Annotated in this window: 56 protein-coding genes, 1 tRNA gene and 2 pseudogenes; 34 read left to right on the forward strand and 25 right to left on the reverse strand. The window is 47.8% G+C overall.

Features of this window, described 5'->3' with window-relative positions:
- Positions 1 to 69 precede the first annotated feature (69 nt).
- Positions 70 to 438: a site-specific integrase gene (locus ACJ2PR_RS17715; RefSeq protein WP_446878015.1), complete on the reverse strand. Its 369-nt coding sequence runs from the start codon at positions 436 to 438 to the stop codon at positions 70 to 72.
- 505 nt (positions 439 to 943) lie between these two features.
- Between ACJ2PR_RS17715 and ACJ2PR_RS17720 the strand changes: the two genes are divergently transcribed.
- A complete protein-coding gene (locus ACJ2PR_RS17720; protein WP_446867992.1) occupies positions 944 to 2,074 on the forward strand; it encodes a lysozyme inhibitor LprI family protein in 1,131 nt (376 codons plus the stop codon).
- Between the two features lie 200 nt (positions 2,075 to 2,274).
- Positions 2,275 to 3,216, forward strand: a complete 942-nt coding sequence (locus ACJ2PR_RS17725) for a hypothetical protein (RefSeq protein WP_446867991.1) — start codon at positions 2,275 to 2,277, stop codon at positions 3,214 to 3,216.
- A 62-nt stretch (positions 3,217 to 3,278) separates the two neighbouring features.
- Here the strand turns inward: ACJ2PR_RS17725 and ACJ2PR_RS17730 are convergent, their stop codons facing one another.
- A complete protein-coding gene (locus ACJ2PR_RS17730; protein ID WP_446867990.1) occupies positions 3,279 to 3,836 on the reverse strand; it encodes a hypothetical protein in 558 nt (185 codons plus the stop codon).
- Positions 3,837 to 3,892: 56 nt separating this feature from the next.
- On the opposite strand from ACJ2PR_RS17730, the gene ACJ2PR_RS17735 reads away from it, so the two are divergent.
- Entirely contained in the window at positions 3,893 to 4,117 is a 225-nt protein-coding gene (locus ACJ2PR_RS17735; RefSeq protein WP_446867989.1) for a hypothetical protein, read from the forward strand.
- Positions 4,118 to 4,133: 16 nt separating this feature from the next.
- Positions 4,134 to 5,068 (forward strand): annotated as a pseudogene (locus tag ACJ2PR_RS17740) (IS630 family transposase); the annotation flags it as partial.
- A gap of 297 nt (positions 5,069 to 5,365) precedes the next feature.
- Here ACJ2PR_RS17740 and ACJ2PR_RS17745 read toward each other — a convergent pair.
- The 7 genes from ACJ2PR_RS17745 to ACJ2PR_RS17775 all read right to left on the reverse strand — a co-directional run bounded on the left by ACJ2PR_RS17745 (position 5,366) and on the right by ACJ2PR_RS17775 (position 11,989).
- The gene (locus ACJ2PR_RS17745; protein WP_446877975.1) at positions 5,366 to 6,469 is read right to left on the reverse strand and encodes a hypothetical protein; all 1,104 of its coding nucleotides are present in this window, start codon (positions 6,467 to 6,469) and stop codon (positions 5,366 to 5,368) included.
- Positions 6,457 to 6,678 carry a hypothetical protein gene (locus ACJ2PR_RS17750; protein ID WP_446877976.1) on the reverse strand — a complete coding sequence of 74 codons (222 nt, stop codon included), beginning with the start codon at positions 6,676 to 6,678 and terminating at the stop codon, positions 6,457 to 6,459. Before ACJ2PR_RS17750 ends, ACJ2PR_RS17745 begins: the two co-directional genes overlap by 13 nt.
- A 173-nt stretch (positions 6,679 to 6,851) precedes the next feature.
- Positions 6,852 to 9,926, reverse strand: a complete 3,075-nt coding sequence (locus tag ACJ2PR_RS17755) for a hypothetical protein (RefSeq protein WP_446877977.1) — start codon at positions 9,924 to 9,926, stop codon at positions 6,852 to 6,854.
- A 113-nt stretch (positions 9,927 to 10,039) separates the two neighbouring features.
- Positions 10,040 to 10,396, reverse strand: a complete 357-nt coding sequence (locus tag ACJ2PR_RS17760) for a hypothetical protein (RefSeq protein WP_446877978.1) — start codon at positions 10,394 to 10,396, stop codon at positions 10,040 to 10,042.
- Between the two features lie 120 nt (positions 10,397 to 10,516).
- The gene (locus tag ACJ2PR_RS17765; RefSeq protein ID WP_446877979.1) at positions 10,517 to 10,675 is read right to left on the reverse strand and encodes a hypothetical protein; all 159 of its coding nucleotides are present in this window, start codon (positions 10,673 to 10,675) and stop codon (positions 10,517 to 10,519) included.
- Positions 10,676 to 11,092: 417 nt separating this feature from the next.
- Positions 11,093 to 11,704 carry a Uma2 family endonuclease gene (locus tag ACJ2PR_RS17770; RefSeq protein WP_446877980.1) on the reverse strand — a complete coding sequence of 204 codons (612 nt, stop codon included), beginning with the start codon at positions 11,702 to 11,704 and terminating at the stop codon, positions 11,093 to 11,095.
- Positions 11,705 to 11,761: 57 nt separating this feature from the next.
- Entirely contained in the window at positions 11,762 to 11,989 is a 228-nt protein-coding gene (locus ACJ2PR_RS17775; protein ID WP_446877981.1) for a hypothetical protein, read from the reverse strand.
- A gap of 285 nt (positions 11,990 to 12,274) precedes the next feature.
- Between ACJ2PR_RS17775 and ACJ2PR_RS17780 the strand changes: the two genes are divergently transcribed.
- The 19 genes from ACJ2PR_RS17780 to ACJ2PR_RS17870 all read left to right on the forward strand — a co-directional run bounded on the left by ACJ2PR_RS17780 (position 12,275) and on the right by ACJ2PR_RS17870 (position 22,553).
- On the forward strand, positions 12,275 to 12,427 hold the full coding sequence (locus ACJ2PR_RS17780; protein WP_446877982.1) for a hypothetical protein: 153 nt from the start codon (positions 12,275 to 12,277) through the stop codon (positions 12,425 to 12,427).
- Positions 12,428 to 12,508: 81 nt separating this feature from the next.
- Positions 12,509 to 12,907, forward strand: a complete 399-nt coding sequence (locus tag ACJ2PR_RS17785) for a hypothetical protein (RefSeq protein ID WP_446877983.1) — start codon at positions 12,509 to 12,511, stop codon at positions 12,905 to 12,907.
- A gap of 133 nt (positions 12,908 to 13,040) precedes the next feature.
- Complete coding sequence (locus tag ACJ2PR_RS17790) at positions 13,041 to 14,081, forward strand: ParM/StbA family protein (RefSeq protein WP_446877984.1); 1,041 nt, start codon at positions 13,041 to 13,043, stop codon at positions 14,079 to 14,081.
- Entirely contained in the window at positions 14,078 to 14,293 is a 216-nt protein-coding gene (locus tag ACJ2PR_RS17795) for a hypothetical protein (RefSeq protein WP_446877985.1), read from the forward strand. Before ACJ2PR_RS17790 ends, ACJ2PR_RS17795 begins: the two co-directional genes overlap by 4 nt.
- Before the next feature lie 31 nt (positions 14,294 to 14,324).
- Entirely contained in the window at positions 14,325 to 14,606 is a 282-nt protein-coding gene (locus ACJ2PR_RS17800; RefSeq protein WP_446877986.1) for a hypothetical protein, read from the forward strand.
- Positions 14,607 to 14,610: 4 nt separating this feature from the next.
- A complete protein-coding gene (locus tag ACJ2PR_RS17805; RefSeq protein WP_446877987.1) occupies positions 14,611 to 14,826 on the forward strand; it encodes a hypothetical protein in 216 nt (71 codons plus the stop codon).
- Positions 14,827 to 14,913: 87 nt separating this feature from the next.
- Complete coding sequence (locus ACJ2PR_RS17810; RefSeq protein ID WP_446877988.1) at positions 14,914 to 15,255, forward strand: hypothetical protein; 342 nt, start codon at positions 14,914 to 14,916, stop codon at positions 15,253 to 15,255.
- Positions 15,252 to 15,401, forward strand: coding sequence for a hypothetical protein (locus ACJ2PR_RS17815; RefSeq protein WP_446877989.1), 150 nt, complete (start codon positions 15,252 to 15,254; stop codon positions 15,399 to 15,401). Before ACJ2PR_RS17810 ends, ACJ2PR_RS17815 begins: the two co-directional genes overlap by 4 nt.
- Positions 15,398 to 15,577 carry a hypothetical protein gene (locus ACJ2PR_RS17820; RefSeq protein ID WP_446877990.1) on the forward strand — a complete coding sequence of 60 codons (180 nt, stop codon included), beginning with the start codon at positions 15,398 to 15,400 and terminating at the stop codon, positions 15,575 to 15,577. The genes ACJ2PR_RS17815 and ACJ2PR_RS17820 overlap by 4 nt, the downstream gene beginning before the upstream one ends.
- 25 nt (positions 15,578 to 15,602) lie before the next feature.
- Positions 15,603 to 15,731, forward strand: a complete 129-nt coding sequence (locus ACJ2PR_RS17825; protein ID WP_446877991.1) for a hypothetical protein — start codon at positions 15,603 to 15,605, stop codon at positions 15,729 to 15,731.
- Positions 15,728 to 16,003 carry a hypothetical protein gene (locus ACJ2PR_RS17830; protein WP_446877992.1) on the forward strand — a complete coding sequence of 92 codons (276 nt, stop codon included), beginning with the start codon at positions 15,728 to 15,730 and terminating at the stop codon, positions 16,001 to 16,003. The genes ACJ2PR_RS17825 and ACJ2PR_RS17830 overlap by 4 nt, the downstream gene beginning before the upstream one ends.
- Positions 16,000 to 16,407, forward strand: a complete 408-nt coding sequence (locus ACJ2PR_RS17835) for a hypothetical protein (protein WP_446877993.1) — start codon at positions 16,000 to 16,002, stop codon at positions 16,405 to 16,407. Before ACJ2PR_RS17830 ends, ACJ2PR_RS17835 begins: the two co-directional genes overlap by 4 nt.
- Positions 16,408 to 16,409: 2 nt before the next feature.
- Positions 16,410 to 17,192, forward strand: a complete 783-nt coding sequence (locus ACJ2PR_RS17840) for a hypothetical protein (RefSeq protein ID WP_446877994.1) — start codon at positions 16,410 to 16,412, stop codon at positions 17,190 to 17,192.
- Positions 17,193 to 17,253: 61 nt separating this feature from the next.
- Positions 17,254 to 19,074 (forward strand): hypothetical protein, encoded by a 1,821-nt coding sequence (locus ACJ2PR_RS17845; protein WP_446877995.1) that lies wholly within the window; start codon positions 17,254 to 17,256, stop codon positions 19,072 to 19,074.
- Between the two features lie 727 nt (positions 19,075 to 19,801).
- Positions 19,802 to 19,939, forward strand: a complete 138-nt coding sequence (locus ACJ2PR_RS17850; protein ID WP_446877996.1) for a hypothetical protein — start codon at positions 19,802 to 19,804, stop codon at positions 19,937 to 19,939.
- A 251-nt stretch (positions 19,940 to 20,190) separates the two neighbouring features.
- Entirely contained in the window at positions 20,191 to 20,637 is a 447-nt protein-coding gene (locus tag ACJ2PR_RS17855) for a hypothetical protein (RefSeq protein ID WP_446877997.1), read from the forward strand.
- Positions 20,638 to 21,134: 497 nt separating this feature from the next.
- Positions 21,135 to 21,392 (forward strand): hypothetical protein, encoded by a 258-nt coding sequence (locus tag ACJ2PR_RS17860; RefSeq protein WP_446877998.1) that lies wholly within the window; start codon positions 21,135 to 21,137, stop codon positions 21,390 to 21,392.
- Complete coding sequence (locus ACJ2PR_RS17865) at positions 21,392 to 21,925, forward strand: hypothetical protein (RefSeq protein ID WP_446877999.1); 534 nt, start codon at positions 21,392 to 21,394, stop codon at positions 21,923 to 21,925. Before ACJ2PR_RS17860 ends, ACJ2PR_RS17865 begins: the two co-directional genes overlap by 1 nt.
- Before the next feature lie 37 nt (positions 21,926 to 21,962).
- A complete protein-coding gene (locus tag ACJ2PR_RS17870) occupies positions 21,963 to 22,553 on the forward strand; it encodes a hypothetical protein (RefSeq protein WP_446878000.1) in 591 nt (196 codons plus the stop codon).
- A gap of 224 nt (positions 22,554 to 22,777) precedes the next feature.
- On the opposite strand, the gene ACJ2PR_RS17875 is transcribed toward ACJ2PR_RS17870, so the two are convergent.
- Positions 22,778 to 22,850: transfer RNA gene (locus ACJ2PR_RS17875), tRNA-Phe, on the reverse strand.
- 284 nt (positions 22,851 to 23,134) lie between these two features.
- Between ACJ2PR_RS17875 and ACJ2PR_RS17880 the strand changes: the two genes are divergently transcribed.
- Positions 23,135 to 24,091 carry a vitamin K epoxide reductase family protein gene (locus tag ACJ2PR_RS17880; protein WP_446878001.1) on the forward strand — a complete coding sequence of 319 codons (957 nt, stop codon included), beginning with the start codon at positions 23,135 to 23,137 and terminating at the stop codon, positions 24,089 to 24,091.
- Between the two features lie 382 nt (positions 24,092 to 24,473).
- On the opposite strand, the gene rnhA is transcribed toward ACJ2PR_RS17880, so the two are convergent.
- Positions 24,474 to 25,250, reverse strand: a complete 777-nt coding sequence (gene rnhA / locus ACJ2PR_RS17885) for a ribonuclease HI (protein ID WP_446878002.1) — start codon at positions 25,248 to 25,250, stop codon at positions 24,474 to 24,476.
- Positions 25,251 to 25,425: 175 nt separating this feature from the next.
- Here rnhA and crtH point away from each other — a divergent pair, with 175 nt between their 5' ends.
- Both crtH and ACJ2PR_RS17895 read left to right on the forward strand, forming a co-directional pair.
- Positions 25,426 to 26,958 carry a carotenoid isomerase gene (gene crtH / locus ACJ2PR_RS17890; protein ID WP_446878003.1) on the forward strand — a complete coding sequence of 511 codons (1,533 nt, stop codon included), beginning with the start codon at positions 25,426 to 25,428 and terminating at the stop codon, positions 26,956 to 26,958.
- Positions 26,959 to 27,570: 612 nt separating this feature from the next.
- Positions 27,571 to 27,879 carry a Mo-dependent nitrogenase C-terminal domain-containing protein gene (locus tag ACJ2PR_RS17895; protein WP_446867985.1) on the forward strand — a complete coding sequence of 103 codons (309 nt, stop codon included), beginning with the start codon at positions 27,571 to 27,573 and terminating at the stop codon, positions 27,877 to 27,879.
- A 58-nt stretch (positions 27,880 to 27,937) separates the two neighbouring features.
- Here the strand turns inward: ACJ2PR_RS17895 and cobW are convergent, their stop codons facing one another.
- Both cobW and ACJ2PR_RS17905 read right to left on the reverse strand, forming a co-directional pair.
- Positions 27,938 to 29,020, reverse strand: coding sequence for a cobalamin biosynthesis protein CobW (cobW, locus tag ACJ2PR_RS17900; protein ID WP_446867984.1), 1,083 nt, complete (start codon positions 29,018 to 29,020; stop codon positions 27,938 to 27,940).
- A gap of 113 nt (positions 29,021 to 29,133) precedes the next feature.
- Positions 29,134 to 29,850 (reverse strand): biliverdin-producing heme oxygenase, encoded by a 717-nt coding sequence (locus tag ACJ2PR_RS17905; RefSeq protein WP_446878004.1) that lies wholly within the window; start codon positions 29,848 to 29,850, stop codon positions 29,134 to 29,136.
- Positions 29,851 to 30,510: 660 nt separating this feature from the next.
- Here ACJ2PR_RS17905 and ACJ2PR_RS17910 point away from each other — a divergent pair.
- Positions 30,511 to 31,362 carry an SPFH domain-containing protein gene (locus tag ACJ2PR_RS17910; protein WP_446878005.1) on the forward strand — a complete coding sequence of 284 codons (852 nt, stop codon included), beginning with the start codon at positions 30,511 to 30,513 and terminating at the stop codon, positions 31,360 to 31,362.
- A gap of 126 nt (positions 31,363 to 31,488) precedes the next feature.
- Complete coding sequence (locus ACJ2PR_RS17915) at positions 31,489 to 31,854, forward strand: DUF4870 domain-containing protein (protein ID WP_446860493.1); 366 nt, start codon at positions 31,489 to 31,491, stop codon at positions 31,852 to 31,854.
- Between the two features lie 198 nt (positions 31,855 to 32,052).
- Here ACJ2PR_RS17915 and ACJ2PR_RS17920 read toward each other — a convergent pair whose 3' ends face one another.
- On the reverse strand, positions 32,053 to 32,739 hold the full coding sequence (locus ACJ2PR_RS17920) for a manganese catalase family protein (RefSeq protein WP_446860494.1): 687 nt from the start codon (positions 32,737 to 32,739) through the stop codon (positions 32,053 to 32,055).
- 351 nt (positions 32,740 to 33,090) lie between these two features.
- Between ACJ2PR_RS17920 and ACJ2PR_RS17925 the strand changes: the two genes are divergently transcribed.
- Complete coding sequence (locus tag ACJ2PR_RS17925) at positions 33,091 to 33,672, forward strand: Npun_F5749 family FMN-dependent PPOX-type flavoprotein (protein WP_446867980.1); 582 nt, start codon at positions 33,091 to 33,093, stop codon at positions 33,670 to 33,672.
- A 57-nt stretch (positions 33,673 to 33,729) separates the two neighbouring features.
- Here ACJ2PR_RS17925 and ACJ2PR_RS17930 read toward each other — a convergent pair whose 3' ends face one another.
- The 6 genes from ACJ2PR_RS17930 to ACJ2PR_RS17955 all read right to left on the reverse strand — a co-directional run bounded on the left by ACJ2PR_RS17930 (position 33,730) and on the right by ACJ2PR_RS17955 (position 37,213).
- On the reverse strand, positions 33,730 to 34,458 hold the full coding sequence (locus ACJ2PR_RS17930) for a molybdopterin-dependent oxidoreductase (RefSeq protein WP_446878006.1): 729 nt from the start codon (positions 34,456 to 34,458) through the stop codon (positions 33,730 to 33,732).
- A gap of 4 nt (positions 34,459 to 34,462) precedes the next feature.
- Positions 34,463 to 35,062: a cytochrome b/b6 domain-containing protein gene (locus ACJ2PR_RS17935; protein ID WP_446860497.1), complete on the reverse strand. Its 600-nt coding sequence runs from the start codon at positions 35,060 to 35,062 to the stop codon at positions 34,463 to 34,465.
- 188 nt (positions 35,063 to 35,250) lie between these two features.
- The gene (locus ACJ2PR_RS17940) at positions 35,251 to 35,928 is read right to left on the reverse strand and encodes a cytochrome c biogenesis CcdA family protein (protein ID WP_446878007.1); all 678 of its coding nucleotides are present in this window, start codon (positions 35,926 to 35,928) and stop codon (positions 35,251 to 35,253) included.
- A 71-nt stretch (positions 35,929 to 35,999) separates the two neighbouring features.
- Positions 36,000 to 36,590, reverse strand: coding sequence for a redoxin domain-containing protein (locus ACJ2PR_RS17945; protein WP_446878008.1), 591 nt, complete (start codon positions 36,588 to 36,590; stop codon positions 36,000 to 36,002).
- Positions 36,591 to 36,691: 101 nt separating this feature from the next.
- Positions 36,692 to 37,021, reverse strand: a complete 330-nt coding sequence (locus ACJ2PR_RS17950; RefSeq protein WP_446860500.1) for a hypothetical protein — start codon at positions 37,019 to 37,021, stop codon at positions 36,692 to 36,694.
- 51 nt (positions 37,022 to 37,072) lie between these two features.
- Positions 37,073 to 37,213: a hypothetical protein gene (locus ACJ2PR_RS17955; protein WP_446878009.1), complete on the reverse strand. Its 141-nt coding sequence runs from the start codon at positions 37,211 to 37,213 to the stop codon at positions 37,073 to 37,075.
- A gap of 199 nt (positions 37,214 to 37,412) precedes the next feature.
- On the opposite strand from ACJ2PR_RS17955, the gene ACJ2PR_RS17960 reads away from it, so the two are divergent.
- Positions 37,413 to 38,006 carry a hypothetical protein gene (locus ACJ2PR_RS17960; RefSeq protein WP_446860501.1) on the forward strand — a complete coding sequence of 198 codons (594 nt, stop codon included), beginning with the start codon at positions 37,413 to 37,415 and terminating at the stop codon, positions 38,004 to 38,006.
- Positions 38,007 to 38,272: 266 nt separating this feature from the next.
- On the opposite strand, the gene ACJ2PR_RS17965 is transcribed toward ACJ2PR_RS17960, so the two are convergent.
- On the reverse strand, positions 38,273 to 39,199 hold the full coding sequence (locus ACJ2PR_RS17965) for an alpha/beta fold hydrolase (protein ID WP_446878010.1): 927 nt from the start codon (positions 39,197 to 39,199) through the stop codon (positions 38,273 to 38,275).
- A gap of 122 nt (positions 39,200 to 39,321) precedes the next feature.
- Complete coding sequence (locus tag ACJ2PR_RS17970) at positions 39,322 to 39,477, reverse strand: DUF6887 family protein (RefSeq protein WP_446878011.1); 156 nt, start codon at positions 39,475 to 39,477, stop codon at positions 39,322 to 39,324.
- A 498-nt stretch (positions 39,478 to 39,975) separates the two neighbouring features.
- Between ACJ2PR_RS17970 and ACJ2PR_RS17975 the strand changes: the two genes are divergently transcribed.
- Positions 39,976 to 40,986: a hypothetical protein gene (locus ACJ2PR_RS17975; RefSeq protein WP_446878012.1), complete on the forward strand. Its 1,011-nt coding sequence runs from the start codon at positions 39,976 to 39,978 to the stop codon at positions 40,984 to 40,986.
- A 159-nt stretch (positions 40,987 to 41,145) separates the two neighbouring features.
- On the opposite strand, the gene ACJ2PR_RS17980 is transcribed toward ACJ2PR_RS17975, so the two are convergent.
- On the reverse strand, positions 41,146 to 44,940 hold the full coding sequence (locus ACJ2PR_RS17980) for an AAA-like domain-containing protein (protein ID WP_446867971.1): 3,795 nt from the start codon (positions 44,938 to 44,940) through the stop codon (positions 41,146 to 41,148).
- Positions 44,940 to 46,637 carry an AAA-like domain-containing protein gene (locus tag ACJ2PR_RS17985; RefSeq protein WP_446867970.1) on the reverse strand — a complete coding sequence of 566 codons (1,698 nt, stop codon included), beginning with the start codon at positions 46,635 to 46,637 and terminating at the stop codon, positions 44,940 to 44,942. The genes ACJ2PR_RS17980 and ACJ2PR_RS17985 overlap by 1 nt, the downstream gene beginning before the upstream one ends.
- A gap of 314 nt (positions 46,638 to 46,951) precedes the next feature.
- Here ACJ2PR_RS17985 and ACJ2PR_RS17990 point away from each other — a divergent pair, with 314 nt between their 5' ends.
- Both ACJ2PR_RS17990 and ACJ2PR_RS17995 read left to right on the forward strand, forming a co-directional pair.
- Positions 46,952 to 47,623, forward strand: a complete 672-nt coding sequence (locus ACJ2PR_RS17990) for a CIA30 family protein (protein ID WP_446867969.1) — start codon at positions 46,952 to 46,954, stop codon at positions 47,621 to 47,623.
- A gap of 68 nt (positions 47,624 to 47,691) precedes the next feature.
- Entirely contained in the window at positions 47,692 to 49,014 is a 1,323-nt protein-coding gene (locus tag ACJ2PR_RS17995) for a DNA methyltransferase (protein ID WP_446878013.1), read from the forward strand.
- Between the two features lie 116 nt (positions 49,015 to 49,130).
- Here ACJ2PR_RS17995 and ACJ2PR_RS18000 read toward each other — a convergent pair whose 3' ends face one another.
- Positions 49,131 to 49,349, reverse strand: a complete 219-nt coding sequence (locus ACJ2PR_RS18000) for a hypothetical protein (protein ID WP_446878014.1) — start codon at positions 49,347 to 49,349, stop codon at positions 49,131 to 49,133.
- 287 nt (positions 49,350 to 49,636) lie between these two features.
- Between ACJ2PR_RS18000 and argC the strand changes: the two are divergent.
- Positions 49,637 to 49,949, forward strand: a pseudogene (gene argC, locus ACJ2PR_RS18005) (N-acetyl-gamma-glutamyl-phosphate reductase); the annotation flags it as partial.

Raw genomic sequence — 49,949 nt, forward strand, 5'->3', positions numbered from 1 at the left:
AATCATGAACGCCTCCGAAGTTAGTTAGTGTAACTTTGGATGGAAGTCCTCGGAGGTCTGATTTGGCGATCAGATTTCCGGGGCGTGATCTCCACCTGCCGACATCTTACACAGATTTTTGATTTTTTGGAATACCCCATTTTTTGGAGAAACGTTAATCAGGCATTTGGGAATCGACTCGTTCCTTGTACCTGCCGTTTTAGTCAAGACACAGAGCGCCTGGTTTTGAGTGGAGGCAGAAACTTGGTCCGAGACTGCCAGATGACTGAGAAAAGCTTCAATGTCTGCAACGCCCATGTCTTTGGGGTGCTGCTTGTGGTGAAAAAGAATATAGCGTCGTATCCAGGCAACGTAGCTCTGTTCTGTGCGGTAGGAGTAGTGTTCTAGTCGAATGGCATCACGAACTCGATCGAGCAGTTTTTTGGGACGCGGTTCTATAGATCAGATTACTGAGAGGTTGATAGTATTAATGCACTAAATGCCACAACGTGATACTCCGTACTGACTATGAAGATTTCCTAAAGCAACGGGATTATTTTCTCGATTCAGAGATATTATTTCGGGGCAAGCGTAATTCTGTATAACTTCCCAATTTGGGGTGTTATACAGAATCTTGTCTGCCCTAATCTGAGATTTGAGGAGTTATCCGAAAGTTTTTCAGCCTAATCGCCCCCTTGGGAGGGTTAGCCAGACAATTTTCAGCCTAATCACCCGAATCAGGGAGGTTAAATAGACGAGATCAGTCTAAACATAAGTTAGACCGCTCAATTTCCTAGTGCTGGTATCTTCATGGTTATTAGATGACGTGAGGAGTGTGAAGCGCTCCGACTGGTAGTTATTTCATTTCAAGCCACAAGCCTTCCAAAACGTCCGGATTCAATCGGTTAAGAAGGAATAATCATGGTGAAAAGCGCAAAAGCTTGTAGTTTCAAGGATTCTTAAAATGTCTGAGATTTTTACAGATTCTAGGGAAAAGTTGCAAGTTGAGTTTTCGGAGATCGTACTTTCTGAAGGTCGAGAAGAACCCTTAACAAGTGGTCCGTGCCGTTTAGTTGTACCTATTTCTTCAAAGCGGTTACAGGAACCAGCATCATCCGGTCGTCTGACATTTCTCGAAGTTTATATTGCGAAAATATTTGAAGTAACAATTTATAACAGCACCTTAGCCTCCGGTGAGTGCAGCAGCGGAATCGGTAGCTCTAATAAACTCAATTGGTCTATTTTTGCAGGAGATTCTGAAGGCTCAAAAGACGGGCAGAGATGGATTGGGAACTACAGCATTCCACGCAAATTAGCTTGTGAGAAGGCTGAGGAATATGGTTTAGCAACACCTGAGCCTACCCTCCTTAATCAATTCGGCATTGGTACAACTCAAGTAGATATACCCCGATTAGGTATATTTGGTGGTGAAAAGATTAATAAGTGGAAACAGTTTGTCAAATTATTTCTCGCCAACTTTGCGCTTGAAGTCAATACCGAAGTGATTATGTCCAGTATTGGCAAAGCACTCCAAGACCCTATCGATAAAGAGTTGGAGGATTGTCTAGGAAAGAACCCATCTACAAGCGGTCAACTGAATTGTCTACGCAGAGCATATGACCAGTGGGATGAGGAGTTGAATAGAATTTACAAAGAACTGAGGCAAAGACTTGATTTTCAAGGTCAGGAAGTTCTAAAAGCTGCCCAGTTGAAATGGATTGAATATAGAGATAAGGAATTCGCACTGATCGATACCCTATATTCAGGACAAGGAGGGACGATGCAGCTTGTGTTCAATGCTGCTAGACGAGTAGCAATAGTGAAAACCAGAGTTTCAGAACTACATCGTTATGTAGATTCTAGCGAACAGGTTGATTCGCAGAAAGTTCTGGATCGTGGAATCTTTGAAGGTATTTCAGAAAGAGGAGATTTTCAGGAGGCACTTGCTGATGCAATTCAAAAAGCCAAAGAACAACTTAAAACTAGCTTTGTAGCGTGGACTTTAGATACAGTAAACGGTTTCAATGGTGGTTTTGTGACTGTGAATACCTTGAAACTAACTATTACCGCTACTTCCCGTAGTTCAGACTCTTAATTGCGGCTTTTTATTCGGTTTTAAAGTGTTGTAAGTCAGACTAACACTATGTTGAAGTGGATAGTCAAAAAATTTTGGTGTGTTTCTGAGATTACTAGCTGCCGATCGACTGTGCTGTTAGGTTTCATTACTTTCATGAGCACAGGTAATTGTGGCACAAACGAAATTGGAGAATTTTCGTTCTAAATAAGGAGCAAACGATGGAATATACATACGAGCCTGAACTTCTGGGTGTTGGTACACTTGCCACAGTCGATAGCGCACCTGACAATGGATTTTTAAATTGTGCTGCTGGAGCTTATTCGAGTAGTCTTCGGCATGATTCAACAGCCGCTGCTATAAACAATCTCGTTGGGGGTCTACCTCTTACTTCAACCGCTTCTGGCTCAAAAAATCCTGTAATCGTTGGACATGGAAATGAAGGGTTGCTAATTACCGGAGAAGGACAAAATGCTAGTGATTCAAGAAAGTTTTTAATGACATGGAATGAAGCCGATTGGGGTCCAGAGTTGCAGCGATTGCAATCAAAGAGCTATCCTATCTTGACAATCGTTTCATGTCATACGGGTGCTGGAGACGCAGGTGCTGATTTACTTTTTGCAATTGCAAAGCGAATTAATCGTGCGGTTCAAGCAAGAACAGGTTTTGCTTACTGCGGTGATAATAAGATTACCTACGAGAACAACTCTACCTGGCAGGTTGCAACGCCAACCAATAGACCAAACCCCATTGGAGCACCAACTCCCCACTTTGTCACCAATCTACAAAACATCAGTTTTCAAGAGGAGGGGAACTTGATTAACTTAGATGTTTCTTCCCCAATAGAAGTAACGTTCTCCAGACCATCACTTTCAGGTTCACCTCTTTTTGCTAAAGGGGAACAGTTATTTACCGTACAAGGAGATACCGCTAAAGGTTTGTTAGCTCAAGTTGATTTCGGTAATCCTTTTCAGCCTGGTGGTGTCCCTGCTGCTGTAATCACTGGAATTCTCTCTCTTAAAGGTAAGGACACTTCTGGGAAAGACATTCTGCGCGATTTCGCTGTCTATAATGACAGACTGTTGCAAGATGTTCAGGAGCTAGATACCTTCTACAGTGTAGCTTCAGGTTTTAGATTGACAGTTCAGCAGCTATCAAGGTAGCGGCGCGGTCTAACAATTCGGTTGGAGCGGACTGCCGAAAGCTGCTGATTTGGCTGACGAGGTTATTTGCAGCCGCTCAACCGCGCCGTTGGGCAGCCTCTCGCCGTGAGCGCAGAGAGACGGGCTTGTCTCGTTCTGTTTGTGAGTTCGATCGTCTCGCGTTTGGTTGGCTGCGTTGATAGGGGGTGCGTCGATCGCGCTCTTGCCAAGAGTTTTTCGTCGTGTTGCGCGAAGCCTTTCTCGTTCAGCGCGAAGAAGCTCCCCAACCCGTCGGTGCAGCGGACTGATTCGTCCTTCTCGTCTACGTTTCGGGTTGATCTACAGCCGCTGACCTTTGCCGTTGGGCAGCCTCTCGCGGTGGGCGCAAAGCATCTCGGTTCTCTCGTTCCGCTGATTGGTTTGAGAGTTTCGCGTTTTGTTTGCTTCGGTGTGGGTGGGTGCGTCGATCTCGTTCTTACCAGAGTTCTTCGTCGTGTTGCGCGAAGCGTTTCTCGGTGAGTGCGAAGGTGCTCCCCAACAACTCGGTGCAGCGGACTGTTGAGACTTTTCTCGTCTGCGTTTCGGGTCGATCGACAGCCGCTGACCTGTGCCGTTATGCCGCCAGCCCGAACAGCAATCAATTTGGTCTCTCAGAGTTGTCGTTCATCCGAATACCAACGCTAACGAGAACGGGTTGGTGACTGCGAAAGTCAAGGTGATTGATCACGGTTGCGCGGACTTATCGGTGTTGACTTTGGCACAGATGTTTCGTGAAGGTTGGGAGGTGACGGGTCGCATAGGATTTAAAGCCGTCCGCGAAGGTCGAGTTCTTCGTCTTTTGAGAGTTGGGCTGGCGAAGTGGGGGAGCGATCGGTTGAGACGAGCCACACATAACACCCCGATTGGAGCGGACTGTTTCTAGATCTCCGTAAAGCTGCAAAAACTACTCACAGCCTCACTGGGAGATTGCACAACTACTACAGGTGAGTCAGAACACGCTACGAAGCTACCTCAAAGACTACCAAGCAAGGGGGATTGCCGGACTGAAAGTGTTGACCTTTTATCAACCCCAAAGTGAGTTGAAGCAGCACCAAACCACATTGGAAGCCTACTTTAGGGCACATCCTCCTCAAAGCTTGGCACAAGCAGCGGCGAAGATAGAGGCGTTGACGGGGATTCGGCGCAGTCGCAGCCAGGTACAAGTATTTCTGCAAGGGATGGGCATGAAGTATCGTCGAGTTCGGCGTGCTTCCCGCCAAAGCCGACCCAGAAGCGCAGGAGGCTATAAAAAAACCAGTTGGAGCCTCGCCTAGAGCAAGCAAAAGCGGGCAAGCGAGCCGTGTTTTTTGTGGATGCCGCCCCCTTTGTCTTGGCAGCCTACCTGGGGTTTTTGTGGTGTTTCGATCGCTTGTTTGTCAAAACGGGGGCAGGACGACAGCGCTTTAACGTCTTAGCGGCGATGAATGCCCTCACCCACGAACTCGTCCTCGTGACCAATGACGCTTACATCAACGCCCAGAGTGTTTGTGAGTTGTTAAGGAAACTAGCGGCTTTAGGGCTGAGTGTCCCGATAACCTTGGTGCTGGACAATGCCCGTTACCAAAAATGTGCCCTCGTCACTGAGCTTGCCGCCTCGCTCCAAATTGAGTTGCCCTACCTACCGCCTGATTCCCCCAACTTAAATTTGATTGAGCGGTTGTGGAAGTTTGTTAAAAAGCAGTGCTTGTACTCGACCTATTCTGCTGACTTCGCTCAGTTCAAAGCCGCCATTTCTAGTTGCCTTGACCAATGCCACACCACTCATAAACAGGGGTTAGACTCCCTACTAACGCTTCGCTTTCAGTCCTGTCGTAACACGCAATCTATACCCTGATGCAGTATAGATTCATCTAAAAAGACCCATCAGAAAAGTCAGGCTTCCAGATAAAATTGCCAAAAACAAAGCTGAGAAGGGCTTCTCTCTGGACTTTTGGCTTGGTTTTACTGGATGCCAGGAACGAGACTTGAACTCGTGACACGAGGATTTTCAGTCCACACAACAAAAACGCCTGTACCACAGCGATACAGGCTAAAACCCTTATAAAATCAGGCTTTCCGGTTTGAGCAAATGTACTAAATTATGCTCAAACGTTCCAAGAAATAAGCCAAAAAGTGGGAAGAATTGGGGAAGTCAAGGGGGCAATGGTCGATCGGGTCGTTTCATTGCTAGGTCATAAGCCCTTTGGTGAACCTCATCAGAAATCCAGTGGTGATAGATTTCGCAGTGGATTTTGTAGCTGTGCCCCATTTGTTGGGCTGCCAGTTCGACGGGCAAACCGAATTCGATCGTTCGTACTGCCCAAGCGTGGCGCAGGTTGTAGGGCTTTTCAAAGCCGTACCGTTTGAAGGCATGAGTGACTCGGTTGCCTAAAGCTGAATTGTCCTTGCCCGTCACCTGTGGCAGTAGTGAGATGTCCCACAATCGCCATTTGTCCCACCATTCCGGGTAAACTGCCCAAACGCGCCTAGAGCCTGTCTTTCCGCCGCCATTGCCATCTTCAATCAGGCTTAGGACGGGGCTTTCCCGCAGTCGTTTTAGGTCAATGTGAAACAATTCGTGATTCCTCAGCCCATAGCAAGCCATCAGTCCGAATGCGTACTGCCATTGCTCGTTCGGAATGCGATCGCGCCACTCGCTGATCTCCTTATCAGTGGGCAAATCGCGTGGGTTCAACCGTTTCGGGGAATAATCCCCTCGCAGGCTCTTTGTGTCGAGTTCTAGCCCCGCAAACCGAGCGATCGCCCCAAGTGCCATACAGCGCCGCTGACGATTGCGTGTGTCGGGTTCTGACTCAAGTATTGACTGACGCAGCAACTCAGCAGTTAATGGGGCATCTTTGGGCAACTGGCGGAACGGTTGGAAATAATCAGTGCGCCAAGTGGTTTCCGATTTTGGGGTGCGCGATCGGCGCTCAAAATAGTTGCGCTCAAAGCGTTCTAACCAACTGGCAACCGATTCTAATTCGCTTCCGGCTTCGGTTTCTGGCTCCCATTGTTTCCAATCGAATTCCCTACAAGCCATCTGTGCGCCTGCTTTGAGGGCTTCCGCTTCTGCCTGCTTGAAGCCAGCAGGACTGGCATAGATTTTCAGTGAAATGTATCGGTTCTTGGGCTTTGTCTCGCCTGTTTTGGGAGGAAAAGTACCGCGCAGGTAGAGGCGATCGCCCTTTTGACGGACGTATACGCCGACTCTGCCCGCTTTGAGGCGGGCGTTAATCTCATCTATTTGTGCCATTTACGCTTCTCTGGTGGCGTGTTTAAGACTTCCTCGACTCGCTTGACGTGAAATTGCAGCGTCGGACGTTTAGAGCCGATTGGCGAAGTGTCCCGATAGTGGAATCCCACCTTGAACATGCCGCTTCTGTATAACTCTCTCAGTTTTTCCGAAGGCAAATCAAGCGCGATCGCTGCTTCGGCAGTAAAAAACCACTGCTTTCCAGTCATTATTTTGTGTGTGAGATGGGCTGTGTAAGGCTTTCAGCGATTTGCTTTGTAGTTGAGGTAGAGCGTTAGAGCGCGTCTGACCCAGAGCAATCGCTTCGTCGAATAGGATTTTTGGGCGATCGACTCCACAAGAGAGTGGCATTCTCGCTTTAATTGCTCAATCGATGGGGCGTTTATGCCGCTATCGGAATGTCTGGCGGCGATTCTTGTCTCTCTCGCCATGCCCTGCGCTCCTCCCGTTCGGCTTCAAGACGATCGCGAATCGCTTCAACAATGAAAGTGAAATTCTCTCTGAAGAAAGCACTGCCACTGCACTCCATCAAAAGCCATCCGATGAAATATAAGGATTTGGAAGGGCTGAATCGCTGGCTTCCATCGGAGTTTCTGCCATTGGGGTGCATTTCCTCCGATTCAATGCGGATCGTTTTGCCAAAGCTCTCAAAACCTAAAGCTTTCAAGCACTTCTTGATGGCATTCCATAAGTCGATCTGCCCTGAAATCAAGGGAAATAGCCGCCTCAGTTTGCGATCGCGCTCAAACTCGCGATAAAGCTCAAACACAATCGAAGAATTAACCCGAAATGCTGACTCATCCGCTAAAAATTCCTTCGCACTCTTAGATGTGAGTTTTGCAAGTCGTTCCAGGTTGAGCGATCGAAACAGCTTCAGGTTCTGCAACGTTTTGAACGATCGGCTCGAATAATTCATCCGATGCGATCGCAGCAGGGCGCTCAAGTCAATTTCATCCTCTGGCTTGCCCTCGATCGCTTGTAGCCAATTTTTAAGCTTGTTTGCCCTACGAGAGTTTAGCTCTCGAAACAACTTCAAAATCTCGTCTTTACGCTCTAAATCTTTACTTGCGTCACGAAACTCGGTCGCGAGTCGTTTACCTAGCCTTGGATACTTCTGATCAAACAGGGCTAGTTTGCAATCCCAGACTTCAGAGTTTCGAGACGGTTGCTTCTTGCCGTCTACGAGGCGCGAACCGTTTTGCAGGTTGGCGTTGAGCGTGTTCTCAGCGTCTTGCTGTTTGATTTGAGCGATCGCGTTTCGCCATTCGGTTGGAGAAGCGTAGTCGATCGTGACGGTTTCAACCGACTCAAAATACTCATTCAAAAGGGCGTAAACGTACTCACTATTGAACTGCTTTTCGATCGCCTGGGTCGCTTCCGTCCACACAGCCAAGCCTTGCTCTGCCTGTGGTGCATCAAAGCCTAACTCAGCAAAGCTATCTTGAATCCGTGCGATCGCCCGCTTGACGCTTTTGGAGTCCAGGGACGGTAAATCCCCGTTTGCGTCTGAAAACCTTGGAGCGCTGACCCACCATTCGAGGCACTGACGGCATCGCCCCAACATTTGGAGCATGTCGGTCGGACTGAGTACGCCGCAACTGATGAGCAGTCCCCGATCGAACGGTGCTTGAATATCCAGCCCACTTTTGGCGGTGGGCGTGTAGATCACAACGTCGATCGGGTGACTGGCTCTTTCAATGATTCCGTCTGGGTTCGGCATGAAGGCGGCGTTTTCCTCAACCGTCTCCGAGCAAGCCAACCACACACGGGGCGATCGCCCGTTGGGATATTTGAGCGTCTCTACAAAGGTTTTGATAGCCTTGGCGATCGACAGAGCATCGGTCGCGATCGCAATTCTGCCTTTCACTTCGCCTCCCTCAATCCACTTCCGCAGCAAATCAAAGTAGATTCCATCATGCCGAAAAGAGATTTCCCCTTGTTTGTTGAGGGTTTCAAGCCATTTGATGCGGACGGGCGACTTAACGAACTTTTGACGATAGAGCGCCATTGAGCCGCCTCTAAGCTTCCTGATGAGCGCAATATCCGCAGCGCTAAGAAAAGCATCAGCAACGATGAGTAGGCTACATTCTGCGATCGCTCTAAAGAATTCTGCCCTCTCAGCCTTGGTTGAAATCGCTTTGCGAATTGCTGCAAACTCGTCGATCACGAGGGTATGCTGCCCCCAGTTAACATCTTTCACCGCATAGGGCTTGAGACTTTCAACACAATTGATTGTTATCCCTGCCTCTCCAGCACTAATCATCATCCGATTGATGAAGACATCGCTTTGGTACTGCTTCGCGTCGAAGCCCATGCGTTCAGCACGTTGCTCAAGCTGCCTTCCGAGTCCGTTGAGAGGCGTTACGGCAACGATCGCGCGATACTCTTTACCGGGTGCCAGAGATCGCAGCATCGCCTCGGTTTTGCCAGCGCCAACCCAACCCTGAACCAAAATCGAATCGTAGGATACGAGATCGAGAGTAGGGCAAAAGCCCTCGTACTCGAATTGCTCAACACCCTCGATCAACTTGGGAAGCTGGAAATCTCGCTTCAAGTCATCCCAGTGGCGCAGAAACTTTTTAGCTCGATGGTCAATGAGCTTCTGGCGATCGCTTGGCTCAGTTGCTGCTTTCCCAAACCCTTTACCGCTTGGGTTTAACGCCTCAAACTCTGCCCATGTTAGCGATCGCGCTGATCCAATTTCAGAATCGATCGCCTCGTCGATGTCGGTTGCTTCCTTGGTAGTTTGACCCCACCAAAGAAATTTAGCCTCTGGGAAGTGAGCAGCCGTCCGCTTATGGCGCTTCAGCACATGCGAATTGATCACGTCCCCTGCATCGGGGATGATGACGATCGACAACCCTGGGAACGCTTCAATGATTTGCCGCAACTGGATCGGAGATGCTAAGTGATTTCCACCCGCCGCCCCGATCGCAACCATCCCCAATTTTTCAGCCGTGATCATCGGCTTGATGCCAGCCCCCTCGACCAGGGCGATACCTTTTGGCTCTCCAGTTGGGTGACATACCGCGATCGGCATTTCATCGGTGCTAGGGTAATATTTGCCGCCCGATAGATTGTGCCAACGATAGCGCCCCTCATCGCCCGGATCGGCGTAACGCCACTGTGCCCCTACATATTTACCCTCTAGCCCTTTGAATGGCACTGCATAGCCAATTTCAGAGGATAGAGCGATCGAGAAGTCAGTAACGCCACGTCGCTCTAAATCAGCCCGATCGCGCTCATTGAGTGAACCTTTAGCCAACCAATCAATGTAGAAGCGATCGCGCTCATCCAGGCTCATCGTTTGCGGAACTGCTACGGGTTTTTCTTCCCTTTTGCGGCGTTGCCATTCATCGCGATCGAATGTTGCCCCGGTATCGGGTAAAAACTGCTTCCAAAGCCCATCTTTGGTAGAGCCTAAGTCCTTCCAGCCGGAGGCAAAATCGGCAGTCATGCACAGCACAAGAGGCTTATCTGCAAACGTGCGACACTTGCCTTTAACATCCCCACAGACGGGGCATGGGTGAGATTTGTTTGTCGATCTTGGTTTGGATTGTGTTGAGGAGATCATGCTACATCCCCCTCGATCGCGTTACCAACAAACGTCTGCACAATCTTGAAAATTGCCTCTCGATCGCGCTCCCTGCACACCAAATCTAAAAGGTGCCAGCCCTCAAAAAGCGACAATTGGATCGGGATGTACCAGCGATCGCCATCCTCTGAAAACGAGAGATAGTAGCGGCTTGGGGCGATTGCGAGGCGATCGGGCACGGGTGCGATCTCAGTTCGTCTCAGCTTGGAACTCGTGAGGCTTGCATTGAGACTTGTGGTAGAATTGGAGAGAGGATCGCCCTCGCAGGATTGATTGAGAGCACAATTTAGAACAAATTGCCCGTATTCTGAGTTAAAATTTTGAGACAACAAACGGCACTCCTAAAGTGTTGCATCTCCGAGATCTCTCTAAAAACGTCTTGTTTGGCGACGTGTCGTTTTTAGGAAATCTTAGAGACTGGATAACTAGACAAATCAGCATCGCTTGAAGACTTAAACTGCTTCAGGCGATTTTTGCGTTAAATGCTTATAGATCAATTGGCGAACGATCGTAGATTTTGAGCATTTTTGTTGTTTAGCCGCTTCAGCCAGCGCGAGATTTTCCTCATGCCCCGCTGAAAACGAGATTCGTAAATCGTACTTGACTGCCATTATTCCCTGCTTCATTTTTCCAATAGGAGCATTCTAGCAATAGATATGGAAACATATGCAGCTTTTTTTGCATTCTCATAAATTATGATCGTGCCTCTATTCAAAAAAGTAGTGTGCTGACTCATATTCAAAATCAAGATACTGACTTAAAATCCAACAAAGTCATGCCTTATAAGTCTTACAGCGCCTCACCTTTGAATTTGTCATGACGTTAATTCGGTTTCAACTTAGAACAAATTGTTTTACTAATAACCCATTGAAGTAACTGCAAATTCAAAAGTAGGTGTTGGATTAAAGGTCATTCTCTACAAGCTCTCAGCGCCTCACTTTTACTTTTTTCACTACATCTAATCGATTGAGAAGTTTGATTGAATGCCAAATTTAACGAGATTCACCTATTAAATATCAAGCAAATCGTCAACGTCCTGCACTTAAAATTTGCTCTGCCGTCAAGTTCAAATCTGGGAACGTCGGAGAGACGACGCGATCGCCCTCTCGAAACTGCGTGATTTGATATTCGCCGTCTACGAGTTCACACACTGAGAGAGTCGGTTGCTTAGGGGTGCCAATATGCCGCCGTCCGCCTAGCCCTCGGTGATCTGCAATCCAATATTCTTTGATGCCCAGTTCCTCGTAGTCTGCAAATTTCTTTAGATAATCGTCGCGCCAATTGGTAGAAACGACTTCCACCACGATCGGGATAGAATCACCCCGCGTTAGAGTTGATGACTTTTCCCACAGTGGCTCTGATCCGAGTTGGGTGTGATCGACTAGCAAAACGTCAGGCAGATAAGCGCTGTTTTCCTCAGTAGGCGACTTGATCAACGCTTGCTTTGGTGGAAAGTAGGGCAGTTGCAGCCGTCTTGCCTCGATGGTCAACTCTGTGGTTAAAAAGCCTGTGACTTCCTCATGTTTGCCTGTGGGCTGCATCTCAACAATGACCCCGTTTCTTAGTTCAAATCGTCCGTCCTGTGGCTTCCAGTCAAGAAACTCGTCCAATGAGACTGGATTGTGGAGTGCCTGAATCATGATGGTTTCCCTAGTTAGTGCGCGGCTTTGAGGGATATGCGGAAATAGCAAATTGATTTATTGGCTACCATCTCCTTTCTTTAGGTCAGGCTTGCGATCGCGTTTACCGCCTCTAGTTTCACCCAATGGTTGCTCATCCGGTGCAATAACTCCATTAACTTTGCCGTGCTGAAAAACTAAGTCTTCCAGATATTCGTTCACAGATTTTCCTGTGCGTTTAGCCAGTTCTCTCAACGCATCAATACATCTCTCATCTAAACGATACCCAGCGTTCTTTCGTGGCATTGGCGTTTGAAAAGTGGTCACTTCATCCTCCGTTCATTAAAAACCATAATCACAGCATAATCTCATTGATTGTGAAGTGCTAGTACTTTGAGATAGTTTCTGCTTATGTCAAAGTACTAGCACATTTTTCTTTCAATCAATTGCTGCATAAAGGCTATAGCCTAGTATTTCTAACACTTATAGCCATAAGTAAAAACAAAGTAATAGTACTAGTACTTTGCCGAAAATGAGGCTACATTGATTACATCGAGTTCAAACCGCTCACCTACTAACGAGTTCCTGAAAATGCCACAAGTTACGTCACAACAAACCTGCTCAGAATGCACTCAATTCTGCAATGGCGTTTGCCTTCTCAAGTCCACCGCCGATTGGGGCGATTCTTCAAAAGTCAAGCCGACTCGCCCCGCTTGCCACTTTGCTGAATTGTTGCCGTTCTAAAGTCAAGTCAATGATCGATCGGCACCTCTACCAACGGGGTGCCTCAATCTCTTACCTCACCCCTCATTGGATTCCTAAAAAATGACTGCTGCTTCCAGAACAACGCTAGAACCGTTTCAACCTACATTCAATCCAATTCCGTTAGACAGAAACAACTATTCCAGTTGCATTTATCCCGGTGATTCGGAGGCATTGAGACTGTTTGCCGATCGCTACGGCCCTCAATTGCAGGGTCTGACCGTCAAATCGAAGGGTCATCTGTTGGGAATCTTGCGACGTTGGAAAGGAGCAAAACCGCGTCACTCAATTTATGAAGCGATCGTCGAATATCTGCACATTTTTTTCAGTGACGATCAACTGAATTGCTTGAGCAAAGTGATTGACGTTTTCGCTTTGGAGCGATTGGAAAACCTGAGTGACAGCGAGGCGCTTCATCTGCTGAGTCACCTCGAAATCTGGAAAAGAGAATCGAAAGATTGAGCCGAAGCAAGAGTATTGACCGAACAGAAAAGTTCTTTAGCGATTAGCCTACCACTGGCTACCGTAGGCTATTTGAGCCTAACCCCTTAAATAGCCTGAAACGATTACCCACTATACATTCAAGGTGATTCCCATGAATTTAAAAGCATCCCCCTCAACTAAGTTGCTGGCTACCGTAGACTATGACAACCTACTACAGCCTATGGGTGTAGACATTGGCAACGGGCAACTAAAGCTTGTCACGACAAACGGCGAAACTCGCACTGAGAGCTATGTCCACTACCTCACTGAGCGCTCAACCGACACTGTGAAGGGCTATGTCGAATATCAAGACGGCGATCGCTCAGACCTTATCGGTAAACAGTGGATCGGTGGAATCAATGCTTATTACAACGGACTCAATTCAATCTACCGAGTCACTGACAGCAAACAAGGTAAGCCCGAACTGGGTCTACAAATCTTTCTCTCTGCATTGTCTGAGCTTCCCTACCGGGAGGTGTGGAACGTTGCTCTAGCCGTTTCTGTTCATGACTCTAAAACCCTTGGATCTGCATTAAAGAGAGCGTTGGAAGGTTCCCACGGGGTACGCATTCGCCACAAAACAACCCGCGTCAATATCAAGGTTGTTGCAGGCTTGGAAGAAGGAACGGGTGCAATCATCACCTACCAAAAGCAAGCGGACACCACAAACGCCATTCTTTACGACCTGGGTAACGGGACGCTTATCGTCTCCAGCTTCAACGGCATGAAGATGACTGATCGCAAGTACAGCCAGAACGGAGGCGTTGAAAAGCTATTTGACCAGATTGCAACCCATGACGCAATCAGAGAGAAGTTACTGAAGGAGGGCGATCGCCACCTCGTCCGCAAGGGAATTGAAGCCCAAACTTTCACCTATGGCACTCAATACCCTGATTGGAACTTTGAAGCTGTCTACCGTGAAGAGTTGCCCCGATGGGTGAAGGATGTTCTCTCTCCCACTGTCAGACCTTGGGACGATCGCCGCGATTCTGCAACGGCTTTGATTGCGGTCGGAGGAGGAGCAGAGTTACCAGGCATTGAGCCGCTACTTGCTAAGAAAAACATCAAAGTTTTGAACGATCCACTTTGGGCGAATGCTAGAGGACTTTACACGCTGGCTACTCGCAAGGTTGCCGCAATGGAGGGACGGTGAAGCAGCTTAGAGCGACGATTCCGACTCATTTGCAATCTGCCTTTCTTGAGGTTGGCAGTCAGCTAAATACAACAGATCCGACTGTCATCAACACTCATATTTTGAGTTGTTACTTCACGGGCGATCGTTCCGACTCTCTCAAGAAAATGCCTCTAGCTCAATCAGCAGATGACTTTGATGATTTAGCCGATTGGACAGAAGACGAGCCTTAATCCTTAACCAAACAAATTGGAGTATCAACCAATGTCTGAGCTAATACCACAATCACCCGCGCCTCAATCACCCGCGATCGCTGCCATCACAAAACATTACGGCGCAAACTTCGAGAACGCAAAAGATGATGACCTGAAGCTGCTAATTCGACGGCTTCAGATTCACCTGTCGTTTCAAAATGAGCCGATGATCTTCGAGACATTTGACGGCTTCCTTCACAAATCCGCAAAAGTGACATTTAGAAACGATTCCGAAGGGCTGCGATTTCTGAGCAAAATTGCTCTCCTACTTGCCGATCGCCTGGAGTTTTAAGCAGATGCACACACTTCCCCCTTGCAAATTTGCGATCGGGCAACGGGTTCGCACCACCGACAACAGTAGCGACGAGGGCGTTATCCTTGCGATTCTATATGCCGAAACGATTACAGGTCATTGGTGGTCTCGCCCTGGTTTCAGCTACTGGATTGCATTCAACAACCCTCGCCCGTTTGAAGACTCAGCACACGAAACTGAGCTAGAAGAACTCTCGTAGCCACTTAAAAGCCGTCCCCAACTTTCCACGGCAAAGGACGGCTCCACCTCTCAAACAACCGCAAATCAATCATTTGGAGATTTCAACATGGTAACGAAAAACTCACTACTGACCTATCAAGACGGGCACTTGAAAGAGATCGCTAGTCTTTGGGGCGATCGCTTGGAAAGACTGACTCTTGTCGAAAAATTTTGGATCTTGAGATCTATAGCCGAATGGGGGGAATCTTGCCACGGATTGGAAGAGGCGGACTGGTATAACTTTCACGGCTTCATTGAAGATCACAGCGACCTCCCTGAAAGCGACGCGCTTGATTTAATGCTCGATCGTGCCTGTAACTGGACAAGTCCCGTTTTTGCGATGCCGCTGGTTATCGCGATCGCCAATCAAATCGCAGAGGGCATCTACCAGGCAGAGGAGGAGGAATGAGTCGCTACAGAGACGACGGCTCCACCTGGAGCGGAATTGCAATGGTTGCCATCTGCGTGATTTGCTTCTGCGCTGGCTGGACGGCCCACGAGAAAGGAATCCGGTTCAAGGTCACGATTCCCCAAGCTCAGGAGGTTAGGAAGTGAAGCACCCAGTAAAGCTATCTCAAGGTTTTGAGTGCGAGATTGATTCTGCCGATTGGATTTTGTGTGAGTTGGTATGGGACGGGCTTGAGATCTCTTTCCAGTCCGATCGAGAAGACGAGACCATCTCTGGCGTGACGATCGGGCAGGGCAAATTCAAAACCTTATCGATTTTTTAGAGCGCGTCAGAAAGGAGATGACGAAATGACTGACTACACGAAACGCACGATCGCTTGCTTCTTCATCCTTTGGCTTGGCTTGGGTGGTGTACTGGCGCTCCAGCATTTCACAGGGGTTCCAGCGAAGCTTCTGCAACAGGAGGTGAGGAAGTGACTGAGCTTGACTGTATCGACTTCGGGACGCTCGTCAAAGTCGATCCCATCATCTTTAGAAATCACTGCGACACGACCGCCATCTATCAGTACTTGGGAGCCACAACAGGGAAAAACGGGCGAGTGACTTGTCGTTTTCTTGGAATCACAAACGAACATTCTTTTTTGGGAGAACCGGGGGATGTTGAGGAGTGGATCGACAACGGCTGGATGATTGAAGCCGATGACTCGGAGATTCCCGAAGACGCGATCGTATTGGAGGTGAGGCAGTGAGCTTAAATCTTCCACTCAAATGGCAAGCCCCAATTTTGGCAGTTATCTTCACCGTGACGTGCCTACCTGCGGCCATCTCGCTCTATCGACAATCCCAATTGCAACTAGACCAGCAGCAGGTTCGACAACAAAAAGAAACCGATATCTCAGCAGAGACCGCTGAGGCATTGAAACGGGCTGAACGGTGCCAGCCGATTGACGAGCGATACCCATTAGTTGAAGGCGGCAATGCCTACTACTCACCTGAGAAAAGGGCAAACAAGCGGCTTTTACCAACCAGGACTACGCTGTGCTCTATTTCTGGAAGCACCGCGATCGTAGACGCTGAGGGCACTGTGCGCGACATCAAATCAGCGCCTAGAGAACAAATCATCAGAATCTTGAAACAACGAGGACTTATTTAGCTATGGCAATTCGCAACTCAAGGACTCAAACAAAAACGCCGCAAGCTCGAACGGGTGACAGTGATTTCGACAAAACCCGATTCAAGGCTAAACACCCAAACGACAAGCCTGAGAAGGGTGTAGGAATTGACGCAGGTGCCCACTTGGGAGACAGCATTGAGCAATTGGTTACCCGACTCCTTTCGCCCAGTGTGATGATGGCCGCTGGCTATGTGGGCGCTGGAATCTGCCTGACGATCGGGATTAACGCCTATTCCCGTTTGCTGATTCCAGCCCTTGCGGGAAGCTTGCCACTGCCATTTGATTTTCTTGCAGGGTTGGGGCTATCGATCGTCCTGGGCGCTGGCTTGCAACTTCTGGAAATCTTTCCACGCCTCGATCACTACTTTCCTGGCACCGCTGACCGTTTGGCGGTGAAACTGAAACTCTCACCCGTGTCGCAACCTAGAGAGGACGCGAATAGCCCGTCACTGCTTCCCATCGTGAGGGACATGGCTAAACGCAGCGCTGAGAGATTGTTTGAGGACATGCAGGGTGCAAGCGCGATCGCGTATGGCATTGAAACGATCGGGGCGCTGTGGGCCTTTCCTCTGATTAAGTTGGGGGCGCTTAATATCCCTGGCTTGATTGGCGCGATCGTTGCTGTCGCGGGGTTTGAGATCTGCCTCAAGTTTTCAGCCTGGATGCGGCAACTGAGATTAACTGCCCGCCAGTCGCGGCATTACAGAGAGCATCAGCGCCGACTGAAAGCTGCGTCATTACAGGACTTCAACGCTCAAAAATAGGTGAACGCCCCAGAGGTGCGTTTCTGGGGCGATTCCGTTGATTCAAAGGACTCTCATCAACATGACTAATTTAACTCGGTATAACCAGGATGCTGGCGATCGCCAGACCGCCGCCCATGACGAATCCCTGTTTGGGCACTATGTGCAGGAACAGGGGTGGACGGTAAAAGAAACGTTAGAAAATCTGGCACCGATCGCGAATCAAACTCTCGCCCAGACGGTATTTGTTGCCTCTACTTCAAAGTGGTTGGCGGTCGCGGGTGCTGTGATCGGGCTGTTTGGCGGTGCTTCTGTAGGCTTTATCGGCACGTTGCCTTTGGGTGCTGCTGCTCTGGCTTTTATGGCTTATCGCGAGGCAAATCAATGCATTTCACGCCGCAAGATTGAGTTAAAAGCATTAAAAAACTGCCCCAACCTGCTCGAATTAATGTACGGATGTTCGCTGCGCGGGGCGGATACAGTAAATCTGATCGCCGCATGGGACATCTTTCTCGACAACTACAAGGAATCGGGTGCTGCCGACGCGAGATTGATGGCGCAGGAATACCTGAGAATCCTCGATCAACTGAGCTTTGTTGTCGATGAAGACGGCGAGGTGATTCAGCAGAAGCCTAAAGAGTTTGCAGCTTCCCCGCAGGTTGGAGAGCAGACGCGCCTGGGCGCTGTGGAGGTGCCAGTTTCCCCGGCTGCAAGTTCACCCGCACAAATTCAGCCAACTGAAAACGAACTATTCAATCCCGCGATCGACCTTGGGCAGAATCCACAATCAGCTTTGATCGCTGGCATTCCTGGCAGTGGAAAAGGCATGGTTGTCTCGAATGCGTTGAGAGTCTTGAAGCAAAAGCATCCCGCGCTAAAGGTTTTTGTGATTGATCCCAAGTTTGACCCTAATGAACGTGGCTATTGGGATTCCGTTGCAGATATCTATCGAGGCAAAGCTTTTGAGGACTTAGACGACGCTGATGAGGGCGCTACTTGGATTCTGAGGTGTCTGAGGGAGTTTCAAAAGCTGCCAGCACCCAAACTGTTGATCTTTGATGAATCCCTCAATGTTTCTAACGTCTTAGGTTTAGCGGATAAGGAGATGAAAGCGCCTCAAAAGGTGAAACTGATGCTTTCCAGTGCCATCACAGGAGGCGATTCTAGGGGTATCTGGGCCTGGGTGCTAGGTCAGTCGGTGCAAGTGCAAGACTTACCTTTCAACGGGGGAGTGAGAGGTAATTTGCGAGTGTTGGCGATCGTCAGTGAAAAAAACCTCACCGCTATCGAGCCACTACTTTCTACAAAATTGATTCCTCCCCCGTCTGGGGGCATGGCTGAACTGAGAAGACTTATCAAAGCCTCGCCGTGCAATCGCGCCTTTTTTGATGGCAAATCGTCTCAATGGTTGTCGATGCCCAGACTTGAAAATCACTCAGGTTTTGACAGAGACAATCGGACGATCGAGGCTCCATCAACGGTCAGAAATGACGCGCCAAAGTCTCAAGAGAAATCTGCTGAGGCTCCCAAACAAGACAAGCCCAAGATCTCAACCACACCGCAGGACTTGAATCGCATGTTCAATCTACCAGCCGCCGACCATGAGGTTGAGGAAGTTGAGGCAGAGCGTCAAGACACAACAGCGATCGACCTTAAAAACGCTTTCCCTGGTTGGAACGAAAAGATGATCGGTGTTGCCGTCAAGGTGATTTTTCATCTGCGATCGAAAGGGAACCTCAAGGCTCACGAAATCAAGTCAGGGACTTCTGAGCTTAGAGCCGCAGACAGGACGAAAACTGACAAGCTTCTAACAGAATTGGTAGCTAAAAGTTTTGTTCAAATGACAGATGGGAATTACTCGATCGCGCCATCTGCTGAATCCGATGATGAGCTTAACTGGTAGCGAAACAATGAACTTTCAAGAACTTATCAGCGCCGTTTCACAATCATTTCCCTACAAAATTAAGCAGCCGCGATCGTGGTTCCTATGCTGCTTAATTGTGCCTGACAGCCTAAAGGAAACGACACCTATGATTGACCTGTCAGGCATCAGTGGGCAATACCTTCTAGGCTTCAATGTTCAGCCTCAAGTAAATGATTACTTCCCCTACGAGGGGCATATCTGGAAAGTGGTAGCGAAGCCAATACAATTCCCTACCAGATACAAGACGCAAGGACAAAAGAGAAGCCCGTTAGTCTTTGCCCAATACGTTGAGTCTTTCAGCGGTGAGGCGCAAATGTTGACGCGACTGCTAGGGCTTTCCTCTAACAGTTAAGCCACCGACTCAGGATGACAGGATGATTTTTCAGGATGCCTCAAAACAGCTCAGGATGAACGACAGGATGGGCATCCTGAGCTATCCTGAGTTTCATCCTGAGTTTCATCCTGAGTTCTATCCTGAGTTCTATCCTGAGTACGCAGATCGATCTACAAACCAACCATTAAACTATTAGCGAGGGTGTCATGAAATTCAGGGAAGCAGTTAGGAAGCTACAGCGATCGGGATGGCAGAAGATTCGTAAATCAGCAACCTCTCATGCTATCTGGCAACGGGGGAACGATCGGCTGATTCTCAGTGAATCTGACCCGCTATCAACAACTGCAATCAAAACAATTCAGAGGGAAATCTATGAAGCGCAAAAAGATTGAAGGCGACCAACTACCGATCGATGAACTGCTGCCAGAAGCACCCGCGATCGACTACAAGCCAGTCAAGAAAGTACTCAACAAACAACCGCTATATAGGGTGAAGAAAAGTAGAGGTTAGCAACACAAAAGCTGTCAAGCAATACGACAATCAAAAAGCACTCCCTGTTTGAAATGTAGAGTGTCTTTTGTGCGTCAGGAGCTTCACCCCCACAGAAGACTGCCTGCGGTTTTCCCGCACAAGCCTCTTTTTTTTTTGAGTTTGAGCGATCGTAAAGCCAGTATGCAGCGAACCTAAAGCCTTAATAAATCGTTCTGGCAGTAGTCACTCAGTTAGGTAGATGAGAAAAACACCTTAATAAAGGAAGAAAGATGGCTCACATCGTCGTGTTGGGCGGAGAGATTTTAACTGGTAAATGGAATACCAGTTATCTATTCATGGATACATTTCCTGAACTGACGATCATGGATGGCTCTAAGTTCAAAAAGCTAGACCTGAACACTATCAAAGCAGCCGATCTTGTTGACCAGGAAGAAATCAAAAGCATTGCGTCTGCCGCGGGCTGGGGGTTAGCCGCTGGGCTTGTCGCTGGCGTTTTGACAGGTGGATTAGGTTTGATTGTCGGAGGGGTAGCAGGAGCGATTGCTAAAGGTCAGAAAACCGAGGTCACTTTTAGCTGCGAACTGGAAGATGGACGTAAGTTTCTTGCTGCTACCGATCCACAGACCTGGAAGAAAATCATGGGCATACTCATAACTCCAGTGGAGAAGCGCGTTCAAAGGAAGGCTTTACCAACAGAGAAGCTTGAGAGTATTTAGTTTTTATCAGAAAATAGCGCTAGACCGCCCTCAACATCCGCAACGGGGGTTCTTTACACAACCCCTCTATTTCCTTGTAGTACCCGATGTAGTGAATCTATAATCGGTTGGACTAGTCAAGAAATCGCGCAAAACTGGCACATTCTGTGCGGGGCAAGGGTTCTAGCGGTTGCACTCTTTGAATTTTTGCCATGTGAGCAATTAACCAAAACTCTGAAAGCATTGCTGTATATAGATCTTATTGTCGGTCAAAATAGTCTTGGACTACCACTGGACTAAAAAGACCGTTTTTGAGTCTGCGGCTGCTCTACATTTTGACTTGCTGTGTGCCAGTTGAGAAGTTCACGAATATCCCGAAACCATGATCGGTTAGTACCTAAACATTTCATACACGAACTAAAATGTAGGCAAGTCATTTTCTTTGAGTCGGCACTTCTTGAATGGGGTGCTTTTTTACTGGGTAGAATTAAGACAGTTTCAACTCAAAATGTTTGACTATGGACTTCAAAACAATGTCGATCGCCCAACTGAAAGAGATGCGAGTGTCGATTGAGGCTGAGTTAGCTGAGAGAGTTAATTCATCGAAAGAGAAAACTCATGCTCAGAACATGGCGATCGCTGAATCACTGATAGGAAAAATCTATCAGCCAGGGCCGCAAACCCAGCAGACGATCGCGGCAAAATCTGAAGCGGAGATTCAAGTGAGAGCAGAGCAGTTGATGAGATCGGCTTCTAATCAACGGGTGATTATCTAGTGAGAAAGAAGAGAACACCCGATCAAGTCAGGCGCGATCGGGAGACGATCGCAAAGCTTTATTTGCAGAGAAAAACTCAGGCTCAAATCGCTGAAATCATCAGCAAGCAATACGATTTTGATGTTTCTCAGCAGCAGATTTCCTACGATTTAGGCGAAATCAGAAAGGACTGGAAGTTAGCCTCGATCGCGGCGATCGACCATGCAAAAGTTGAAGCCCTGCAAGAACTTAACTTGATGATCGCTGAGACGTGGACTGCATGGGAGGAATCGAAAAACAGCAGAAAGGTGATCTTTCGGAAGTCAGGAGAGATTGCAACTCGCATCGAAACTCAAGTCGGCAACCCTGCATACATGAACTTGCTAGGCGTTCAATGGGATCGCAAATGCAAGATTTTGGGTATCGAGGCTGAGTCCAAGTATGAGGATATTAACCTGGCGATCACTGCCGTTATCCGTGCAGGTTTCGTTGTTCAGAATCCAACGATCGACGTGCAGTTTCAGCCCACAATACCCGCGCTCGACCGAAATTAAGGTACAAACACTCATCTACAAACATTATCAAAAGAAAATGACATCTGAAGCACTGCCAACTGAGACAGAAATAGACCTCGATCAACTTGATTGTAGGGACTTTGCCGCGCTCGATCGCGAGACTTTAGAAAAGATTGCAGCCGCTCTCAACCAGAAACAGGATGCCATCAAGGAGCAAAACCGCGATCGTCTGACAGAGATTAAGCGCCTTCAGTTTGAGGTTGAAAGCGATGGTCAAGAGTTGCCAAAAATCAATGCGATCGCGCTGGCTGCTAAGTCAAGAATCGAAAAGCTTGAAATCGAATCGAATCTGATTGAGGACGTTAAACTTTTGCGTCCGATCTCCGATCGCATTAACCAACAATCCCGCGCCCTTTACGATTTGTTGGCAGAGTATTTGACCGAGGTCGATCGCATTCAAAAACTTCAGAAAACCGTTGATTTCAAGGCAGAGTTCTTGCTGAGGGTCGAACCCGGCGATCTGCCAGTTGTTGAGCATCGTGAAGGCTCAAACAAATTTGAGCTTAAAACGGTTGATGCCGCCAGCTATCAAAGACAGAATCGCGCGAGCGCTTTCCGAGATGACGATTTTGGTTTTGCCGATCATCGATACATTGCCAAAAATTGAGCCTCAGCTTGCTAACGACTTGCTTCAGTGTAACTGGCTGTCATTGACACAAAGAAAGCCAGTACTGTGTGTGAGACTTGCCATATAAAGAATCTGGCTTATAGTATAAGCGTTCTCACACACAGCCATGCGGCAGCTATGGGTATGTCCCTGCTTTGAAATATTTAGTTTTCGGCTTTGGGGGAAGAATCGGGGAAGTGATTGCTTCCAACTCCCAAAACCAATGCCAGGAACGAGACTTGAACTCGTGACACGAGGATTTTCAGTCCTCTGCTCTACCAACTGAGCTATCCCGGCGAATTGGGGTGCTTGATTCAGCGCTTAACTAAGATAGCAAAGTTAGCAACACTTTGCAAGCTAATTTTTGAAGTTGCAGGGTTGAGAACGCAAATCAGTTGCTTTACCAGGGTTGAACTTGGACGACTCTGACCATTTTGATCTAAGCTGGGGGCGATCGCTCTTAACCTTTTTACCGACCTCAACCTTTTTAATGTGGATTTGATCGGTCAAAATAAAAGGAGTGACTTTATCGTCGTCACCGATGCCTTGCTAACAGTCGAGCTACTCCTGTTCAAAACATTATGATTCGCAGACGTTCTACACCTTGGATTCATCGCTGGTCGCGTCCGATCATTGGTGCGATCGCCACGTTGGGAGCCATCACCACAGGCTACATCACTGCGACCAAGCTATTTGGCGGAGAGGTAGCTTGTCCGGCGGGTGGCTGTGACTTAGTGCTTTCTAGCCCGTACGCCACCGTATTTGGGCTGCCGCTTGCCTTATTTGGGTTTCTTGCTTACGCGAGTGTGGCAGTGCTGTCTCTGGTGCCATTAGCTGTGAGTGCGGAAAATAATAAATCGCTGCGAACTAGTCTAGACAATTGGACGTGGCTGCTGCTGTTTGCAATCTCAACGGCCATGCTGCTGTTTAGCGGCTATCTGATGTACATCATGGCCTTTGAGCTAAAGACGATTTGCTATTACTGTATCGCCTCTGCCCTTTTTGCGACGGCGCTGTTTGTATTGACGCTGGTGGGGCGATCGTGGCAAGACATTGGTCAGCTATTCATGATTGGCATTGTGGTAGGGATGGTGACTTTGGTCGGGACGCTGGCCGTCTACTCGGCTCCGACAGCTAAGGCTGGCGAGTATACGATCGGGCCTGCCAACGGTCAGACGTTCTTTACCGTCAAAGACACGTCAGGCGAAGCAGAAATCAAACTCGCTCAACATCTCAAAAATATCAACGCCAAGATGTATAGCGCTTACTGGTGTCCTCACTGCTACGAGCAAAAGAAATTATTTGGAGCCGAAGCGCTTCAGTACTTGCCCTCGATTGAGTGTGCCGAAGACGGCAAAAATCCTCAAGCAAACCTGTGTCGAGAGATTGCGCCCAAGGTTGAAAAAGAGACAGGTCGCGGCTTTGGCTTCCCCACGTGGGAGATCAACGGCAAGTTTTACGCTGGACAGCAGCCCTTAGAAGAACTTGCAAAAGTCTCAGGATACGACGGCCCCCGCAACTTCAAAAACAGCTTCTAATAATCTCAAAAATTCCGTCTCTACACAACTTCGAGGCTTTAGCAGGAGACTTCTGGCAAAGAAGTGGCCAATCTTGGAGAGCCAACTAAATCCCCTAACTCTAAGAACTTTGACTTTCAGAATCATCATTAGAGGCAGATGGGTAAATTTACGGCGTGGCTGATTGGAGGGATGAATCTGTGAGAAGTGTCCATCTTTTCGCCCTAAATCCCCAAAATTGGGGGACTTTGAACATCGCCAATTTACAAAACGAGGGATGCAAACATTGACAAATCAATTGAACCAACCTTTTATCCCTCATCCCTCATCCTTCATCCTTCCTCGCAAAGCAGATTACCCCCAAAGGGGGAACAGATCATCGAAGTCCTCCCTCGTCCCTCCCTCAATCAACCCGCTCTAGCTGCCAGAGAATCTGATTTCCTTCGCGGCGAACCCGTGACACCACCCAATTGCGCCAAACCCAGTTATCGCCTCGACTGGTGACCGCACTGGCATTGACATCCATCAAATCCGCCAACTCCGAACTGGTGATCAGATAGGCACGGCTGGCGATTTCGTCGGCGATGTGCAGGGTTTCAACCAGTCCTCGCAGTTGTTCGACTCGGATCTCGCGGGGCAACTCTTCTGAGGAGTCGATCGCAGTCGTAGATGTGTCCGTCATAGCAACCTCAGAATCGGGTGTTGGGTCGTTGAGGGTCTTTAGAGCAGGCGTTTGTTTGAGTGAGAAGGCACGGGCGATCGCATCACACCGTTCGTTGCCAACATCGCCTGTGTGTCCGCGCACATACCGCCATTCAACCTGGTTTGAGTTGAGTTCGTCTAGAATTTCCCACAAATCTTGATTGAGAACGGCTTTGCCTGCGGCGGTTTTCCAGCCTTTTTGCTTCCAGCCTCTGATCCATTTGGTGATGCCATTTTTGACATATTCACTGTCGGTGTAGAGGGCGATCGCGTCCTGCTGATCAGCGTCTGCCAAAAATTTGAGGGCCGCTACGGCTGCTTGCATCTCCATTCGATTGTTGGTGGTTTGCGGTTCTGATCCTCCCATTTCATGAATGGAACCATCTGCAAAATAGACCACCGTTCCCCAGCCGCCAGGGCCAGGATTTCCAGAACAAGCTCCGTCTGTGTAGATCGATCGAATTGCACGCAAGCCCATAAACCGTCTGTTGAGAACTGATCTAGAGTACCGCATCCGCTAGTTACATCCGAGGGACACCCTAGAAAAAATCGCCCAGTTCTCAGACCCATCAGCCCCAACGCTTGAACCCTCGCAAACGACACGCCGCATCAACTCCGATACACTGGAAGACGTGGCTTTTACTTCTGAACTCATGGCTTCTGTTTCTCGCTCATCTTCAGGATCGACTTCTTCCACAATTTACGACGCGATCGTCATTGGCTCTGGAATTGGGGGACTGGTGACAGCCACTCAATTGGCAGCGAAAGGGGCCAGCGTTTTGGTGTTGGAGCGGTACTTGATCCCCGGAGGAAGCGCTGGCTATTTTGAGCGATCGGGCTATCGGTTTGATGTCGGTGCATCGATGATTTTTGGGTTTGGCGATCGTGGCACCACCAACTTGTTAACTCGTGCGCTCAAAGCGGTGGACATGTCGATCGAGACGGTGCCTGATCCGGTTCAGATTCACTACCATTTGCCCAACGGGTTAGCGCTAAAAGTCCACAAAGACTATGAGAAATATATTCGTGAGTTGAGCGATCGGTTTCCCCACGAAGAAAAGGGAATTCGCCAGTTTTATGATGAGTGCTGGAAGGTATTTAACTGTTTGAATGTGATGGATCTGCTCTCTCTAGAAGAGTTGGGCTATCTGACGCGAGTCTTTTTTCAGCATCCGCTGGCTTGTTTGGGGTTGGCTAAATATTTGCCTCAAAATGTGGGCGACCTGGCACGACGGTTTATTCATGACCCTGAACTGCTGAAGTTTATCGACATGGATTGCTACATCTGGTCAGTCGTCCCGGCAGACAAAACGCCGATGATCAATGCGGGAATGGTGTTTAGCGATCGTCACTATGGCGGCATCAATTATCCCAAGGGCGGGGTCGGACAAATCGCCCAAAAGTTAGTCGAAGGGCTAGAAAAGGCGGGCGGTCACATTCAGTACAAAGCCAACGTAACGGAAATTTTGACCGAAAACGGACGAGCGACAGGCGTAAAGCTTGCCACAGGAGAGGTCTATCAAGCCAAACGGATTATCTCAAACGCGACTCGCTGGGATACGTTTGATAAGCTACTGCCTGAGAGCCACAAGCCCAAGTCTGAGAAAAAATGGCAGCAGCGATATCAACAATCACCCAGTTTCTTGAGTCTGCATTTGGGCGTGAAGGCTGAAGCGCTCCCCATTGGAACCGAGTGTCACCACATTTTGCTCGAAGATTGGGACAATATGGAAGCCGAACAGGGAACGATTTTTGTCTCGATTCCGACGCTGCTTGATCCCAGTCTTGCCCCCGACGGCTATCACATCATTCACGCCTTTACGCCTAGCTGGATGAGCTACTGGCAAAATCTGTCGCCCAGCGAGTACGAGCAAAAAAAAGAAGCGGCGGCCGGTCGCGTCATCGATCGCTTAGAAACCCTCTTCCCCACGCTCAACCAACACCTCGACTACGAGGAAATCGGCACGCCCCGCACGCATCGCCGCTATCTGGGACGGGCAAACGGTACTTATGGCCCCATTCCCTCCCGCAAACTTCCTGGACTGTTGGGAATGCCCTTTAATCGGACGGCGATCGCTCACCTTTACTGTGTCGGAGATAGTACCTTTCCGGGTCAAGGGCTAAATGCGGTGGCGTTTTCGGGGTTTGCCTGTGCCCATCGGGTGGCGGTTGATTTGGGACTGTGAGCGATCGGTTAAAAGGTCTGGGCTGACTGACAACATCGCGGCTACGTCCCGATTTCCTGAAATGAGCGGTGTATCCTCTAGAGGACGCTGCTTGAGGTGCGCTCTGCTGGAGCAGATATCTCTCTGAAATTGCTCTCCTTGAAATGTTGTTCCATCCTCAGCAAAAGAGTTTAATAAAGCTGAGTTTGGTAATAAAAACTACAAATCCAATCTCTTACAAACACAAGCTATCCTACTTATATCTAAAGGCTAATATCGCAGGAGATAGTTTTATTAACTCCCAACGAAAAACTACCCTTTTAGATACTGTGTGGTTTTGTTAACAGAGCTTTAAATAGGATTAAAGCTGGAATTTAACCAGTTATATCCACAGCCTATCTCATTGATGAAGTAGGTCGGAGTCCTTATCAGAGGCGAGTTTCTGCTGTTCATCTGCAACAGATTCACCGAAAATTAATCAAAAACTCAGCGAATCGATTCTTAGCTTTACGGAAATCTTAGTCGCTGTTTGTATCTTGATAGTGAAAGAACAAATTGATTCATTGGTTCCCTACAAATTCAGCAAATCTCAGCCAAAAAGATTGATTCTCATCGACAACCAAGGTGGCTTTTATGTCTCACTCAGAAATGACTTTTGATATCGGTTTCCAATCCCTTCGCCCACCTCAACCTCGCTTTAGTTTTCTCAATCCCATTCGTCAAAAACTAGACGCGATCGACATCCGCGATCGTAAGCTGGCTCACCTGATCTGCAAATTGATCCCCGCCCAGTGTCCGTTTGAGCGCGACATCACGCTGTTTGGCAAAACCGTCGCCCACATTCCGCCCATGTGTAAGCTCAATCCGCTCTATGACCAGTTTGTGGGACTGCGGTTTCGATCGCTCTGCTACTTAGTCGATGAATGTGGAGAAGCAATCTAGCGCAGAAAAAGAAGAAATTTTGCCCCGATCGCTTCGCCTTAAGAGCATTCAATTGGATCTACACGAGCGCTACAAGTTTGGATTCGATCTCTTGAGGACTCAGATCCCGTCCGATAAAAACTAGGCGAGTTTGGCGAGGTTCTTCCGGTTGCCAGGGGCGATCGTAAAACTGCTCAAACCGTGATCCCACTCCCTGCAAGACCATTCTCATCGCTTTGTTGGGAACCGCCACAAATCCCTTAATTCGATAGATTTCCTGCTCTTGCACCAGACTTTCTAGTTTTGCTCTCAGCCGGGTTGGATCAAACGATCGATCCAAAATAATGTGAGTCGAGCCAATCTCATCATCGTGATCATGCTCTTCTTCAAAGTCGTGGTGACTGGGACGCGCAGCCAAATCATCCTCAACCGCAGCATTAAATCCCAACAACAAATTGGGATCTAGCTGACTTTCTACCCCTGAAGCGCTGCGGCCATTGGCAACAATTTTTACGGCTCTGGGCAATTCTTTTTGGACTAGCGCTTTCACCTCAGCCTGAGTTGCGTCGTCCACCAAATCAGTCTTATTGAGAATCACCAGATCAGCGCAGGCGAGTTGGTCTTCAAAGAGTTCTTGCAGAGGGGTTTCGTGGTCGAGGTTGGGGTCGGCTTGGCGCTGGGCGGCGATCGCCTGCAAATCACTGGCCAGGGTTCCCGAAGAAACTGCCTCACAATCGACAATAGTAATCACACCATCGACCGTGGCCGCCGTGCGAATTTCATGCCAGCGGAAGGCTTTGATTAGAGGTTTTGGTAGCGCCAATCCAGAAGTTTCGATCAAGATGCAATCCAGACTGTCTCGACGTTTGAGTAGCTCTAGCATCGTCGGCAGAAATTCTTCTTGAACAGTGCAGCAGAGACAGCCATTCGTCAGTTCAACAATGTTAGAAGAAATGTTAGAAGGGCTAGGTTCCGATAACTCATCTTCGGGGCAAACCTCGCAAGATCTCAGCAAATCGCCATCAATGCCCAACTCACCGAACTCATTCACCAAAACTGCAATGCGCCGACCTTGATTATTTTGCAGCAGATTGCGAATCAGCGTCGTTTTGCCACTTCCCAAAAAGCCTGTAATCACCGTAACCGGAATCTTCGCCGCCATCTTGTCTCCTTTCAAACTACGAATCCTGAAAGCTTGATAGTTTTGTCCACCAAGCCTCCAGGATTCAAAATAACGCGGATTGTTCGTTCAGGTTGTCAGTTTAGAGGACTTGACTACTCAGCCGTTGCCAACTCGGTGCTGCCACGATTGCGCTTACGAGTCAGCAGATTGAATAGTTGAACCCCGATCGCCTTGATCAGATTCCCTTCAAGCTCCTGGAACATTTTCATATTTAGCCCAAATGCGTCATTGGCTTCTTCGACGATGCGATCGTCTGTTGCTTCATCAACGGGGACTTCATCCAACTGCTGGCGATACATCTTTTTGAAGGCTCGCTCGTCTGGAATTTGGGAAAACGAGTAAAAAGCCAATCCGTCTTCGTCAGACAAGTTCATTGCATTTTGAGCAATCTTTCTGAGAATTTGTCCGCCAGAGAGGTCGCCCATGTAGCGGGTGTAGAGATGTGCGATCAACAGTTCGGGTTGGGTAGCGGCGATGTCTTGAATGCGCTTGACATAAGGCTTTGTAGCTTCAGAGGGTGCGACTTCTGACTTCCAATTGGGGCCAAAGTAGTAGGCGAGATCTTGTTCGAGACTGGCTTTGCGGTCTAGCTCTGGGAAGTACAGCTTGCCGAGAACGGGATGGTCTTGATGCTGGTGCATCGCTTCTTCCATCGCTGAGTAGACAAAGTAAAGATTTGCAACCAGTTTGCGGTAAGAATTCTTCTCAACAGTGCCCTTCAAAAAGCACGAGATGAATCCGGTGTTCTCTGCCATTGTGTGCGCTTTCTTGGTGCCCTCGCGGAGTTTCGTTGCTAAATTACTGCTCATTCTAAACTTCCCAACGCTAAATAAGTTTGCTGGCGTGTCAAGCCTCAAAGGTTAAAAAACCGCATCCTTTGTTACGTTAGTCTGATTTGATGAGCGTTTTTATTACAAATTCTTACGCTAATTCCGATAAGACGGCGTGAGACTGCCCTGCTGCCTAGACTTTCAGCCGATTGTGGTCTGATGAGAGACGATCGCGATTCTGAATTTTTCTGAACCTCTGGAAGCAGCTTGATCTGATGTCCGTTTGAGAAAGAGTTTTCGCTGCGTTATTGGGTTCTTCTGCCCCCAAGCTGCCAATTCTGGGGGACTTAAGACCAGATTTGCGGTTTAGAGTCTCTGACAAGTGGACGATTTAAGGGGCAACCATAGCAATCCTAAATGAGTTATGAACAGATTTTTGTCGCTTCGTTCTAGTCCGCTTCGCCCCCTAAATCCTCCAGTCTGGGGGACTTTGAAACTGGGGAATGGGTCTTGAAATCTAAGAAGTCTCTCGGCTCAAAGTCCCCCAACTTTGGGGGATTGAGGGGGCACGATCAAGTCTGCATTTCACGAGTGATTTGGGATTGCTATACAAAACGCTGTTGACTCGTGACTTTTTACCTACCAGTCCATTGCGATCGCCGTGTTAGAACAGAGCTATCACTATTAACAAAAACGATTATGGGAAGCCTATTGACTGCCTTTTTGGGCGCTCTATTAATTTTGTCGCTCAACGGACTGAAGATCGATCGAGAATATCAGCGCGGCGTAATTTTTCGACTGGGGAGAACCAAAGGCGTTTTGGGGCCAGGAATGTATTGGATCATTCCCTTTGTTGATCAAAAAGTTCAAATTGATATTCGGACTAAAACGGTCAACATTGAGCCACAAGAAACCGTTACGGCTGATAGCGTGACGATTCGCGTGAATGCTGTCCTTTATTACCGAATTATTGACCCTTCAAAAGCCATTAATCGAGTCGAAAATTACGAAGTCGCCGTTTATCAAGTGGCACTCACGACGTTGCGAAATGTTGTCGGACAAAACATTCTGGATGATGTGCTGCAAAACCGCGACAAAATTAACGTCAAAGTGCAAGAAATCGTTGATGAAATCACAGAACCCTGGGGCATTGTGATCGAGCGAGTCGAAACCAAAGATGTCGAAATTCCGCCGACCATGCAGCGAGCGATGGCCAAAGAAGCCGAAGCCATTCGAGAAAAGCGGGCCCGCATCATTAAAGCCGATGCCGAACAGGAAGCCTCCGCAAAATTAGCCGAAGCGGCTCAAATGATCAATGCCAATCCGGTCGCTTTAGAGTTACGTCGATTACAAATGCTGACCGAAGTTGGCGCAGAAAATAACACCACGACGATCGTAATGGTGCCCTCCGATTTCGTCAGTCTAGCGCAGCGATTTTCTCAACCTGTGCAAAACAATTCTGCTAACGGCTTCACCGCACAACCCTTTAATCCAGAAGTTATCCTCACCCCTAAGACGCATCAAGAGACTGATCGTTCGACAGATTCTTGAGAAAATTAAACCTAACTGAAGAGAAATGTTTTACGAGTAGGAGAGTACGGTAAACTCCACTACTGACTACCAAACGGGAAACGGTACGATCAGACTACGAACCCCATCAAAACAGGAGACTCAAGAATGCAGGGAACCTACGATTCGGACAAGCGCAAGCTGTTATCTTGCCTGTCTCACGGAGCAATCTTTTTTAGCACGACCATCTTATCGATCGGGGTGCCGATCGTGATTACCCTAATTTCTGATGATCCTGTCGTCAAAGCCAACGCCAAAGAATCGATTAACTTTCACTTTAATGTCTGGTTTTGGGCAGTGGTGTTAGGAATCGTTGTTTTCTTGCCGTCCCTGATTACCTTTGGGCTATTTGGAGCGATCGTTTTTGGGATTGGGTTTGCTCTCCATTGGGGGCTGACCGCTTGGGCGCTGCTTCACTGTTTTGGTAAGCCTGACGAGCCATTCCGCTATCCGTTTATCTTCCGTTTGGTCTAGAAGTTTTGAAGATAGTAGACTTCTTGCACAAATCATAGATGCTCTCCGAAAGCTCCTGCGAAGCTAACATCAATCTCCAGCTATTCTGACGTTAAAAGACAACCTGATTTTTTAGAAATAATGGGTAATGGACGATCGCAGGTTCCACTACCCATTTTTTTGTGGTTATTCTGTCAGCAAACCTTGCTGGAATTATCGTTAGCTCTGTTTAACAGGGTCGGCGATGTAGCGAAAAGTTGGCTCTGAGTTCCAGGGGCCGCGTTCATCTTCTTTGCCGTTAGAAGAGAGATTGTAGTAGATATCAACCGTCTCATCGGGAGCAACATTGCCAAACATGGGATCGGTCAACTTGCCCAAAGAATCCAGCGCTTTCATAAACATCTGAGTGTGAGAAATTTCACGAGTCAGGAGATGTACCAGCGTTTTTTTGGTGCCTTCATCAGGAGCTAATTTGATCAAGTCTTCATACATTTGTCGGGCCCCCGCTTCGGCTGCAATATTACAACGCAAATCGCGCACAACATCGCCGCCTTCATTCAGATAGTTTGCCGTCCAAGCGTTGCCCTGACTGTCTAAAAAGTGCGGCCCCATTCCTCTGACTGCAAATAAAGTGCTTTTGTAAGCGTCTGTTTGATCGACATTTTTGGTGTGTCCTTCGATCAGTTTGCCGACCATTTCTAGGTGTCCAAATTCTTCGATCGCAATGTCTTGAAGCATGTCTTTAATTCCAGCATTCTCGACGTGAAAAGACTGCACCCAGTATTGCAGCGCCGCAGAAAGCTCACCCGTTGCCCCCCCAAATTGCTCTAGCAAAAGTTGAGCAAACCGAGGATTGGCTTCATCAATATTAACTGTATGAATCGTTTCTTTTTTGTGAAAGAACATAATAGATAGATCTCCTACTTTTGTGAATGGTTGACTCTTAACTTTTCTCGTGGAGTCAACTGGCCCTACAATACTAGACGAGACAGTTATTTTGAACTTGCACCCTGCGAGAGAGTTTCAAATCCTCCATTCTCAAAGATTTCTATCTCGATATCAGCCCTCAAGGAGGTGTTAAGTCTGTACAAATGATCTTCATCTAAAGATTCAATAATTTGTTGTGATTAACTCTGAGGGTCGTCATCAAAAAATCTCTTTCATTCTGTCTACCTAGCCCTTAAAATATCAATCATGAACAGCGACTAGCAGACGTAAATACGCCGATCGTTTTCCGCCCTCTTTTCTCCTTCCTTCATGCCCCTTGCTCCCTGGCGATCGCCCCTCTCCCGCGCTCTACACCGCAACCGTTCTCTCGTTTATGCCCGTTATTTACAACTGGCGACGGTGCGATCGGACAACAAACCCGCAAATCGCACGGTTGTCTTTCGAGGCTTTTTTGATGACGAGACGAACCAATTGAAGTTTGTCGTCGATGCTCGCAGTGAAAAGGCGGGTCAGATTGACCAAAATTCTTGGGCAGAAGCTTGCTGGTACTTTCCCAACACCCGTGAACAGTTTCGTCTATTAGGGACGCTGACCTTGGTACGAGAAAATGGTGAAGATCCTTCCCTACAGAGCGCCCGTCAAATCGCCTGGCAAACACTCTCAGACAGTGCGCGGATTCAATTTGCCTGGGCCCATCCGGGTAAACCGAGGGCTGATGCGATCGAGTTTTCTCCGCCACCTCCCGACCCAGTGGAACCCTTACCCCATTTTTGTCTACTGCTACTCAAAGCAACTCAAGTCGATCATTTAGAACTGCGAGGCGATCCTCAAAATCGTAGACAGTACGTTCTGAGCGACGGCACCTGGGCGATTCAAGAAATCAACCCTTGATCGCGGAAAATGATCGCGGAAAAACTTTGTCGAATTTGCGTTAATTTAGCGACCTTCTCACAGTCCGCCAAACCATTCATAACCCTGATCTTCCCAGTAGCCTTTGTTGGGTAACAGACGATCGACCAGCGTGATCTCCGTTACCCATTTACTTTGTTTGTAGCCGAGTTTAATCGGAGACGCTAACCGTAAAGGTGCGCCATTTTCGGGGGATAGGGGCTGTCCATTTTTTTGATAAGCCATCAAGGTTTGAGGATGCAGCGTCGAAGTCAAGTCCCAACTTTCTGAATAGCCGTCAGCCGATTTGAAATAGACATACTTTGCCCCATTTTTGGGCTGTGCCAGCATCAACAAATCGCGCAACCGCACGCCGCCCCACTGGACGATCGCCGCCCACCCTTCTACACACACATGCTGAATCACCATCGACGTAAGCGGCATTTTCTCTAGATCTGCGAGGCTCAGTCGTAGGGGATTGTTGACTTGACCCGTGATCGATAATCGAAACTGAGCACGCTCCTTGCTGTCTTTGATCGCGAGTTGTGGCGTTCCATTAAAGGAGTTGATCAGGAGTTTGTCTGGCTCAATGGCAGCAACATCAAATTCGGGGACAGGCTCTTGTGACAGGAGCAGCGTTTCAATGCTTTGATTTAACGGCTCCGATAGTTGTCCCACTGTTTCAGACAATAGACTTGATCCACAGCCCGTTAATAACAATCCGGCTCCAGAAAGTCCTGACTGTAGCAATTGGCGACGTGAAAAGCGTTTTGGCAGAATGAGATTCATATGGCTATAGAAACATAGATTTGATCAGGCGAATTGTTCCCACTTTCAGCGCCAGCAATATGTGAGTGATTGTGAAGAGGATCACGATCGGCACCGTCATAAAGTGAATTGTACGAAGCGTTTGCCAATTGATAAATAAACTAGAAAGCCAATGCAACTGAGCAGGTTTGTACATCGCTAAACCACTGGCGATCGCTAACACTAAAATTGGAATAATCGCCGTGTAAGCTAGTCGGTGCCACGCATAGGTTTTACGCTTCTGATTTTGACTAACGCGCACAGCTTTGACATCGCCACCACTCGCAAATCGATGTTGCCAGCGACGAGTCACAAGGATATAAATTCCATACAGCAACAGGCTTAGTGAATAAATCCACATGATTGCAAAGTGCCAATCTCTTCCCCCGGCCAGCCATCCGCCCAGCGTCACAACCTCTGGAAAGCGCCAGCCGCCTCGCCCGCCAAACACTGGATTTGCGTTGTAGATTTGCAGCCCACTAACAATCATTAAAATGAGACTAAGCAGATTAACCCAATGAAAAGTCTTCGCCAGGATTGCTTGACTGGGAGGCTTTGGTTGACGTTTGGGGGTTGAATTTGTCATGAGTTGCAGGGGTGGCAATGGGTTGAAGTTTTTCGCTGCATTGTTGAAATTTTCTGCCTCCCAAGCTGCCAATTCTGAGGGACTTTTAGACAGAATTTTTAGTTCACAGTCCTCAATTGAAGGGGATTTAGGAGACGTTTTGGAAGGGACAACCGCAGTGCAGTAGTACGGCGAATTTACATCTAGCCTCACAGTTGTAAGGGTGGAAAGAGGGGGGCTAACCAGAGTTGAATTTGAATGTCCCAACCGAGCAGAATCGCGATCGCTGTTCCTACAATTATTAGTCCTCCGATTCGCTGTAGCGTTGAACTGTACGATCGCAAGTTTAATAACCGCTGGCTAAAAAATCGTCCTCCGTAAGCGATCGCCAAGAGCGGCAAAGCAGCCCCCACGCCATAAACTAATAACAATCCAAAGGCGCTAATCACTTGATGATGCACAGCCGCCAGGATTAAAATTGCGCCTAAAGTCGGCCCAGCGCAGGGTGTCCACAAGAGTCCTAGCTGTGTTCCTAACCAAAATTCTCCCCAGAGTCCGACTCGCTTAGAGGGCTGCAATCGACCCGCGGGCAAGTAGCTAAATAAGCGGTAACTCCAGGTTGGAAACATTGCCAGTGTGCCTAAGATCAGCAGCAACCCGATCGCTCCAAATCGCAGCCAATTCGCCAATTCTGTCACCCAGCTTGCTGTCAGCCCAATCACACTCCCCGCAACCGCAAACCCGCTCACCAATCCGACCACCAGCGCCACCGGGCCCAGACGATGTGACTGAAGCGACTGCCCCACCAAAATCGGCAAAATCGGCAGCACACAGGGCGATAAAACAGTCAGAATGCCAGCCAACAGCGACAGCGAGATAGAAAGCATGGTAGGGAGTCTTAGGATAGTAATCCTGAATTATTTATGAAAATCTTTAAAGGACGGCTATAGATGAGCAATCAAGCCTCTTTCAGCAGTTGTTGAATGAGTCGTTCTGTCTGGTCGTACGCGCCCTCACCAATGTGGTCATAGCGAATCAGACCTTGACGATCGCCGAGAAACAAATGCGGCCAATATTCATTCTCGTAGGCATTCCAGGTTTTAAAGTCGTTGTCGATCGCAATCAGATAATTGATTTTGTGTTTCTCAAGCGCTTGCTTAACGTTATCTACTTTGCGTTCAAAGGCAAACTCTGGCGTGTGAATGCCGATGATCTTTAAGCCTTGAGCTTCGTATTTCTGATGCCATTGCACGATCAAGGGAAGCGTCCGCTGACAATTAATACACGCAAATGTCCAAAACTGAATCAGAACAACGTTGCCCTTGAGATTAGCGATCGACACCGCAGACGAGTTTAACCACTGAGCAATGCCCTGAAATTCTGGCAGCGATCGACCAGAGTCAGGGAGTGTGATCGAGGGTTTAGGGCTGATTTGAGGAAGGGCGATTGGTTCATTCCGACTTCGGGATGAGAGTCCCAGTGCGGCTCCCGAAAGACCAAGCCCCAGATACAAAAGGAGTTGTCGCCTTTGCCGCAAAAGTTTGTTCATCGTCTTATGGCTCAAATGGAAACAGAAGCGTGACCCAGGGGAGCGGTCAAAACTACACAAATCTGAGCGTTGATCCTCCCCCTTTTTGGCGCTACACATCACTAGGGTTTGCTTTTCGTATCTTTCATCGCGTCGCCATCTTTCTTCATGGCATCGTCTTTTTTCATTGCGTCCCCTTGTTGCATGGCATCGCCTTTTTTCATCGCGTCCCCTTGTTTCATCGCATCGTCTTTCTTCATCGCGTCGCCGTCTTTCTTCATGGCATCACCCTGTTTCATTGCGTCTCCTTGTTTCATCGCATCACCCTGTTTCATAGAATCTGCGGCTGGGGAGACACTGGGAGCCGCTTGATTGGTGCTGGGAGTAGGCGTAGAGCAAGCTACCAAACTGACAGTTAGAGCGCCGATGACAAAAATCACGTTCCACTTCATGGTCTTATTTCCTTGAGTAATGGGATACGACCGACTCTTGCCGTCGCTTGATTACAGATTGCTGCAAGACAATGAGGTCAGACTGATACCATCCTGAGAAAAAGCTGAGAATTCTAAATCTGCTGAAATCAACTTGCTGAAATCGCTTTGTAAGAAGGCGGCGATCGTGGACAAGCTGCGTAAAGAGAGCATGATTCGTCACCCTAAAAGATTTCATCTAGAAAAGGAACTTTGACTCTGATTCCTGCTTCTTAGAGTTACAAGCTTGATTTAGAGTGCGTCGATCGCATGATGACCGCTAGTTTTCAATTCATTGCGATCGGGTTCTCTACGGGGTAAGATACCCAAGTGTCGAGTTGTCCCACTTCTGAAAATACGTAAAAGGTCATTCATGGTACCTTCTGGAACTGTTCTCCGCCGCCTCGTCCCAACGCTGATGTCTCTATCGGTTTTGGCAAGCCTGACTTTGATCAGACCCGCTGGTGCCCAGACTCCCGCACCTTCTGCTCCGCCCGCCCAGCCCGACGATCTGCGTCCCCTTGCTCAAAATGACAGCATTCTCAGCCTTCAGGGTGGACAACGCTTGATGGAGGATGCCACCAAAGCGGTTAATGGCCAAAACTATCCCCTGGCGCTCAAAAAGCTACAAGAAGCCCGTCAGGTTTACAATCAGTTGTCAAATTTTTATCAAGAATTAGCCAGCAGCTTTTCAGGAATCGATAATCGAGTCGCAGACAGCCAGCGCAAAAAGGCGTTAGAAACGGCTCAGATGCGTGATCAGGCGACCTATCAGTTGGCGTTGGTGCATCGCGCCCAAAATCAGCCCGAATTGGCCGTTCCGCTACTGGTGCAAATCATCCGAAGTCAGCAGCCAACGAGAGATTTGGGCAAAAAGGCTTACCAACAGCTTTTAGAAATTGGCTTTGTCGATTCGCCGTTTCCGCGCAGCGCTGAGGGTGGGTCTGCTCCGGCTGCCAATCGTTAAGCCGCGCAGAGTCATTGATTTTCTAGATGGGCATTCCCAACGTAGCGGGGTGTCCATTTTGCGCTTTAAAGTAACGTGAATTCGATGAAATCTTTCGCTACGGTGATTAATCCGGGCAGCCCCCCAAATTCCCCACCCGTGAGTGACTTTGAACCAGAAATCCGAATTTAAGAGTCCCCCAGAATTGGCAGCTTGGGGGTTAGAAGACCCCAACACCGCAGTGAGCCACCTTCATCGGATTCACATGGGTTTAGAGATTTCATTCATCAGTCTGAATAGTCTCTTGAAGGACGCTTGGCCCTCGTCTGAAACTTTTGTAACCACTTTGACAACAGAGCCGTCACGACTCCTGGCTGTTCTAAATGAGGCAAAATTCCGGTTTCTGGCACTACTTGAAAGTCCTGGATCACGTCTGGGTTGAGAGCAGCTAATCGACGGCCCAGCGTCACATTCGTAAATTGGGCCTCCGCGCCCCAGAGCAGTGCAGTCGGGACAGCCAACTGAGGAATGTAGAGAGACAAGTCAAAATATAAATCGCCGCGCAAAAACGCTAGAGCAGAATACTCAGCGTTAGGCTGTTGAGCAGATTCGAGATAGGCGGCGACGGTCTCATTGGTGAGCCGATCGCGATCCACAAACAAAAACTGCTCTAAAAAGTTGCGGACGGCGACTTCGTTCATGGCTCCGATCGTATAGATCAACTTGTCCAATAAAGGCGTGCCAATGATCGATAAAGGAAGTCTACGACCCGCATCTTGACCAAAATCGGCAAATCCAGACGGACAGACGAGAAACAGCGATCGCAGCAAGTCTGGTTTTTGAACGGCAAGCCGAATGGCGATCGCTCCCGTCAGCGAAGAGGCAATAACGGTCACAGGTTCTTGGGCGATTTGGGGAATCAACTCCGCGATCGTGGTGATGTAATCGTCGATCTGATAGCTGCGTTCGGGATGGGACGATCGTCCCCAACCAATCAAATCAGGGGCAATCACTTGATGGCTCTGAGCAAATGCCGCATACACCTTCGACCATTCATAAGCCGACGACCCGCCGCCAAAATTGTGTAAAAACACCAAAGTCGGACGCGACTCGACAATCGTCCAGGGTTCGCTCAGGGGAGTGTAGTAAGCGATCGTGCCCAACGAGGTCTCAAGATGCTTTTGCCCAAAGCCTGGAGGCTGAAACTTAGCCATTTCGCATTCCTTATGGTTAAGAGCAGATTACACCAGATTTGGCGATCGCGGCTGTTTGCACAATTTGTTGGGTGAAATGCATTACCGCCCTAAATTTTTGCGAATTGCCTGCTGCATAATTTTCAGATTTTCTGAAGTGTTGGGGTAGAGATACTGGACTCTTTGACCCTGGGCTTTGAGTTGATCGACGAGGGATGAAAAGCCGCCGTATCAGTCTGATTGCTGAGAACGTATGCACGCAGGTTCTCAAGGGGCATGGTTTCAAAGGTCGGATTCATTCTGAAAACTTCCAGTTCCCATCAGGTTAAATTTCAATCGTGAGTAAATCACGATTGAAATTGTTAACTTTTGTTGTGCTCATCGATTCTCAAGACTGATTTACGTTTGCCACAGCTAATATTCTAGCTGACTATGCAAGGACGAAGTGGAGGGGGGCTTATTCCATCGACTTTTCTTTCCCAGCAATTCTCATTATGGAGATTTTGGCAATACAAGCGTTCTATTTCACCCAAATCGTCTCGCTGAAACACTGATTCTATCGTTCAACAATTTGGTCAAAACACACGTTCAGACTGCTGATAATAGTACAAATGCTTCGAAATAAGAATTGCTGTTTCTTTCCTCACAATCACGACTTCGCAAAACTTTTGTGCTAGTTCGTTCTCATCTACTATGATGAGCGCCGCTTACAATCAAGTGAGTAATGATAAAGCTGCATTATTTACCTGGAACTACACCCACCATTTATAATTCTAGAGGAGTTGTTTACAAGAGAGATGAAGTCCAAAGTAGTTTATCTAAGTTTGCTCTGGCTAGTTGCTTTAATTGTCTCCAGCAGAGCATCTGGCTCTGACGTGTTAATCAGATTAAGAGAACTACCATCCAACAGTCCTATTGATGCGAAAGTAACCGTAGAAAAAGCAGGACTTTCTAAAGTAGCAAACCGTAGAAATATTGGTGAGTACTATTTGAGTGATTTCTTAAAAAGAGAAGAAGTAGAAACATACGAACTTAAGATTTTACCCAAGGATTCACTATACAGTTCCCGTTCTATTCCCTTAAGAAATGCAGAAAAGATAAAAGAAATTCGTCAATTCTACTTAATTAGTAGAAATCGATTCGGCTCCGAAAGCATAGATAAGTACTTGCTTGATGGGCTGCGCTATTTCGACCGCGCTGATTTTGACGCTGCCCTCACCTACTATGAAGCTCTTTTTTCTAAAAAAGATACAAATGAGCTTAGCGACGAGCAGAGACTAAAACTGTACTATAACTATGGGAGAGCTTTATATAAGACTTGTATTGATAAAAAATATGAGTACAACAATTGTGAGCGGGCCATCAACATATATCAAGAACTAATTAACTTGCAGGAGCGTAACAAGGAAAGCTCCAAGAAATTGAGAATTGACAAGATTGAATTAACCAGTAACATAAATGAACTAAGAAAGAAAGGATTTATTCTGAAATATGAAAAAATATCTAAGCTCTTCGGTGAAGCAAAATATACAGAATCTGCAAATTTATCAGTATCAGCCTTGAAGGATAGATCTAGCTTTCCTGTGTTACTTGACAGTTTAGGTCTGACCGAGGATCAACTCTTTAAAAATGCAGGTGTTTCCTTTCAAAAGGCATATGAGGAAGCCGCGAGTCGAGGGGCCAGTCAGGATAGATTGATAGATTTGCTAAAGTCTGCATTAAGTTACTTAAATAGAATTAGCGTTAAAGACGCAGACACAAGAAGAAACATTGAGTTCATTATGTTCAAACTAAGGATCGCGAATTAAATAACTTCTTAGGTCGGGTTGAAGCATGAAACCCAACACCTCAGCAATTGTTGGGTTTCGCAAAGCTTTACCCAACCTACAAAATTCCATGTTATTTAGTTCCCGTTCCTAAGTAGTTTTTGACACATTCTACACTTTTACTTAAGCTCATTCCTGTTTCTATTGATTAACGCTTGCACTGGAGCTAGATTGATCGATGGGGCAGATTTTGTTCACACTTGAGGTTTGGGAACCTCTGTTAATATAGTCACTAAGCCAATTACAACCGCGTTTCAGCAGCATATTAACGTCCTCAATGTACCAGAGCTTCACAGTTCCATCCTTCCCAGAGGTGAGGAATTGTTGTCCATCAGGGCTGAAGCTCACGCTATTAACCTCTTGCTCACCGTCCCACTGAGCAATCTGTTGACCAGATAAATTCCAGAGTCGAATTGAACCATCATTAACTCCGGTAACGAACGATTGTCCATCTGGACTAAAGCTCAAGCTTGTGATCCAATTTTCTCGACCTCTCAAGATCGGTCGAGAGATGGGATTGCCGGACAAGTCCCACAGCCGGACTACACCGCTGGATTCTGCAACGATCAGCTTTTCTCCACGGGGACTAAAGCTTGCACCAGAGATCAACACTTTGCTTTCCATTGGAATGGTTTCCAGATTGGCTAAGTTCCAAAGTTTGACTTCATCGAAACCAACGACAAGTAAATACCTACCGTTGCGACTCAGCCTAATATTTGTAATTCTAGTCAGACCCACTGAAAGCGAAGCTCGAATCTCTTCACCCGAAAGATTCCAAAATCTTACAGTACCTTCTTTGTCAGCTGTTACCAGCATTTGTCCGTCAGAACTGAAGGTTACACTCCTAATTTGTCCTAAATTTGTCAACTTCGCAGCTAACGACAACGGTTTCAAAACTGCATCTTGTTTCCCCTCTTCTGACACCCCCCAGAGCGTCACGTTACCCTTACTAGCGATCGCAATACTCCCGTTTGAACTAAAAGCAGCATCGTGGGAATCGCTAAATAAAGTATTTTGTCTTGCTAGCAAATTCCACACTCGCACTGTGCCATTCTGAGCAATAGCAGTTATACGTTTTCCGTCAGCGCTAAAACTAATACTTTTCATAATTCCGACATTACCCACAACCAAGGTAGTCGATCTGGAAAATCTTCCTGAGAGTGGCTCTGTCCAGATATTGATCCGTACATCACCTCCCAAGCCATTATCACCGACTGTCACGAGCCTTTTTCCATCTGGACTGAGAGCTATACTTCTTACCGAGCCTTGATTTGTATTCCATTCTTTCTTTAGCTGTCCATCAAGAGACCAGATTTGTACTTTTCCGCCCTTGCCTGCGGTCATTAAGGCTTTCCCGTCGGGACTAAATTCAATACTGAACATTCTTTCCGTATCAATAGTCCAGTGGGCTTGTTCATTTCCATCAAGATCCCAGAGTCTTACGGTGGACTCAGTAATTGTTGCTGCCTCTGATGGGTTGTCCTCTAGCGTAGCAATCTGCTTCTGCTTGGGGTTAAATCTTAAGTTGGTGACTAGGTTCTGAGTTTCACTCTTTGGACTTATCAACCACGGTTGTGTGATTTGATTAGCCAGCAAATTCCAAAACTGCATTTTGGTTTTACCACCATCTGTACTCACAAAGGCAAGAGATGTGTTGTCTGGGCTAAGTCCAACACTGGTGACTAATCCGTTGACAAGACATCGTTGCGGTGAAGATTTGCCAAGTAGATCCCAAACCCAAATCACGCTTTCAATTCCTCCCTCTCTACTTGCCACTGCTAAATATCTTCCATCTGGGCTAAGGTTGAAACTTGTAACGCGCCCGATATTTTGCTCTACTTTAAACCGATTCATCTGGCGAATTTGATCAAGAATTCGCTGAAGAGCTAGCACAGAACCACTCGCTGAGTGAGCTTTATTAGCTTTAGAATTTTGCTTAATTAACTTTTGCAATGCTTGTCCACTTTCCATTGCCTCAATTAATGAATCTATTTCTTCTACTTCTTTGGTCTCAAATCGTCGCAGTGCATTGATGCCCGCCCATTGAATCTCTGTTTCACGAAGCACATAGTCACGTTCTGCCCTTGCCACTTCAATTTTTTCTTCAGCCACCTGTTGTTTGTACTCTGACTCATCCGTTTGCTTTCTTGCTGCTTGTACCTTTAGACCTGCTGCTAAGATTTGCTGATTAGATTCCCTTTTGACTTGTTGCAGTTCTACTACGGCAGTGCTAAGAGATGTCCTGGCTTGCTCTGCAATTTCTTTTGCGTTCTGTGCATCTGTCTGAAAAAAATTAGCTTGCTCTTTAGCTGATTTTGCCTCTTCTTTAGCTGATTTTGCCTCTTCTTTAGCTAAATTTGCCTCTCCTGTTAACTGATTAGCTCGATATTCCTCTTCACTTGCCGCAAGAAATCGATCGCCTGCATATAGAACCGCTCCAACAGCCAGCACCACAGCTATTCCAGAAACAAACTGTGTCAATATTCGCACAGCCTGACCTTTACGAATAATGCGTTCCGTCTCTTGTTGAGCTTGGATTAATCTCTGATTGGCATTTATTTCCTCCTCTAATGCCAGTTCTGCCTTGTGTCTAGCCTCGTCTAAAATTTGATTGGCTTGTTGCTGGGCTTCTAAGTCTCTCTGAATGTCTTTTCTTGCCAACTCCTGACTGGCAGCCAGAAACACATAGTCCACGTAGCTCAACTTTTTACCGTTCGCCCAGGTTTGACCGTCTCGTAACGCCTTACCTCGAAGTAATCGCGACTCATCCTGATACTTTGAGGTCACCCAGGCATTAAGTGTTTCCGCATAAGGTCTTAAATCTGCCAGTACCCGATCAATCCATGCTTGATTAAACACCAGAGAGTAGATGCGATTGAAAACTTGTAGCTTTCCTTCCCGCTTTACCGCCAGTCCTGCAATCCGCAATGCTATCTGCCCCAAGCTATCATCTGCGGCAATTTCCCCTTGATGGACGATCTGCTGATATAGCCCTAGTAGTTGTCCAGTGCGGTGTTCATTGGCATAGAAAATACGATCACGAATTGTCTTTAAATGCTCTGGCGAATCCTGTGCTTCCCAATTCTCAATAATCCGGGTTCGCACTAGATGCTCGATCCACGCTGTCTCCTGCCCTGCCGGAATTACATCTTCTGCTTGAAGAATCAGCCGACAAACTTTCTGGGTCAAAAACGGTTGTCCTCCAGTCCAATACAGTACGACTTGCATCACTGCTTGCGGATCAGTTGTTTTGGTGGCTAATCCTTGCGCTAACGGCTCAGACTCCTCAAGTTGGAAGCCCGTTAGCTGAATTGGGCGACCGATATTGAATGGAGTACGCTGCTTATCCTGAATTAAATCTGAAGGTGTTGCGACCCCAATCAACGCAAAGGTTAGGCGACGGTAGGCTGGCTTGTCTGCCCGCTGGTTGTAGCACTCTCGGATCAGCACAAAAAAGTCGTCCAGGTTAAACGGCAAGCTCAGCACACTGTCGATCTCGTCAATCAAAATCACGATCGGCTGTGACACCAATTCCAGCAGCACCTCTTCCAGAAATGTGCCAAACCGTTGCACGCAGGATATCAAATGCTGCGATTGCCACCATGCATTCAAATCAAACGATTGCTGCAATCGCAATGGTCGCACAATCCGGTTGACCATGCCCACGTACCATTGCTCCAGCGTGATTTCTGACGTGCCGATCGCGGTAATGTCGATCGCGGCACAGGCAATTCCTTCCGTCTGCAATTGTTGCATTACTTGCACCCGCAAGCTAGACTTTCCCATCTGCCGAGAATTTAGCACATAGCAAAACTCTCCTGATTTTAGAGCATGGTAAAGATCTTCGTCCGCTTGCCGTCGAACATAAGTAGGTGCATCCACTGGAAGGCTGCCGCCAACCTGATACTCATAGGGAAACTCTGGCTCTATAGTCATTAGCCCACCCCCAAACGTTCTTTGAAGTAACGGCGATACAAATCACAGACTGGTATGACATCATTTCCCTGATAGCGTACCAGTCCCATACAAGTGAGCTTAAAAGCTGCTGCGGTTTTGATGCGAACTGGTTTGTCACTCATTACAACTTGCCTCATCGCAGTAATCAAGGCTTCGTCTTCCTCTAAGTTGAGCAAATGGCGACGGAGATGCCCTTCATATTCCCATTCTGCTGTCGGTGCGATCTGCTGGAGTCTTTCCAGACTAATGTCTCCCAGCGCAATGTGATAAAGCGCCATTCGCAGTAGATAGGGATGTCCACCCACCAGCACCATTAATTGAGCGATCTCTGTGTCAACCCAACTCAAGCCATGCCGTTGCACCAAATTCTCAACTTGCTTCTGAGTAAGCTGAGGGAGATCAATAGGAACGCCTACATTGAAAGGAGAGCGATTCACATCCAAAGGGACATACACCTCTTTGGAATAAGTGATCACTAGGCGAAGATTTCTCCAGACTGGATTGATTTTGGACTCCTCATGCCAAGCTCGAAGTAAGCCAAAAAAGTCATTGGCGATCGCGGGATGCTTAAACAACTCATCCACTTCATCCAAGCAGAGCGCTAATACACCATTGATTTTCGGCAAGAGATATAGCTCAAAATAGTCGGTGCATTTATCGTTACTTCCTAAAGCGCCTTTCCAGTAGTCCTCCAGCTTATCTGCTAAATTCAGCTTGCGAGTCACCCTGGCACAAAACCAATGCAGAAAACTATCTAAGCTGGACAGCACCTGTCTTCCGGCTGACTGTAAATCTAAAGAGGTAGCTCGGTATCCCTGCTGAATAGCATGATTCAGAATCCTCAGCATCAGTGAAGATTTTCCCATTTGCCGAGGAGCTTTAATCCGAATTAATGCGCCCGGCTTCATGATCGTCTCATAACATCGCTTCTCGATCGGTGGACGCTCTACATACAAAGGAGAGTCCAAAGGAATCTGCCCTTCTGGTTCATCTAATTTCAAAGAGTCCATCGAGGGTAGACGATCGATTTGAGTTGGTTGATATGGTTGAGGAAGTGATTTTTGATTAGATTGAGCAGTTGTTTCAACGACCGTCGCCTTTCCAGTAGATTGGCACTTCAGCACCGGAGTCAGATGTTCTGCAATTCCTGCCATGCGAATGCTGATGCAGCCCTCCTTAAATGCTCGCTCGACTGATCTACCCGCTCCCAGCGCATCGTAAAACCCAATTGCAAACTCCAGCGCTGCCCGATCTCCAACCTCCTGGTTCATCCCAACCACGTAGCGAATATGTTGTGCAATCGCAACTGCCTGCACCTCAGAGTAACAAGCATTAAGCAGCACACACTCCACCTGCTCAGCATACTCAAACATTCCTGCCAGTGCCTCTGCACTTACCAGTTTTGCTTGACCTGCTTCGTCTTCTAGCGCCAACCCTCCTGTTCCTGCCCCATGTCCAGAGAAGTGAACGATGTGCGGCTCGAACTCCAAAACTGATCGTCGCATATCTTTGGGACGCACTGCCCACTTCTGCTTGAGTTCAAACTGGTCGCGATTTCTTGCACCTTTTAGCGCATCGTCAATCTCTCGAACTTCCTGATCCAAACGTAAAGGAGTCGAGCTTCTGGGATTAGCAGCCAGAATAAGAATTCTTCTAACAGAATCATGGCTCATCATGAGGTGTTTTGCTCAGTATCTGGTGGGCTAACCTATCTTCAAGAGCGTGTTAAGTAATTAACCTGATCTATTATCAACAGAATATTGCCTGAGTTATAAGTGTTAACAGTATTTTTATATATTCAGAGATCAATCTGGTGTGTTCTGATGAAAATGAGGTGATCATGCAATTCGTGTAGCATTTCTACATACTTGTTGAATCTCGCATCTATGTGGGCTTAACAATTAAGGCATTTCTACATGACCTCTGTTACCCTTCAATCGCCGGATCGCCTTGGCGTTAAGCTAGAAGTAGACGTGTTGTCGGGAAAGTCATGACTCAAGAAAAACGGACTCAGTGGGATGCAGGTCGGTTTGTACAAACGCTGGCATACTTTGAAGTGATCCCATTTGTAAGCTGGATTCAGAAAATGTTTCAAGGTGGAACGGTGCGATCGCAGGCGATCGATCCTCAGTCGGGACTGTTGTTTGATTTTGCCAAAGCGTCTGAAATGAATACCAGTTGGGGCGCATTGGATGATGTGGTGATGGGAGGCGTGAGTGCGAGTTCGGTACAATTTGTGGACGGGGCAGCTTTGTTTACAGGCAATGTGTCTACAGCCAATTCAGGTGGCTTTGCCTCGATTCGGACGCGCAACTTTGAGCCAGCGATCGACCTCTCCCATTTCACAGGAATTGAGCTTCGACTAAAAGGCGACGGCAACCGCTATAAGTTTCTAATTCGCGACGACGACAAATGGGACAGCATCGCTTATTCTCACTCCTTTGATACCGCGAGTGGGGAATGGATTACCGTGCGGATTCCATTTACTGAGTTGGTTCCTGTCTTTCGCGCCAAAACCTTGCAGAATTCTTTAATTAACAAAAACAGCATTCGATCGCTGCAATTAATGTTGAGCAAATTTGAGTACGACGGCGGCCTAAATCCTCACTTCACCCCCGGAGCGTTTCAGCTATTTGTGGGCACGATCGCCGCTTATTTGTAGAGGTCAAATCAGACTTCGGGGGCCCGTGTAGAAAAAGAAACTTTTGAGAGAGCAATTGCTCTACTACAATGGCAGTGCCAGTTACGCCAGCTTCAGAGCCGTTGCAATACCTACAGCCTCTCATTCCCAATCTCAAGATCGAGCACCGCAATTCAGACCTCAATCATCTTCGTGATCAAGATCGAAAGGCTCATGATTGGTATCGGTTTGTGCTGTCCTATCCGCCGCATCTGGTGCAGGATTATTTGCAGAAATTTGGGGTTGAGTCTGGTCAAACGGTTCTCGATCCCTTTTGTGGCACCGGGACGACGATCGTCGAATGCAAAAAACAGGGCATTCCCAGTGTCGGCGTTGAGGCAAATTTGATGGCCTGGTTTGCCGGGACGGTAAAAGTCGATTGGACTCCCGATGCTGACAAACTGTTGAGCCATGCCCATCAGATCGCTGAAAAAACTCAGAACCTGTTGAACGCTGAAGGAGATATCTCCTTGAGATCGCTCCCCGAAGACAGCCTCAAACTGTTGCTCAAAAATTCCATTAGTCCGCTTCCGCTCCACAAAACGCTCGTCTTGCTAGAACAGATTCAACAAGACAAATCGCCCTACTGTCAGCACGAATTATTAGCGTTGGCAAAAGTATTAGTTTACTCGGTCGGCAATTTGCAGTTTAGCCCCGAAGTTTGTGTCGGCAAGCCCAAACAAGATGCGCCCGTGGTGGAACTGTGGCTCGACGCAATGGGAGCGATCGCGCAAGATCTCCAGCACCTTCAACCCCTTTCTGACACAGCCGCAACGGTTCATCACGCTGACTCGCGCCACATTCTCAAAGTCTTAGAGCCAGACTCGATCGATGCTGTGATCACGTCGCCGCCCTACCCCAACGAAAAAGACTACACGCGCGCGACTCGGTTAGAATCGGTGATTTTAGGCTTTATTCGCGACAAAGCAGAACTGCGAGCGATGAAAGAAGGCTTAATGCGATCGAATTCTCGCAACGTCTATAAAGCCGACAACGACGATCAATGGGTAGCGCACCATCCCGAAATTCAGCGCATCGCCCACGACATCGAAGCCCGACGAATCGAGTTAGGCAAGACGAGCGGATTTGAGCGGGTCTATGCTAGAGCCACAAAACTTTACTTTGGCGGCATGGCAAAACATCTGGCGGATCTTAGATATGCTTTGCGTCCAGGTGCCCAACTGGCCTACGTTGTGGGGGATCAGGCTTCCTATTTGCGCGTCATGATTCGCACAGGACAACTGCTGGCGGATATTGCTCGATCGCTCGGCTATGAGGTCGTCAACATCGATCTTTTTCGGACTCGACTGGCAACCGCCACTAAAGAACAACTGCGCGAGGAAGTCGTTGTTTTACGCTGGACTGGGCGTTAGTCAACTTGATCAAGTTTTGCCGTTCGTTGCTCAAATCTTCTGCCTCCCAAGCTGCCAATTCTGGGGACTTTAAGACGAGAATTTCACTTCAATATGAACTATTTAGTGTGAACTATTTAGTGTGAACTAATGGTGGGAAACGGAACGGTGAGCAGTATCGCAAAACCAACGATCGCCATTCCCAAAGACACGCCCAGTAGTTTTAAGCGATTTTGCCAGGACGGAGATTTTTGGGGAACGAGCCAGAGGAGCAGGGTGGCGATCGTCATCAAACTGCCCAAAATTGCCGCCGTTCCGCCCAGCCAAGCCACCACCAACCAGGTAAAAATCATCATTTCGATTCTGCAAACGGGCTGTTCTGAGTATCGTACAACGCCAAAGGTAGGGTGAACTACCGCTAGAGTAGGGGACAACTTGTTTGAGAAATTCGTCAGGGATCGCATCCAAACCTCTGCCATTTAGACACTAGACTTCAAAGACCTTAAGTTTTAAGATGAATCACGATTTCTTCGGTCTAAAGTCTTATATCTTTGGGCATACCAGATCTTCTTTAAGATCTCCCGATTCAGCATTACAATGCAGCAGAAGTTTCGCCGTTCAATTGTCATAAGGGTCAAAAAACATGGGTGATTTAGGGCGTGTACCCGTGGGTGTGGTTGGCGCATCAGGCTATGGTGGGGTGCAGTTGGTTCGCCTGCTGATGGATCACCCAAACCTGGAATTGGTTTATCTAGGCGGCGACAGTAGCGCAGGTCAAGAATTTTCGAGTCTCTATCCTCATCTGGCCCATCGTGTCAGTCAGCAGATCGAGCCGATCGACCTCGACAAAATTGCCGATCGCTGTCAAGCTGTCTTTCTCTCGCTGCCGAATGGACTGGCCTACAAAATGGCTCCGACCCTATTGGCAAAAGGTTGTAAAGTGCTGGATCTGTCGG

The sequence above is a fragment of the Phormidesmis sp. 146-33 genome, from assembly GCF_052939515.1.

What these genes read in the sequence shown, in the direction of transcription:
- ACJ2PR_RS17720 (WP_446867992.1), top strand. Translation starts at nt 944, where the DNA reads ATGTCTGAGATTTTTACAGATTCTAGGGAAAAGTTGCAAGTTGAGTTT.
- ACJ2PR_RS17725 (WP_446867991.1), top strand. Translation starts at nt 2,275, where the DNA reads ATGGAATATACATACGAGCCTGAACTTCTGGGTGTTGGTACACTTGCC.
- ACJ2PR_RS17745 (WP_446877975.1), bottom strand. Translation starts at nt 6,469, where the DNA reads ATGGCACAAATAGATGAGATTAACGCCCGCCTCAAAGCGGGCAGAGTC.
- ACJ2PR_RS17750 (WP_446877976.1), bottom strand. Translation starts at nt 6,678, where the DNA reads ATGACTGGAAAGCAGTGGTTTTTTACTGCCGAAGCAGCGATCGCGCTT.
- ACJ2PR_RS17755 (WP_446877977.1), bottom strand. Translation starts at nt 9,926, where the DNA reads ATGACTGCCGATTTTGCCTCCGGCTGGAAGGACTTAGGCTCTACCAAA.
- ACJ2PR_RS17765 (WP_446877979.1), bottom strand. Translation starts at nt 10,675, where the DNA reads ATGGCAGTCAAGTACGATTTACGAATCTCGTTTTCAGCGGGGCATGAG.
- ACJ2PR_RS17770 (WP_446877980.1), bottom strand. Translation starts at nt 11,704, where the DNA reads ATGATTCAGGCACTCCACAATCCAGTCTCATTGGACGAGTTTCTTGAC.
- ACJ2PR_RS17775 (WP_446877981.1), bottom strand. Translation starts at nt 11,989, where the DNA reads ATGCCACGAAAGAACGCTGGGTATCGTTTAGATGAGAGATGTATTGAT.
- ACJ2PR_RS17780 (WP_446877982.1), top strand. Translation starts at nt 12,275, where the DNA reads ATGCCACAAGTTACGTCACAACAAACCTGCTCAGAATGCACTCAATTC.
- ACJ2PR_RS17785 (WP_446877983.1), top strand. Translation starts at nt 12,509, where the DNA reads ATGACTGCTGCTTCCAGAACAACGCTAGAACCGTTTCAACCTACATTC.
- ACJ2PR_RS17790 (WP_446877984.1), top strand. Translation starts at nt 13,041, where the DNA reads ATGAATTTAAAAGCATCCCCCTCAACTAAGTTGCTGGCTACCGTAGAC.
- ACJ2PR_RS17800 (WP_446877986.1), top strand. Translation starts at nt 14,325, where the DNA reads ATGTCTGAGCTAATACCACAATCACCCGCGCCTCAATCACCCGCGATC.
- ACJ2PR_RS17805 (WP_446877987.1), top strand. Translation starts at nt 14,611, where the DNA reads ATGCACACACTTCCCCCTTGCAAATTTGCGATCGGGCAACGGGTTCGC.
- ACJ2PR_RS17810 (WP_446877988.1), top strand. Translation starts at nt 14,914, where the DNA reads ATGGTAACGAAAAACTCACTACTGACCTATCAAGACGGGCACTTGAAA.
- ACJ2PR_RS17815 (WP_446877989.1), top strand. Translation starts at nt 15,252, where the DNA reads ATGAGTCGCTACAGAGACGACGGCTCCACCTGGAGCGGAATTGCAATG.
- ACJ2PR_RS17825 (WP_446877991.1), top strand. Translation starts at nt 15,603, where the DNA reads ATGACTGACTACACGAAACGCACGATCGCTTGCTTCTTCATCCTTTGG.
- ACJ2PR_RS17840 (WP_446877994.1), top strand. Translation starts at nt 16,410, where the DNA reads ATGGCAATTCGCAACTCAAGGACTCAAACAAAAACGCCGCAAGCTCGA.
- ACJ2PR_RS17845 (WP_446877995.1), top strand. Translation starts at nt 17,254, where the DNA reads ATGACTAATTTAACTCGGTATAACCAGGATGCTGGCGATCGCCAGACC.
- ACJ2PR_RS17850 (WP_446877996.1), top strand. Translation starts at nt 19,802, where the DNA reads ATGAAGCGCAAAAAGATTGAAGGCGACCAACTACCGATCGATGAACTG.
- ACJ2PR_RS17855 (WP_446877997.1), top strand. Translation starts at nt 20,191, where the DNA reads ATGGCTCACATCGTCGTGTTGGGCGGAGAGATTTTAACTGGTAAATGG.
- ACJ2PR_RS17860 (WP_446877998.1), top strand. Translation starts at nt 21,135, where the DNA reads ATGGACTTCAAAACAATGTCGATCGCCCAACTGAAAGAGATGCGAGTG.
- ACJ2PR_RS17870 (WP_446878000.1), top strand. Translation starts at nt 21,963, where the DNA reads ATGACATCTGAAGCACTGCCAACTGAGACAGAAATAGACCTCGATCAA.
- ACJ2PR_RS17880 (WP_446878001.1), top strand. Translation starts at nt 23,135, where the DNA reads ATGATTCGCAGACGTTCTACACCTTGGATTCATCGCTGGTCGCGTCCG.
- rnhA (WP_446878002.1), bottom strand. Translation starts at nt 25,250, where the DNA reads ATGGGCTTGCGTGCAATTCGATCGATCTACACAGACGGAGCTTGTTCT.
- crtH (WP_446878003.1), top strand. Translation starts at nt 25,426, where the DNA reads ATGGCTTCTGTTTCTCGCTCATCTTCAGGATCGACTTCTTCCACAATT.
- ACJ2PR_RS17895 (WP_446867985.1), top strand. Translation starts at nt 27,571, where the DNA reads ATGTCTCACTCAGAAATGACTTTTGATATCGGTTTCCAATCCCTTCGC.
- cobW (WP_446867984.1), bottom strand. Translation starts at nt 29,020, where the DNA reads ATGGCGGCGAAGATTCCGGTTACGGTGATTACAGGCTTTTTGGGAAGT.
- ACJ2PR_RS17905 (WP_446878004.1), bottom strand. Translation starts at nt 29,850, where the DNA reads ATGAGCAGTAATTTAGCAACGAAACTCCGCGAGGGCACCAAGAAAGCG.
- ACJ2PR_RS17910 (WP_446878005.1), top strand. Translation starts at nt 30,511, where the DNA reads ATGGGAAGCCTATTGACTGCCTTTTTGGGCGCTCTATTAATTTTGTCG.
- ACJ2PR_RS17915 (WP_446860493.1), top strand. Translation starts at nt 31,489, where the DNA reads ATGCAGGGAACCTACGATTCGGACAAGCGCAAGCTGTTATCTTGCCTG.
- ACJ2PR_RS17920 (WP_446860494.1), bottom strand. Translation starts at nt 32,739, where the DNA reads ATGTTCTTTCACAAAAAAGAAACGATTCATACAGTTAATATTGATGAA.
- ACJ2PR_RS17925 (WP_446867980.1), top strand. Translation starts at nt 33,091, where the DNA reads ATGCCCCTTGCTCCCTGGCGATCGCCCCTCTCCCGCGCTCTACACCGC.
- ACJ2PR_RS17930 (WP_446878006.1), bottom strand. Translation starts at nt 34,458, where the DNA reads ATGAATCTCATTCTGCCAAAACGCTTTTCACGTCGCCAATTGCTACAG.
- ACJ2PR_RS17935 (WP_446860497.1), bottom strand. Translation starts at nt 35,062, where the DNA reads ATGACAAATTCAACCCCCAAACGTCAACCAAAGCCTCCCAGTCAAGCA.
- ACJ2PR_RS17940 (WP_446878007.1), bottom strand. Translation starts at nt 35,928, where the DNA reads ATGCTTTCTATCTCGCTGTCGCTGTTGGCTGGCATTCTGACTGTTTTA.
- ACJ2PR_RS17945 (WP_446878008.1), bottom strand. Translation starts at nt 36,590, where the DNA reads ATGAACAAACTTTTGCGGCAAAGGCGACAACTCCTTTTGTATCTGGGG.
- ACJ2PR_RS17950 (WP_446860500.1), bottom strand. Translation starts at nt 37,021, where the DNA reads ATGAAGTGGAACGTGATTTTTGTCATCGGCGCTCTAACTGTCAGTTTG.
- ACJ2PR_RS17955 (WP_446878009.1), bottom strand. Translation starts at nt 37,213, where the DNA reads ATGCTCTCTTTACGCAGCTTGTCCACGATCGCCGCCTTCTTACAAAGC.
- ACJ2PR_RS17960 (WP_446860501.1), top strand. Translation starts at nt 37,413, where the DNA reads ATGGTACCTTCTGGAACTGTTCTCCGCCGCCTCGTCCCAACGCTGATG.
- ACJ2PR_RS17965 (WP_446878010.1), bottom strand. Translation starts at nt 39,199, where the DNA reads ATGGCTAAGTTTCAGCCTCCAGGCTTTGGGCAAAAGCATCTTGAGACC.
- ACJ2PR_RS17970 (WP_446878011.1), bottom strand. Translation starts at nt 39,477, where the DNA reads ATGAATCCGACCTTTGAAACCATGCCCCTTGAGAACCTGCGTGCATAC.
- ACJ2PR_RS17975 (WP_446878012.1), top strand. Translation starts at nt 39,976, where the DNA reads ATGAAGTCCAAAGTAGTTTATCTAAGTTTGCTCTGGCTAGTTGCTTTA.
- ACJ2PR_RS17980 (WP_446867971.1), bottom strand. Translation starts at nt 44,940, where the DNA reads ATGACTATAGAGCCAGAGTTTCCCTATGAGTATCAGGTTGGCGGCAGC.
- ACJ2PR_RS17985 (WP_446867970.1), bottom strand. Translation starts at nt 46,637, where the DNA reads ATGATGAGCCATGATTCTGTTAGAAGAATTCTTATTCTGGCTGCTAAT.
- ACJ2PR_RS17990 (WP_446867969.1), top strand. Translation starts at nt 46,952, where the DNA reads ATGACTCAAGAAAAACGGACTCAGTGGGATGCAGGTCGGTTTGTACAA.
- ACJ2PR_RS17995 (WP_446878013.1), top strand. Translation starts at nt 47,692, where the DNA reads ATGGCAGTGCCAGTTACGCCAGCTTCAGAGCCGTTGCAATACCTACAG.
- ACJ2PR_RS18000 (WP_446878014.1), bottom strand. Translation starts at nt 49,349, where the DNA reads ATGATGATTTTTACCTGGTTGGTGGTGGCTTGGCTGGGCGGAACGGCG.